We start from the raw sequence: 55129 nt of genomic DNA on the forward strand, positions 1-55129 counted from the left end.
GCCCTCTACATGGCAGCCCTCACTGCCATTCGAACCTGTGAGCGCTTCAAGACCTTCTACACCGCACTTGCTGCCCGGTCGGGCTCCAAGAAGCTCGCTATCATCGCCGTCGCAAGGAAGCTCCTGGTCGTCCTCAACGCTATCATTCGCGACAAAACCGCATTCGCGTGAACACAGTTGCCATTCCGTTACATCGACGCGTTGCAACGGTTCAGAATTCTGCTCCGTTTGCACACTTCGCCGGGGTCTCGGCATGGATCCTCGGGTCAAGCCCGAGGATGACGACCGCGCGGGGCCGAGGCATGAGCGCCCTCTCCTTCTCCCCTTGTGGGAGAAGGTGGATCGGCGCGCAGCGCCGAGACGGATGAGGGGTGTTCCAGCGGAGTGAGAGGCTGGCGATCTTGCTGCGGCGCCCCCAACCGGCAAGGTGTCCATCAAGCTGGAACACCCCTCATCCGGCCGCTTCGCGGCCACCTTCTCCCCCAGGGGGAGAAGGAGAAGAGCGCTCAATCCTTGAACGCGATCCCGTATTTCGCCGCCTGTTCCTTCGGCATATCCGCCAGCGCCTGGCGCACCGTGTAGCCGCCATAGACGTCGCCGCCATTGCGGATCATCCAGTCCTCGACGTCGGCCTCGGCCACCGTCATGCGGTCGCCCATCTTGTACTGGTTGCCATTAACCGGCTTGTCGGCCAGCAGGCCGACGAAGCGGCCGTCGCTGAAAGCCACAAGCTGCATCCAGATATGCTCGGTGGCACCGTTCTGGGTCAGCGGAAATTTCACGGTGTAGGTACCAGGCGTGCGTGCGGCTATCAGTTCATGGAAGCGCGGCAGCGTCGAATGGCCCTTGGCCTTGGCGCCCTGCATCGCCGCGTCGGTGGTGGAATAGGCGACCACATTGTCCTTGGGCTCGCTGCCCCGCATGTGCGAATTGAAAAATCCGTAGCCGACGGCGGCTACCAAAGCGGCAGTAACAATCAGTTTGCGCATCGAAACCTTCTCCGAAATGCGATCACGGACACGTTACCGGAAGCCCGTTGCCGCACCTCTAAGAGACAGGGTGAGCGCATGGTTAGCGAAATGCCGAAATTGCCATCGACCTCACCGGCCGACGCCCGCGCGTGAGGCGCCGATGCTTCCCCTCCTCCCCTTATGGACCTGTTGCGCAGTTAGCAAGGACAGGCTCGCGGAGCGATTTGGTCGCGAGGCCTCGCTCCGTTTTGGCTTTTGGGGTGGAATTGAGGGTGGCGGTGTGGCCTCAGGCCGGATGCTGGACGCACCTATCCTGTGATGGCGGCCCATCGGCGCATGTTGAAGGCGATTGCAGCCATCGTCACTTGAGCTGCGGCCTTGGCCAATCCGACATAGCGGATCGTCGTCAGCTTCATGCGGTTCTTGAGCGTGGCGAAGGTGGTCTCCACCGCTGCCCGCCGTCTCGCGATCAGGCGGTTGTAGCGCTTGAGCCGCGGCGGCAGTTCGGGATGGTGCTTGTTGGGGCGGCGGGCAATGCGCGGCTTGCGGCCCTCAGCCTTGAGCCTGGCCCGGCGGGCATGCGTGTCATAGGCGGCATCCGCCCACACCGCCTTCTCGTCGCCGCGCACCAACTCATCGGCCATCACCGTGTCGTTGACGTTGGCCGGTGTGGTGATCACCGTGCGGATCAGGCCAGAGCCCTCGTCCACCCCGACATGGGCCTTGTAGCCGAAGGTGAAGTCGCCCTTACCCCGTCTTACGCCACGGGCATCGGCGTCCTTCGAGGGCCGCTCGGCTGTCGGCGGCGCCGAGACTGCATCGATCAGCGTGGCGTCTAGCATCGTGCCGCGCTTCAGGATCAGGCCCGCCTTCTCCAACTGCCGGTCCAGTTCGCCAAACAGCTTCTCCATCAGTCCTTCGCCAACAAGCAAGTTGCGAAAGCGCGACAGCACCGTGTGATCGGGAATGCTCTCCTCAAGCCCAAGCCCGGCAAAGCGCCGGAATGACAACCGATCGCCGAGCGCTTCCTCGAGCCGCGATCTGATAGCCCATAGAGCGACTGCAGCAGCAGCGCTTTGAAGAGCAACAACGGCGGCCAGGCTGCGCGTCCCGGCCCGCCGTCGCGCAGCGGGTTGAGCAGCTTCTCGAAGCGATACCACTTCACCAGACCGGACAGTCGGTCGAGCGGCGAGGATCCACCTGCAAGCTTCTGGCCCAGAAATGCTTCCGCCAGGCTCAACTGCCCCGTCTGCTTCACCGCCATTGCGATTCCCTCCGAGCTTCCTTCTCAGAGAATCACAACCAGCCAATTACGCAACAGGCCCCTTATGGGAGAATGCGGATCGGCGCGCAGCGCCGAGACGGATGAGGGGGGTTCCAGCGGAGTGAGATGCTGGCGATCATCAGTCGTTTGCGAAGGTCTGCATCAAGCTGGAGCACCCCTCATCCGGCCGCTTCGCGGCCACCTTCTCCCGCAAGGGGAGAAGGGAAAACTCCGCCTCAATCCGCGTCGGCCACCATCTGCCCGCCGCCCAGCCAGGCGCGCCATTGGCGCTCGTCGCCATGGAAGACGTTGAGGTCGATGCGGCCGCTGACGCCATGCGACAGGCCGGAGCCGGAATACTGCCAGAACAGCCATCTGCGGCCCGGATAAACCTTTGACGGATGCGCGGCCACGGCGCGCAGCCAGAACGGGTAGTCCTGGAAGGCGCCGCGCAGGTTGTCGCGATAGAAGTCGGGGCTGGTGTAGATGATGGGCCGCTGGCCGTAGTGGCGCTCCAGCCTGTCCATGAACACCTGCATCTTCTCCAGCACCTTTTCACGCGAAGGCCGCCGCTTGCAGGAGGACTCGCCGTTCCACTCGACGTCGATAACCGGCGGCAGCGCGCCGTCGACCTTCGGCACGTTGCGGATGAACCAGTCGGCCTGCTCGCCGGCGGTGCGGCACCAGTAGAAGAAATGATAGGCGCCGCGCTTCAGCCCGGCGGCATCCGCGTTGCGCCAATTCTTCATGAACATCGGGTCGAGATGATCGCCGCCGTCGGTCGCCTTGATATAGGCGAAGTTGGCGCCCTGGGCGCGCAGCTTTCCCCAGTTGATGTTGCCCTGCCAGCGCGAGACGTCGACGCCGTGAACGGCAAGGTGGCGCGGTGAGGAGCGGCCGAAATTGATCGGCTTGGCGTCGCGGAACGCATAGCGGGTGACCGGACCGGCGAGCATCGCGGGCGCGGCGCGCGACAGCCGCTTCGGCGGCGAGACGAGTGCTGCCTCCTGCACCGGCAGCTCGACGCTGTCCGGCAGATCGGCCGCCGGGAAGTTCACCGTCTCCTCCTCGGCCAGACCGAAGGGGCGCGAATTCTCGTCGCCGGGGCCTGCGTTATCCTCGTCGAGCAACGGCGCCGGCGGCTTGATGCGCGCGGCACCCGACATCGATGCGGTCTCGACGGTTCTTTCGGTGACGGCTGTCCTCGCGCCCTTCGACACCGGCGCGCTTGGCCGCACGACCGAGCTCGTCGTCTCGTTGGACGGCATCTGCAAGGCATCGACACCGGAGGTGGACGAGCAGCCGGCGAGGCAAAGCGATGCGAGCACGAAACTGACGACACCAAAAATCCGCATCTTGACCTGTACGCAAAACAAAACAGACCGAAGGCAGGAACAGCGCCGCCGGAAACGCCATTCCTAATGAGAAATTACCAACAAAGTTTGAATCAAAATTTACTTTTGGCGCGAGCGGATGATTCGGGATGGCGCCGAAGCGAGCTTCTTGGCTAGCGCCTGAACACGCCGATCATCGGCCCTAGATTCCAGAAATCGTCGTTGCGGCCGATCCCGGGCGCATAGAGACTCGAGATCGAGCCATCGAGGAAGAGCGCGTTCGGGCAGCCGAGCCGGTCGCGGAATAGCCGCGCGAATTCATGGAAGGTCACGACATCGTTCGAGATCGCGAAGACCGCAACCCCGTCGGCGCGCACGCCGACACCATCGCGGATCTTGCGCGACGTGCCGTCGTAACGGAATTTCGGATGCAGCTTGCCGCCGATGACCAGCATCGGCCCGGACTGCGTGGCATAGTCGACGCGCGGCGGGCGCTTGAGATAATCCCTGGTCGCGCGAACCCCGGCCTTGCCGGCGCTGATATAGAAGATGCCGTTGGGCTGCATGGAGAAATTGCCGGTGCCCGATCCGGTCTTCGCCGGCGTGAACTGCTCGCCGCGCTCGACATAGAGGCCGACCGGCGCGAGGTTCGGATGATACATGCCGGCATTGATGCCGAAGAGCATGGTGCGCCCCGTCGCCTGCTGCGCGCTTCGCAGATTGTGCAGCGATCGGTAGAGATCGCCGTCCTTGTTCTTCCAGAACAGCTCGATGGAAAAATGCTTCGGATCGGCTTCGCAGACCAGATAGGTCGCGCTCTCAAAAACCTGGTTGCGGCAGGGCGGCAGCGCCGCCAGCCATTGGCCGAGGCTCATGCCGGCGCCAATTGCCGCCGGCGCCGCCGATTTCACCAGCGTCGCCAGCAACGGCAGGGATTGCAGCAGAGTCCCAAGATCCATCAGCGCACCCGGGCGTCGGCGTCGATATGACGGATTGAGCGAAGACCTCTAGACAAGCCATCCCGTCGCTACGCCGATCAGCAGCACCACGCCGAGCAGACCGCGATAGATGACGAACGGCCAGGCGGAGAAGCGCTCGAGCACGCGCATCAGCCCCCAGATCGCGAAGAAAGCCGAGATCGAGGCAACGACAAGGCCGACGGCCAGGATCGACCAGCCATGCGCATCGAGATGCACCTTGTGCAGTTCATAGAGCTCCTTGAGGCCGGCCAGCGCGATGGCCGGCAGGCCGAGCAGGAAGGACAGGCGCGCCGCCTCCGGCCGGGCGAAGCCCAGCCCCATCGCCGCCGTCAACGTCGAGCCCGAGCGCGAGACGCCGGGAATAAGCGCGCCGACCTGGGCGACGCCCACCAGCAGCGCGTCGAGGATCGATGCCTGGCGCAGCACGAGCTTGTGGCTGGCGAAAATTTCGGCCAGCGCCAGAAGGATCGCCATGGCGATGCAGGCCCAGCCGATGACGGCGAGCCCCCGCAGCGGCGAGCTGCAGGCGTTGAGCACGCCGGAAAGCGCGAGGCCCACAATGACGATCGGGACGGTGGCAAGCACGATGCTGATCGCCAGGCGGAAATAGCGGTCGCCGAAATCGCGCCTCGAGATCGCCGCAACCGAACCGAACAGGACGTCCCTGACATCGTTCCAGAAATAGCTGACCACCGCCGCCAGCGCCGCCAGTTGCATGGCGGCAGAGAAGGCCGAGCCGGGATCCTGCCAGCCGAGCAAGGCCGGCACGATGCGCATATGCGCGGTCGAGGAGATCGGCAGCAATTCGGTGATGCCTTGCACGATGCCGAGAAATGCCACCTTGGCATAACCCAGGCCGACAAAGCCGGTATCCAGTCCTTGCGTGCAGACGTCGGTCATCCCGGTCCTTTCCCCGTGCCCCAATCGTTCTTGGGGGCAAAAAGTGAATCGTCATTCGAAAAGCCTGGAGGACAGGCTTAGCCTCACGATAGCGTGATTCCAACTCACGGATTTGTAAGGTGCCGCTAATCCTGCTTGACAATGGCCGCCTCCACATTATCATCCGCTAATCTTACACTGTAAGGCAATTGGAGGAGCATCACCATGTCGACAGCCGCCCTCTCGGAATTGGAGCCGGTCACGCCGCCGGAAACGCATGCTGCAGAAATCACGATCGAGGAGGTGTCGCGTGATACCAGCCGCGCCATCGAGCGCGCCGAAGTCGCTGCCTGGCTCGACCTCTACGAGGCGGCGCCCGCGGATTTCGCGGCCCGGCAAGGGCTGACGATTGACAAGGACGGCGATCTTGTCTGGACCACCTGCACGACGATCCCGTTCATTCATTTCAACTGCGTGAAGAATATCGGCGTCGACGGGCCGGCGACGGAAGAACAGGTCGACGCGCTGCTCGCGCACTACCGCGCGGCCGGCGTCATGCGGCCTTGGTTCTATACCAACCCGCATACCGAGCCGTCGCGGCTGAGATGCTGGCTGGAAGCGCGCGGGATGCAGCAGCAAGGCGGCTGGGAGCGCATCTATCGCGACGCGGCGCCCCTGCCGGACGAACCGCTTTTCCCGAGCGACCCGCTGATCCCGGTTGACGATCTGGTGATCGAGGAGGTCACGCCCAGGACAGCTTCGGAATGGGCATCTTTCATCGATGCCAAATACAGGCTCCCCACCTCGCCCTGGCTGATGGCGCTTGTCGATCGCAAGGGCTGGCATCATTACATGCTGAAACGCAGGGGCGCGGTCGCCGCCGTGCGCTCGCTCTTCATCTCAGACGGGGCCGCCTGGAGCGGCATCGACGCGCCGGTGCCGGGCATCATGGCGCCGAGCTTCGATCTTGACGCCATGCTTGGCGAAAGGCTGGTCCGCGACGGCATAGCCGCCGGCGCGAAGCTGTTTGTCGCCGATATCGAGGCGCCGCGCCCCGACCGCGACGAGGCGGCCTATCGCAACTACGACCGGCTCGGCTTCAAGCTCGCCTATTTGCGTAGCCATTACAGTTACTTGCCCGCGAATTCGAGCTGACCAATTTCCCTGGAGTTGCCTCAGCGGTACAACCACTGCTTCAGGCAGCTTCTTGCCACCACATGCGCCGGCGGCACCGAAGCCTGATCGATGCGGGAATCATCGCTCGCCCTGTCGCGAGCCTTTTCCAGAAGCAGGCGAAGCTCGGCCGGGCGCACGCGGTCGCGCGCCATCACGAGTTGGACCATCGGGTCGTTCAAAAGCTCGTCCAGGGTGTTGATGCTCTCGCTCATCCGTCGCCTCCTCGATGCCTTCCCGCATGGCGCTAGATAGGCAGCCAAAGATGGCCCGCCAATGACGCTTTGCCGGCTATGTCGTGAATCGAAGATGAATTTTTTGTGCAGGCATTCTTCCTTCTCCCCTTGTGGGAGAAGGTGGATCGGCGCGAAAGCGCCGAGACGGATGAGGGGTGTTCCAGCGGAGTGAGACGCTGGTATTCTCTGGAACACCCCTCATCCGACCGAGCTTCGCTCGGCCACCTTCTCCCACAAGGGGAGAAGGAAGAAGCTACGCTGGCGGCGCGCCTTCATATTGCGGCAGGCCATCGTCGAGCATCACCCAGGGCTGCTTCGACGCGGTCCAGAAATGCATGTCGGGCTTGAACAGCGACGGGTCGTCGAGCGAGCCGGAGGTGATGCCGAGAATGCCCCTGGAATCACGGCGTGAGAACAAAGTCGTGCCGCAAACCGGACAGAAGCCGCGCTTGAGGTCTGGCGTGGAATTGATCGTCGCCACCGGTCCTTCGATGGTCACGTCGTCGATGCGGAACAGAAGCCGAGCATTGAAGGCGGCGCCGATCGCTCTCTGACAGATGCGGCAATGGCAGACGCGTTCGTTGATCGGCTCGGCCTCGGCCCTGTAGCGCACCGCGCCGCATAGGCACCCGCCTTCATATTTTGCCATGGTAAGCTTCCTGTTCCTGGAGTAGCGGCACGCTTTAACTGCAGGCACGACAGCGTCAATCAAAAAGCGTTGATGGAACGCGATCGCTAACGGTGATAGGTCCCGCCCCCTAACGAGAAATCAGTGGCGCTTGGCCTGCACGAGATACGCGTCGATCACGGTCTCGCCGAGCCATTTCGCGGCTTCGAGCCTATGCAGCCCCTCGACCAGAATGTGGCGCTTGCCGTCGTGCCGCACCTGTATCGGCGTCTTCATGCCGTTTTCGAGAATATCCTCGGCGAGATGGCGCACCGTCTCGGGATGCAGCGTCTTGCGCCGCGCCGTCGGCACGTAGATGTCGTCGACCTTGACCTTTTGCACACGCAGCATGTCGGCTCCTCGGCGAGAATGTCGCCTCAGCATGAATAGTTGGTTTGCCGGCGGCGGCCAAGCGCAAGCGCGCTGGCCCGATGGTTTCCATTTGACGCTTGGCCGGCCAACGGTCTCAATGACGGCCTCGTGATCTCAGGTGTTCCTTGACGCAACTGCCCAGTGAATTCCCCGATTTCGGGCTCACGCCCGAGCAGCGCCGCGAGGCGGTGCGCGGCCATTATTACGAATGGCCGGGAATGGATGGCTCGAGCGGCGAGATTTGGGCCTACAGCGACCGGTTTTCCTATCGCCCCGGCGAGACGGTAACGCTCTTCGTCAGCGCGTCGGCGCCGCAATTCAGCCTTGCCGTCATCCGCGACGGCGAGAGCGAAACAAAAGTCTTCGAGGGAGCGGGGCTGTCGGCGCGCTGGCAAGATACGCCCGACCAATGCTCTGTAGACGGCTGCGGCTGGGAGGCCTCGTTCGAATTCCGCGTCGGCGACGACTGGCCGTCCGGCGCCTACCGCGTGACGCTCTCGGCCGAAGGCCGCCACGGGACGCCGATCCACAGCCATCATCTCTTCATCGTCACACCCCTGCCCGGCCGCAAGCCCGGCCGCCTGCTGCAGGTCGCCGCGACTGGCACCTGGCTCGCCTACAACACGTGGGGCGGCTCGAACCACTATCAGGGCATCACCGGTCCGAACCGCGATCAGTACGCGACGACGGTGTCGACGCAGCGCCCTTGGTGCCGCGGCTTCGTGGTGCTGCCCAAGGATGCGCCGCGCGTGCCGCTGGAAGTCGCGGTGCCGCCGAAGACCGTGCCACGCTATCCGCATATGGAATGGGCTTTCGCCACGGGACATTCGAAGAAATACGCCTCTTCGGGCTGGGCGAGCTATGACAGCCATTTCTTCCGCTTCGCCGAGCGCGCCGGCTATCAGGTCGATCTCGCCAGCCAGCACGAGCTCCATTTCTCGCCCGAAATCCTCGACGGCTACGACTGCGTCGTCTTCGTCGGCCACGACGAATACTGGACCTGGGAGATGCGCGACGCCGTCGACAATTATGTCGAGCGCGGCGGGCATGCGGCGCGCTTCGCCGGCAATTTCATGTGGCAGACGCGGCTGGAGAACCAAGGCCGCCGCCAGGTCTGCTACAAATACAAGGCACGCGCGGAAGACCCCGCCTATCGCGGCGGCGACGTCACCCGCGCAACCAATTCCTGGGAAGCGCCTGAGATCGGCCGTCCAGGCAGCGCCACCTTCGGCCTCAATGCGACCCGAGGCGTCTATGCCGGCTGGGGCGGCTGCGCGCCGCGGGGCGTGCGTGGCTTCCCGGTCTACCGGCCCGAGCACTGGGCCTTTGCCGGCACCGGCATCTATTACGGCGACCTGCTCGGCGCCGACAGTCATGTCTACGGCTATGAAGTCGACGGCCTCGATTTCGAGATCCGTGGCGGCCTGCCCTACCCGACCGCGACCAGCGGCGCGCCGGACGGCTTGCAGGTGCTGGCGGTTGGCATGGCGAGCCAGGTCGAGGAAAGCGCCGACATCTCGATCGAGGACCAGTTCCTCGCCGACGAGGACGGCCGCTTCACCGCCGAGACCTTGTTCGGCGAGGCGAGCGACGCCAATCTCGACAAGGTCAAGCGCGGCAACGGCATGATCGTCAATTTCCCGCGCGGCAAAGGCGAGGTCTTCCACGCCGGAAGCTGCGAATGGGTCGCCGGCCTGCTAAGGCAGGACGCGATGGTCGAACGCGTGACCAAAAATATTCTCGACCGCTATCTCGGAAAGTCCTGACATGTCGAAACTGGAAGTCCAGCCCACAGCAGAGGCCGAAGCGCGGCCGCCGTCGCACCTGTTCTATTTGTCCAGCCTGCGCCGGCCGCTCGTCGACCGCGCCGAGGGCATCTATTTCTGGACGAAGGACGGTCGCCGCTTCATCGACGGCTCGAGCGGGCCGATGGTCGCCAATATCGGCCACTCCAACCGTAACGTGCTCGACGCCATGAAGCGGCAGATGGACAAGACCACCTTCGCCTACCGGTTGCATTTCGAAAATGAGCCGGCCGAGGAGCTTGCGCGCGCGCTGGCCGGCAAGCTGCCCGAAGGCATGGACCGCATCTTCTTCGTTTCGGGCGGCTCGGAAGCGACCGAATCCTGCATCAAGCTCGCCCGCCAATGGGCGGTCGCCACCGGCCAGCCGAAGCGCTGGAAGGTGATCACCCGCTTCCCCTCCTATCATGGCGGCACGCTGGGCTCGCTTTCCGTCACCGGCGACGATGCGCTCGCCGAAACCTTCACGCCGATGATGAAGGTGATGCCGACAGTGCCTGCGCCCACGGCCTGGCGCGACCGCGACAACCTTTCGTTGGAGCAGCGCGGCATCCGCTACGCCGACATGCTGGAGGAGAAGATTCTCGCCGAAGGGCCGGAAAGCGTTTTGGCCTTCATCATGGAGCCGGTCGGCGGTGCCGCGACCGCAGCCCTTGTCGCGCCCGACAGCTATTATCCGCGCATCCGCGAGATCTGCGACCGCTACGGCATTCTTCTGATTCATGACGAAGTGATGAGCGGCGCCGGCAGGACGGGCAAGTTCCTCGGCGGCGACCACTGGAACTGCAGGCCCGACATCGTCGCCCTCTCGAAGGGGCTGGGCTCCGGTTACGCGCCGCTCGGCGCCCTCGCCGCGCCGATGCGCCTGGTCGAGCCGCTGCTGGCCTCCGGCGGCTTCCAGCACGGCCACACCTATGCCGGCAATCCGCTTGCCTGCGCCGCCGGCCTCGCCGTGCTCGGCGAGATGGACCGGCTCGACCTCATCGCCAACGCCGCCGCGATGGGCGAGGTGCTGATGGCAGAGTTGAAGGGCTTGCAAAAGCGCTTCCCCTTCATCGCCGACGTGCGCGGCAAGGGCCTGCTCACCGGCGCCGAAATGGTCGCCGATCCGGAGACACTGAAGCCCATCGATCCGGCCAGCAAGGCGACGCAGCGCCTGCTCGACCACGCCTATGCGCGCGGCCTGATCATCTATGGCCGCAAGGTCAAGGGCGGCGTCGACGGCGACAATTTCATGGTGGCGCCGCCGATGATCATCACCAGAGACCAGATCGGCGAGATGATTTCCATCATCGGAGATTCGCTGGAGGCGCTCGCCGTGGAGCTCGACCTGCCGGTGGAAGGATGAGAAGGTGTTTTGATGCCGGCACCAATCACCCTCCGCCCCGGCACCATCGATGATGTCGAAACCATTCACGCCGCCCTGCTGCGCCTCGGCACCCATATCGGCGCGCATCAGGAAATCACTTCGACACCCGAGGATCTGCGCCACTACGGCTTCGGCGCCAACCCCGCCTTCTCGACCCTGATCGCCGAGATCGACGGCGAATTTGCCGGGCTTTGCCTGCATTTCCCGATCTTCTCGACCTGGATGGGCCGTCCCGGCGTCTATGTGCAGGACCTTTATGTCAAGGATCGCTTCCGCGGCCGCCGGGTCGGCGAAAGATTGCTGCGGCGCGTGGCGAAAGAGTGCCGCGCGGCAGGCGGTGGCTATCTGCGACTCTCCGTCGATACCGACAATGAGACCGCCAAGGCCTTCTACGAAAGACTGGGCATCGGCCGGTCGAGCTACGAGCAGGTGCAGAAGATCGTCGGCGATGCCTTTTTCGCCTTTGCCGATACGCCGGAGGAATGACGATGAAAGCCTTCTATGCCGAGGAGCAGAAGCGCCATGACCCGAAAGCTTTCCTCTCCAGCGGCGCGCCGCAGCCCAACCCGGAAAAGCCGGAGCGGATTGAACGATTGTTAGCCGGCGCAATATCGGCCGGCTTGACGATCGAACGCCCCGGCAATCATGGACTTGGCCCGATCGCCGCGGTGCATACGCCTGAATATCTCGATTTTCTCGAGCACATTTTTGCGCGCTGGCAGCGCATCGAAGGCGCCTCGGCGGAAGTCATCCCGAACATCCACCCGATCGCCCGCGCCGGCTCCTACCCGGCCTCGGCAGTCGGCCAGGCCGGCTACCACATGGCCGACACCGCCTGCCCGATTTCGGCCGAGACCTGGAACAGCGCGCTGTGGAGCGCCTGGAGCGCGGTAGAAGCTGCCGAAGCGGTGATGGCCGGCGCGCCTTCGGCCTATGCGCTCTGCCGCCCGCCCGGACATCACGCCTTCGCCGATGTAGCCGGCGGCTTCTGCTTCATCAACAATTCGGCGGTCGCGGCGCAGGTGCTGCGCAAGAACACCGCCCGCGTCGCCATCCTCGATGTCGACCTGCATCACGGCAACGGCACGCAAGGCATCTTCTATGCCCGCCCCGACGTGCTCACCGTCTCGCTGCACGCCGATCCGCTGCGCTTCTACCCGTTCTTCTGGGGATATGCCGACGAGCGCGGCGAAGGTCCCGGCCTCGGTTACAATCTCAACCTGCCGCTTCCGCGCAAGTCCGGCGACGCGGCCTTTCTCGAAGCGCTGGCGACGGCCTTCCGGCGCATCCGCGCCTTCGCGCCGGAAGCGCTGGTCGTGGCGCTCGGCCTCGACGCTTTCGAGGGTGATCCGTTCGGCGGCCTGTCGGTGACGACGCCTGGCTTCTCGCGCATCGGCGAAGCGATCGCCGGGCTCGGCCTGCCGACGGTCATCGTCCAGGAAGGCGGCTATCTCTGTGATGCGCTCGGCGACAACCTCACCGCATTCCTCACCGGCTTCGGCAAGCAGAGTTAGAAGCAATTCCAGGAAAAGTGTGTAGCGGTTCGGAATTGCGTAAAGGTAAAAAACTAGGAGCGCTGCTGCCGCAGCATCGCGATCACGCGGTGCACGCTCTCCAGCGTCTCCTCGATCTCGGCGGCCGTGTTGTAATGCGCAATGCCGATGCGCACGACGCCCTGCTCGGCGGGTATTCCGAGCTGGTGGACGACCTCCCACGCATAATTGTGGCCTGACCAGACGAAGATGTTCTCGGCATTCATCTGCCGCACGATCGTTTCCGGCGCGATGCCTTCGACGGTGAAGGAAACGGTCGGCACCCGCTCGGCGAGGCGTTCCGGATCGATGATGCCGTGGATCACCAGCCCCTCGATGCTGGACAGGTCTTCGATCAGTTGCCGGGCAAGCGTATTCTCGTAAGCAAACGAGACCTCGAACGCCTTGGCGATCCGCTGCCGGCGCGACCCGCTCTCGCCGGCGGCAGCGCCGAGATCGGCGAAATAGTCGATTGCCGCCGTCAACCCGGCCATCAGCTCGATCTGCGGCGTGCCGAGCTCGAACCGCTCGGGCAGGACGTTCGACGAGCAGCGGCATTTGTAAGGCTGGAGCGCGTCGATCACGTCGCGCCGGCCCCACAATATTCCCATATGCGGCCCGAAGAATTTATAGGCCGAGCAGATCAGGAAATCGCAGCCGAGCGCCTGCACGTCGATCAGCCCGTGCGGCGCGAATTGCACGGCATCGACGTAGACCAATGCGCCCGCCTGCTTGGCAATCGCCGTCAGCGCCTTCACACGGTTGATCGAGCCGGTGAGATTGGAGGCATAGTTCAGCGCGACAAGCCGCGTCTTTTCCGAAAGCAGTCCCTTGAGCGCCGCCTCCTCCACCTGCCAGCTCCGCTCGTCGAACGGCAGGAAGCGCACGACCAGGCCGAGATCCTCGGCAAGCTGCAGCCAGGGCGAGACATTGCCCTCATGGTCCATGCGCGTGACGATGATCTCGTCGCCTGGCTTCATCGTGCGGCCGAGGGTGCGCGACATGTGGTAGGTCAGCGTCGTCATATTGGCGCCGATGACGATCTCCTCGACGCTCGATGCGTTCAGGAAATCAGCCATAGCGGCATGCGCAGCGTCGACCACTTTCTGGGCCGCGACCGTCGTTTCAAAGAAACCACCGAGATTGGCATTGGTCGTCAGCAGGCAGCGCGACACCGCGTCCGCTACCGTCAGCGGCACCTGCGTGCCGGCTGGATTGTCGAGATAGATACGCCGGCGACCGTCATCGGCGAGCGAAAGCGCCGGAAATCTGCCGCGCACGGCCTCGATCGGAAAGTCTGCCATCGTCTCCCCCCTGTTTTTTCTCAACGATCCGTCTTTTCTCTACGATTCCCGCTCAAGGGCACGGATTGCCGACACGCTGATGGATCGCGTCGACCGCCTTCTGCATTTCTTCCGTCCAGGTGACGTCGACCGAGGACAGCGCCACATCGAGTTGCGCAACGCTGGTGGCGCCGACGATGTTCGCGGTCACGAAGGGCCGGCTCGCCACATAGGCGTTGGCGAAAAGCGCCGGCTCCATGCCGAAGGAACGCGCCAGCTCATTGTACTGAAGCAGCACCTCCGCCGCGTTCGGCGTCTCGTAGCGCTGGCCTCGGTTGAACAGCTGCGAGCGCGAGCCCTGCGGTCGCGCGCCATGATCGTATTTTCCGGTGAGATAACCCTGCGCCAGCGGCGAATAGGGAAGAAACGCGATCTCCTCGCGCTCGCAGACCTCCGCAAGGTTCACCTCGAAGGTGCGGTTGACGAGGTTGTAGGCGTTCTGCAGCGAGGCGACGCGCGGGCCGGAGCCCTTCTCGGCCTCGAAGACGAAACGCATGACGCCCCAGGAGCTTTCGTTCGAGAGGCCGAGATGGCGGATCTTGCCGGCTTTCACCAGGTCCTGGAAGACGGCGAGCGTCTCGGCAATCGGTGTTTCGTCTCCGGGCGCGGCTGCGGCATCGGCCCGGCGCGCCACCGCTCCGATCCGCGTCGGGTTCGAACCCCACGGAATGTCCCGGTCCGGCCAGTGGATCTGGTAGAGGTCGATATAGTCGGTGCCGAGCTTGGCCAGCGATTTCTCGACCGCGTCGAAAATGTCGGCGCGCACCAGCTTCGACGGACGATCGCCGCGGAACCATGCGTTGGCCGTGCGGCCGACCACCTTCGAGGCAAGGATGACCTTGTCGCGGTTTCGATTGGCCTTCATCCAGCTGCCGATGATCCTCTCGGTTCGCCCTTGCGTCTCTGCCTTGGGCGGGATCGGGTAAAGCTCGGCCGTGTCGATGAAATTCACCCCGCGCGAGAACGCCAGGTCCATCTGCGCGTGGCCCTCGGCCTCGGTGTTCTGCTGACCCCAGGTCATCGAGCCGAGGCAGATTTGCGAAACAAGAAGATCGGTCCGACCGAGGCGGCGCTTATGCATGGAATTCTCCGGCGGGAGGTTTGCGCGGACAGCGCGGGGAGGAAGTTGAACATAGAGCAAAACGCTTGCGTTTTGCAAAGCCGCCCAGTTTCGAGATTGGCCGAAGCGTCAGTCAGTTCATCATTCTAGGGCGGAGCAAGAAGCGAAGCGACGCGCGCAGACCCTGGAATCCATTCCGTTACCCTAAAGCGTTGCAGCGGTTACAGAATTCTGCACCGTTGCACTCTACGTTGAAGGTCACGGAATGGATCCTTGGGTCTGCGCTCCGCTTCGCGTCACTACGCCCAAGGATGACGAATATTGGAGAGGCTCCAGCCAATTTCGATAGCGAAGTCTCTGATGGAGGGAACTACCGCCTCGCCCCGGCCAGCGCCCGCCGCTTGGCCTCGTCGATCAGCATGTTGGCAACCTGCATGCGGATCATGGCACGCTGGCGCAGATGCGGCGCGACCCGGTCCGGATGGTTGGCGAAGGCGAAGTTACGGCGGATGCGACCGAAATCGGCGTTCTTGGCCGGACGGTCGAGGCCGAGCTCGCCGGCGATCGCTTCGGGATCGATCGGCGGCAGCTTCTCCTCCGGCCACTGCTCTTCGCCGGCAAGCGTCAGTTTCGCCTGGTCGAGAAGTGCTGCGAACTCGGCAGCGAGGTCGGCGCCTTGCTCACGATATTCGGCGGCGACGCTCTCGCCGGCGACCTTGATGCGGCCGGAATGCAGTTCATCGGCCACGGACAGATAATCAAACGGGATGGACGGTCGGGCGCCCTCGTCCTCGCCTTTCTCCGAGGCGACGATCAGGTCGTCGAGCAACGAAGCGAAATCGAGCTTGTTCCCGGTGCCGATCTCAACCTCCCTGTCGTGACGGCATGCAGTGATGCCGCCAAACATAGTGGGCTCTCGTTAAGAATGAATTCTGGCGATATTGACAATTGGCGGCTTTTCCGCCCGGCAAGACGGCATCGGACAATAAAAAGCCGGACTGCTCTTCGGGCAGTCCGGCAAGGTCGCCAGGAGTGGCGAGGAAAAAGCCAGCCATGTGCCGGCACGGGTGCCTACGGCCGAGCCTGCCAAAAAGTTTCACGGAAATCGATTGTGGCGGGAAATTGTCGCGGCATGGCAGCCATGCAAATGCTGCACTGCACAATTTTAACAAATCGCCTATATGCTGGCGTCGGGAGGACCAACTGGGGCAACTGAGTCATGGGGTTCTTCACTGAAATGTTCGCTCGGCCGAGGCCGCAGGAACACCAGCGTTACCGCTCGGCGCTTGCGCTTCTGAACGCGATGAGCAATGCGGACCGCGCCGATATCGGCGTCAAGCCGGCGGATTTTCCGCGCATCGCGCGCGAAATGTCGATCCGCTGAGCTGAGCCAAAGAGGTTTCCCGGAATCCCGGGAAACCTCCAAGCCATTCAACATCAACGATTTCCAAGAAAAGTCTGCTTGCTGAGCGGCACGCCATTGTGGCGCAGGATGTCGTAGGCTGTGGTGACGTGGAAATAGAAATTCGGCATCGCCAGGTGCAGCAGATATTGCAGGCCAGGCAGCGTGGTTTCGCGGCCGCCGAGCCGCACTTCGACCGTCCTGTCCTCAGATCCTTCCAGATCGGCCGCCGCAAATGTCGCCAGATAATCGAGCGTCTTGGCGATCCGGGCCTGCAACTCGGCAAAGCTCGCTTCATTGTCCTCATATTTCGGCACCTCGCGCCCGGCGAGCCGCGACGGCGCGCCCTTGGCATGGTCGGTGGCGATCTGGATCTGCCTGGCCAGCGCGAACATGTCTGGCGCCAGCCGCGCCGTGAGGAACACCTGCGGATCGATCTTGCGTTCGCCGGCATCCTGCTCCGCCGCCGTCAAGACGCTGGCCAGCGCCTTCAGCCTGGCGGAAAAAACGCCCACCGATATGTCGTACATGGAAATGGTCACGGGCAATCTCCCCACGCGGCCCAGCGCCGCGGGCCGTGAACTAGCGCCTCCCGCCACGATTCTTCAAGCGGTCCTCCCCATGGCGTCACCGCGCCGCCGCAATCGCCGTGGTAGTATTTTCGTTACCGAGCGGAGGATTCGATGAAAAGAGCCACTTTCGCAGCGACTGTCTTTTTCTCATTGGCCGGCCTCACGCATTCCGCGTCCGCGGCGGATGCGCCCTATGTCGATGACCGATCAAGCGCCGATGCGGTCGTCCGCTCGCTTTACAGCGCCATCAACCGTCACGAATTCGCCCGCGCCTGGGGCTATTTCGGCGATACGAAGCCGGCAAAGGACTTCAATGCCTTCGTCAAGGGTTACGACGGCACCGACAGCGTCGAAGTCAAGACTGGCGCCATCTCGGAGGACGGTGCTGCCGGCAGCATCTATTACAGCGTCCCGGTCGCCATCCAGGCGACCGACAAAAAAGGCGAGGCCAAGGTTTTCGCCGGCTGCTACACGGTCCGCCAGGTCAATGCGCAGATCCAGGAGCCGCCCTTTCAGCCGATCTTCATCGACAAGGGCGCGTTGAAGCCGTCGACCGAGGATTTCGACAGCGCCGTGCCGGCAAGCTGTGGCGACGGCCCGCCGCCGCCGAAGAAGGACGAGGCCCTGGAGCAGGCCAAGAAGGCCTTCCTCGCCACCTATGGCGACCAGTGCGACAAGCAGGATCCTGACGGCAAGCCGATCGGCGAGCCAGAGGCTCATTCCATCCACTATAAGGACAAGGACGCCCAGCCCAGCGACCCGGAGCGCGAGACGCGGCTGTTCCGCTTCTTCTGCTCGATGGCCGCCTACAACGAGACGGCGGTCTACTACATCACCGACGACGTCGATGGCGTCTCACAGTTGCAGTTCACCGAGCCGGACCTCGACATCCGCTACGAGAACAACAACAGCGAAGGCAAGGTCGAATCGATCCACATCATCGGGTTCAAGACCAGCGGCTGGGCGACCAATTCGGACTATGACGACAACACCAAAACCATCACCACATCGAACAAATGGCGTGGCGTGGGGGATGCCTCGTCATCGGGAACCTACCTTTTCCGCAACGGCGATTTCTCGCTCGTCCAGTATGACGTCGATGCGTCCTATGACGGCGAGCAAAATCCGCAGACGGTCATCGACTACAACACGGCGCCTTGAGGCGCTGCAGCGCAATCACGGCGCTTTCGTCAGCATCCAGTTCAGCGTGCCGCGCCAGTCGACCATGCGGATCGGCGTGCCGTGCGTGCCGGTCTCGAAGCGTACGAAGCGGGTCGGATAAGCCTTCCTGGCGAGGATCGAACGGAAGAAGGCTTCCTGCTTCTCCACCGGGAAGACCACGTCATGGCTGCCCTGGCCGAAGAACACCGGCACGCGGCGCTTGAAGGCGGGGCTGGTGAGAAAGCTGTCGTCCCACAGCGATCCGAGCAGCAGCAGCCCGCTGATGCGGCCGCCCGTGTCCTTGCGCGCGGCGAGCTTCCAGCAGATCATCCCGCCCATCGAGCCGCAGGCGACGAAGATTTTCGCGCTCGGCGATGTCTCGGCATAGTGGTCGATGAGCGCCGCGACCTGCGCCGCGCCCTTGTCGCCGAAATTGGGGAAATCGGGCGAAAGATAGAGCCCGTTGTTGGCGGCCATCAGGTTCTTGATGCGATTGAAATTGCCGCCGAAGGTGAAGTCGTCCACGCCTTGCTTGCGGCTGCCGCCTTGCCCGTGCAGGTAGAGAACGATGATGGAGGCGCCCTCGGTCCTGCCGACCGCGACATGCCTGATATCGCCGGCGTCGGTCTTCAGTATCAGGTCCTGCTGCACCTTGCGCACGCCGGGATCGGTGTATTGCGCATGCACACGCCTTTCCGGCACCTCGTCACGTTGATTGATGTCGCGCATCTCGCGATAGTCGAGGACGGTGTAGGCGCCGTTGTCGCCGGTCGATAGTGTCGCCGGATAGGCGAATAGATCGTCCTTGAACGATTTCAGCGAAAGCGTCTGCCCCTCGGCGGCGGAGAGGGACAGCGCCGCCGCGGTGATCAGGGCGAAGAAAAGTCGATAACGCAAAGCCATGCCGAGAGGCATGCGAAATTCGGCTCCGCTTTGTCAATCCTGCAGAACGCCACCCGCCCCTTCCAGCGCCTCGCGCGTGTCGACATCGATCGAGGCGCCCTGCCCGATCTCGACATCGATGACGTCGAGACCCTCGGCCTCGACCAGATGGCGCGCGCCGGTATCGCCCTCGAGCTGCGCGACGGCCGCGAAAAGCGATCGCGGCAAAAGCACCGGATTGCCGCGCTTGCCCTGGTGGGAAGCGCGCACCACGGAGCGGCCGCCGGCGCGGCGGAACGCGTCGATCAGGCTGTCGAGGTCTTTCGACGAAACGCCCGGCATGTCGCCAAGCACGATCATGGCGCCGGCCGCGTCGGGCGCGACCTTCGCGATACCCGCCTTCAACGACGAAGCGAGGCCATCGGCGAAATCCGGGTTGTCCACGAATGTCACGCCAAGACCGCCAAGCGCCGAACGCACGCGCTCGCGCTGATGGCCGGTGACGACGACGGTGGCGGCGGCCTTCGAGGCCAGCGCACGACCGGCGGTGCGGCGCACAAGCGGCTCGCCGTCGAACAGCGCCAAAAGCTTGTTCGGCCCGCCCATCCGGCTCGAGCGGCCGGCGGCCAGGAGCACGATATCGACTTTCAGCGCTGACCTTGCCGGCTGCGGCGCCGGCTCGCGCGGCTGCGGCCTGGTCGGAATTTCCATCAAAAGCCCGCCGACGCCCATTCCGGCAATATCGCCCGCCGTCACCTCGAGCCCGGCAACCAGCCGATCGAGCACCCAGTCGAAGCCATTTTCCTTCGGACTGCGCGCGCAGCCGGGCGCGCCGACGATGCGCTTGCCGTCGAGCGTTCCGAGCACCAGCAGATTGCCGGGGTCGACCGGCATGCCCGCGCGGACGACGGTACCCCCGGCACGCTCGATCGCGGCCGGCACGACATCGGCGAAATCGCTCATCGCCGAGGCGCCGAAGATCACCACCATGTCGTTGTCGCGCGCCAGCTGGGTTGCGGCCGCGGCGACCGGCGCGACCTCATGCGGCGTGCGCCGCTCGGCCGTCAGTCGGCCGCCGAAACGCGCCAGCCGGGCCTCGGTAACGCGCAGTGTCTTGTCGAGCACGCTCGGCTTGACGCCGGGAAGCATCGTCTGGATGACGCCGACAGTTACGGGGCGATAGGCATTGACGGCAAATATCTCGCGGCCGGCGCAGATCCTCACCACGCTGTCCACCAGGCTTTCGGCGACGGCAAAGGGGATGATCTTGACCGTCGCCACCATCTGCCCCTTCTCGACCGGCGCATGCTGCGCCAGCGTCGCGATGGTGATGCCCGGATCGACGGCATTGATGGCGTCGATCATCGCGGCGTCGACGGTAAAGACGCCTGAGGCTTCCGCATGCAAATTCACCCGCCCGGTCGCGGCCGGCTTGACCTCGACGTTGCGGTGACGCATGGCGGAGGCGATCTTCGCGGCTGCGACATCTTCGCCCAAATCGTCCGCGGCAAGAACCGCCGCGACGACTTCGCCGACGCCCGCCGCCTTGAGCGCCTCGATATCCTGGCGGCTCAGCCGGTGCGCCTTGCGGAAGCGTTTTTCGCCGGCGGTGGTCGCATGCGCCAGCACCGCCCCTTCCGCCTCGTCGATCGGAACCGGTCCGAATCTCACGCCACGGCGCCTTTTGCTTCGAAACCGCGCGAGCGGAAGGCGTGGATCGTCTGCGCAAGGACGGCGACGGCGATCTCGGCCGGACTGGCAGCACCGATATCGAGGCCGATCGGCGCGTGGATGCGGGCGATCTGGTCGGCACCGGCGCCGAGCGCCAGCAGGCGTTCGACACGCTTGGCGTGGGTCTTGCGGCTGCCCAGCGCCCCGACATAGAAGCATCGCGCGTCGAGCGCCGCCTTCAGCGCGAAATCGTCGATCTTCGGATCGTGGGTGACGGCGGCAAGGGCGGTATAGCTGTCGAGTGGCGCGCGTTTCAGCACATCCTGTGGCCATTCGGCATGCAGCACGACGTCGGGAAAGCGCTCCGGGGTAGCGAAGGCGGTGCGCGGATCGATGATCTCGACCGGATAGCCGGCGATCTTCGCCATCGGCGCCAGCGCCTGGCTGATATGCACGGCGCCGATCACCACCAGACGCGGACGCGGCAGATGCGCGTTGAGAAAGAACGTCCGCCCTTCCGCCTCCACCGACTGTGAATTGCCGGTGCGGAACGCATTGGCGATCGCCGCGCCGAGATCGCCCGCAACATGGTCGCCCTCGCGCACGATGCGGTCGCGACCGTCGCCGAGGTCAGTGACAAGCACCGCGGCGCGGCGGGCGCGGCGTTCTTCGTTCAGTGTCTTCAGGACGTAGGGATCCATCTGTGATCAGCCCAGCCGCTCGACATAGACCTTGATGCGGCCGCCGCAGGACAGGCCCACCTGCCAGGCAGTGTCGTCGGCGACGCCGAATTCCAGCATCCTGGCCTTGCCCGAGCCGATGACGTCCATCGCCTCGGTCACCACGGCGCCCTCGACGCAGCCGCCGGAGACCGAGCCATGGAAATTGCCCTCGGCGTCAATGACCAGATGGCTGCCGACCGGGCGAGGCGCCGAACCCCAGGTCTCGACCACGGTCGCGATGGCGACATCCTTGCCGTCCTTCATCCAGCCTTCCGCGATGATCAGCGGATCGCGGGCCTCATCGAGATAAATGCTCTCATCCATCGTCACTTCTCGCAAAGTCTGTCTTTCAAGGGAAACCTTGGTCGTCCCTACGGTAAACGTTGGTTTCCCGCCAAGGAAACATATGGCTACGCAGCCGGCCTCCCGCCAGCTTGCCGCCAGCGGCGCGGGTCGACCGAAGCCGCCCGCCGCTGGTCGAGCGAAGCGCAAAGATCGGCCAGCGCGTCGAGATTGTGCACTGCCCGGAACTCGTCGACATAGGGCAGCATCGCCTTCACGCCACGGGCGCGGGCCTCAAAACCGTCGAAGCGCAACAGCGGATTGAGCCAGATCAGCCGCCGGCAGGATTTTTGCAACCGCTCCATCTCCTGCGAAAGGCCGGCGACGTCGTCGCGCTCCAGTCCGTCGGTGATGAGAAGCACCACGGCACCCTGCCCCAGCACGCGCCGCGACCACAGCCGGTTGAACTCGGCAAGCGTGTCGCCGATGCGGGTGCCGCCCGACCAGTCCTTCACCGCCGTCGAGCATTCGGCCAACGCCTCGTCGGGATCGCGATGGCGCATCTGGCGGGTCAGGTTGGTCAACCGCGTGCCGAAAACGAAGGCGTGCACGCGCCGGCGCTTCTCCGTCAGCGCATGCAGGAAATGCAGGAAGATGCGCGTATACTGGCTCATCGAGCCGGAAATGTCGGCCAGAACGACCAGCGGCGGATGCGCTTCGCGCGGAGACCGGAATTTCGGCAGGATAAGCTCGCCGCCGGTGCGCGCGGCCGAGCGCATCATGGCGCGCGGATCCATGCGGCCCCCTTGCGCGTCCGCCCTGAAGCGCCGTGTGCGGACAAGATCGAAGGGCAGGCGCAAGGCCGCGATCGCCTTTTTGGCTTCGGCCATCTCCGCCGCATCCATCTGGGCAAAATCCTTGCCGCGCAGCACCTCGTTGCCGGAAAAGGTGAGGCGCGCATCGACCTCGATCTCCGGCACTTCCCGGACCGGTTGATTCTTCCGATGGCCCTCGAACATCGCCCGGCTGACGCGGTTTTCGGCAGCCCGCGGCTTCTGCTTCTCAGCGTTGTCCGCAGCGACCGGCGAAAACATCGCCAGCAGTTTCTCGATCAGCTCGCGCGATTTCCAGAACAGGCGGAAGGCCTCGTCGAAGACAGGATGATCCTCGCGCCGCGAGACGAGCACCGCATGCAGCGTCCAGTAGAAATCGTCGCGCGAGCCGATGCCGGCAGCAAGCACCGCCTCGATGGCGTCCTTCACGGAAGCCGGACCGACGCGCATGCCTGCCTTGCGCAACGCACGCGCGAAATAGACGATGTTGTCGGCGATGCGCCCATCGGCGAGCGCTTCCTTGGGTTCCGGACGCGGCACAGGCATCGCGCCTACTCCGCCGCCGACAGCTCGGCCTTCACCTCATTGAGGATGCGCCGGCCCTCGCCCTCGCCGATACGGGCGATGTCGTCCTGATATTTCAAAAGCACGCCGATGGTGTCCGACACGGTCTCCGGATCGAGCGCCACCTTGTCGAGTTCGGTCAAGGCGCCGGCCCAGTCGATGGTTTCGGCGACGCCGGGCGCCTTGAACAGCTCGACCTGGCGCAGCTTCTGGATGAAGGACACGACCTCCGCCGACAGCCGGCGGTTCGCCTGCGGCACCTTGCGCCGCACGATCTCCAGCTCGCGCTCGGCGTTCGGATAGTCGACCCAGTGATAGAGACAGCGACGCTTCAGCGCGTCGTGAATCTCGCGTGTCCGGTTGGTGGTGATGATGACGATCGGCGGCTCTTCCGCCTTGATCGTGCCAAGTTCCGGAACTGTTACCTGGAAATCGGAAAGAATCTCGAGCAGGAACGCCTCGAAAGCTTCGTCGGTGCGATCGAGCTCGTCGATCAGGAACACCGGCGCGGCACCCGCCTTGCCGGTCAGCGCGTCGAGCACCGGACGGCGGATCAGGTATTTCTCGGAAAAGACGTTACGCTCCATATCGGAGCGGACGACCTTGCCCGCCGCTTCCTCCATGCGGATCTCGATCATCTGCGCGGCATAGTTCCACTCATAGACGGCCGAGGAGACGTCGAGCCCTTCATAGCATTGCAGCCGGATCAGCCGGCGGCCGAGCGCGCCGGCCAGCACTTTGGCGATCTCGGTCTTGCCGACGCCCGCCTCGCCTTCGAGGAACAAGGGCCGCTTCATGCGCAGTGAAAGAAACAGCACCGTCGCCAACGAGCGGTCCGCAACATAATCCGCGCCTGTCAAAAGATCGAGCGTTTCGTCGATCGTTTTCGGCGCGGGGCGCGGCGCGGTCATCTTGTCTCCGTGGATCCCGCTTGCACGTTCAAAGAAAATGATAGCCGCGGTTGTGGTAGATCAGCGGCCGCAAATTATCGCCGATGCGCAGGCCTGTCACCTTGCCAAAAAGCACACGGTGTGTGGCAAGGTCCTTGCTATCGATGATTTCGCAGTCGAACACCGCCAGCGCACCTTTCAGCGTCGGGGCGCCGGTCGAGATCACATCCCACTCGGCCAGGGCGAAGCGCTCCTCCACCGGCAGGCCGGTGATGCCGGAAAAGGCGACCGATACGGCTTCCTGGTCCGATGCGAGGGTGTTGAGCGCGAACTTGCCGTTCTTGATGAAAGCTTCGTTCTTGGCGTTCTCGCGGTTGAGGCAGACCAGCACCGTCGGCGGGGTGTCCGAGACCGAACAGGCGGCGATCACCGTGGCGCCCCTTTTGCCGCCGGGCCCGTCGGTCGTCACCACATGCACATGGCCGGCAAAATGCGCCATCGCATCGCGATAATGCTGCGGCCCGATATCATTGATCTTCAGCACCCGATGTCCACCTGTCGAAACCAGTTCGTTATATATGGCGGCATATTGCACGCCACAAGTTGCATAGCATGGGCGAAGTGCTTGACCGCAATCCGCAAATTCGCGTGTTGCGCGGCGCTTAGCCAGCCTTTAGGCATTTCCTGGAATAGTGTCGGGACTGTATTCCCGGCATGGAGGATCTCTTAGCCCGAATGCGTCTTCTCACGACGACATCAGCCGTGCTGCTCTGGCTGTCGCTGGCCGCGAGCGCCGACGCCGAGACGCTGGTCGGCGTTGCTGCGCCGCTTTCCGGCTCATCGGCGATCCTCGGCAAGCAGATCGAGGCCGGCGCCGGCCTGGCGGCGGAGGCGAACGGCATCGCGATCAAGGCTGTGGACGATGCCTGCACCGCCGATGGCGGCGCCGCAGCAGCGAAGGAATTCGTCGACGCCAAGGTCAATGTCGTGGTGGGCTTTCTCTGCACCGACGCGATCGAGGCGGCGCTGCCGATCCTGAAGGATGCCAACATCCCGGTCATCACGGTCGGCGTGCGCACCGAAAGCCTGACCGACCGGCGCGCCAAGACCGGCTGGCCGGTCTACCGGCTCGGCCCGCGCGGCGACGATGAGCGCAATGCGGTCGCCACCAAGCTAATCCAGCTCTGGCGCGACGACCTGTTTGCCATCGTCGATGACGGCACCATCTATGGCCGCGAGATGGCCGAGACCTTTCGCGCCGCAGCCGAGCAGGCTGCCTTGAAGCCGGTCTTCACCGACACGTTCCGGCCGCAGCTCGACAACCAGATCGGGCTGATCGGCCGGTTGAAGAAGGCCGGCGCGACCAAGGTGTTCGCCGGCGGCGACGGCGAGGATGTCGCCATCATGGGCCGCGACGCCGCCCAGCTCGATGCCGGCATCACCTTTGCCGGCGGCGAAAACCTGCGCACGCCGCCGGGCGATGTGCCCTATGCCGTCGGCACGCTGATGATCGCTCCGCCGGAATGGTCGGAGATCGCCGATCCCAAGGTGGTGCAGGGTTTCGCAGCGAAGAACATCGTGCCGGACGGCTACACGCTTCCGGCCTATGCCGCGGTCGAGGTCGCCAAGGCCGCGCTGGCCGGTGCGCAAAGCACTGGGCAGCCGCTCGGCGAAGCGTTGACCGGCCGTGATTTTGCGACCGCGATCGGCACCGTCCGCTTCGACGACAAGGGCGATCTCAGCCAGAACCCGTTCCGCCTCTTCCGCTTCGACGGCATGCATTTCGTGCCGCTGGAGGACAAGTGATGTTCCGCACCGGTCCGCGCAATCTGATCACCGACGTTGCCGGTCTTCGCGTCGGCAATGCCGCCGACGCCAGGCTCAAATCCGGCGTCACGGTGGTGCTGTGCGACGAGCCCGCGGTTGCCGGCGTCCAGGTGCTGGGCGGCGCGCCGGGCACGCGCGAGACCGACCTGCTCGAGCCGCAGAATTCGATCGCGATGGTCCACGCCGTCGTTCTGTCCGGCGGTTCCGCCTTCGGCCTCGACGCCGCCTCGGGCGTACAGGCGGCGCTGCGCGAAAAGAATATCGGTGTCGAGGTCGGCGGCTTCCGCGTGCCGATCGTGCCGGCCGCGATCCTGTTCGACCTGCGCAATGGCGGTGACAAGGATTGGGGCCGCTATCCGCCCTATCGCGAGCTCGGCTATGGGGCCGTGCAGGCGGCAATCGTCGACTTCGCCATCGGCACGGCTGGCGCCGGCACCGGCGCCCTGACCTGCGGCCTCAAAGGCGGGCTGGGCTCCGCCTCGACCGCGCTCGATAGCGGCGTCACTGTCGGCGCGCTCGCCGCCGTCAATCCGACCGGCTCGGTGACGGTCGGCCGCAGCCGCCATTTCTGGGCGGCGCCCTTCGAGATCGGCGACGAGTTCGGCGGCCTCGGCTACCCGGCCCCGCTGCCTGAAGATGCCAGAAAGATCCTGCTGAAATACCGCGACAGGCAAATGGGCGGCGAGGCCGAAGGCGGCAGCACCACCATCGCCGTCATCGCCACGGACGCCGTCCTGACCAAGGCCGCGGCCAAGCGACTGGCGATTTCGGCGCATGACGGCTTCGCACGCGCCATCTGGCCGACGCACACGCCGGCCGACGGCGATCTCGTCTTTGCCCTGGCGACCGGCAGGAGCGGCATCGAGCTCGGCGCCGATGCCGCGATCGACCTGTTCGCAGCGGCCGGCGCCACCATGGCGCGCGCGATCAGCCGCGGAGTCCATGCCGCGACGCCCGCCGACGGTGATTTGTTTCCAGTCTGGTCGTCGCGCTGATTGGCCCGGCCCCGATCAGGTCGGATCGGACTTTTCTTCCTCGAAGGTGACGGCGACATCCGAATTGGCCGAAAGCCATACCTTCTGGCCGTCGATCTCCGCGACCAGGGCAAGCGAAATGTAGTGGTGATGGTTCTTGTGCGAGCCCATGCCGCTGTCGGCCTTGGTCAGCTTGATCCGATCACCCTCGACCTTGTCGACGGTGCCGATATGGACGCCGTCGGCGCCGATCACTTCCATGTGTCCGCGTATCTTGCTGATATCGGTGCTCATGCTGGTTCTTCGCTGGATGGCGATTTGCCCTTTCGGATGCGAGACGGCCGACAATAACAAATGAACGCCGGATTGGATGCATCGCACGGCGCGCCTCGTTCATCGTGGCGTGATAAGCATGACGCTGATGAGACAAATGACAAACCCGTCTTGCAGCACTCGTCGCGGTCAGTACCTGGTTTGCGCGGCAGCGGCGTTGAGCATTGGGCCTGGCTCTGTTAGGACGCGGCCGACGCTTCTCCCAGGCAGGACTTAGAAAACGGATGATCCCTCGCTATTCCCGGCCGGAAATGGTCGCCATCTGGTCGCCCGAAACCCGCTTCCGCATCTGGTTCGAGATCGAGGCGCATGCCTGCGATGCGCTGGCGGAGCTGGGTGTCATTCCGAAGGAAGCGGCGAAGACGATCTGGGAAAAAGGCGGCGCGGCCAAATTCGACGTTGCCAAGATCGACGAGATCGAACGCGTGACCAAGCATGACGTCATCGCTTTCCTGACCCATCTCGCCGAATTCGTCGGACCCGATGCCCGCTTCATCCACCAGGGCATGACCTCGTCGGACGTGCTCGACACCTGCCTTGCCGTGCAGCTGAGCCGGGCCAGCGACATCCTGCTTGCCGATATCGACGCCTTGCTTGCGGCGCTGAAGCGCCGCGCCTTCGAGCACAAGGACACCGTCACCATCGGCCGCAGCCACGGTATCCATGCCGAGCCGACCACCTTCGGCGTCAAGCTGGCGCAGGCCTATGCCGAGTTCTCGCGCTGCCGCGAGCGGCTGGTGCACGCGCGCGAAGACATCGCCACCTGCGCCATTTCCGGCGCGGTCGGCACCTTCGCCAACATCGAGCCTTATGTCGAAGAGCATGTGGCGGCAAAGCTTGGCCTGAAGCCGGAGCCGGTGTCCACGCAGGTCATCCCGCGCGACCGCCATGCCATGTTCTTCGCCACGCTTGGCGTCATCGCCTCGTCGGTCGAACGCCTCGCCATAGAGATCCGCCATCTGCAGCGCACCGAGGTGCTGGAAGCGGAAGAGTATTTCTCGCCGGGCCAGAAGGGCTCGTCGGCTATGCCGCACAAGCGCAACCCGGTGCTGACCGAAAATCTCACCGGCCTCGCCCGCATGGTGCGCGCCTACGCCATGCCGGCGATGGAAGACGTGGCGCTCTGGCACGAGCGCGACATTTCGCATTCCTCGGTCGAGCGCATGATCGGGCCGGATGCGACGGTAACGCTGGATTTCGCGCTGTCGCGCCTGACCGGCGTCGTCGACAAGCTGCTCGTCTACCCCGAGAACATGGAGAAGAACCTCAACAAGTTCCGCGGCCTGGTGCATTCACAGCGCGTGCTTCTGGCGCTCACCCAGGCCGGCCTGTCACGCGAGGACGCCTACCGCCTGGTGCAGCGCAACGCCATGAAAGTCTGGGAGCACGGCGCCAACTTCCTCGAGGAACTGCTTGCCGACAAGGACGTGACGGCGGCGCTGCCCGAAGCCGAGATCCGCGAGAAATTCGACCTCGGCTATCATACCAAGCATGTCGACACGATCTTCAAGCGGGTGTTCGGGGAAGCTTGAGGCCGAACGAAGGCGCGCGCTGGCGCCAGGCTGGAACACCCCTCATCCGTCTTGTCGCTTCGCGACAAACCACCTTCTCCCACAACAAGGGGAGAAGGGGGAATTTGGCGCCCGCGCCTCAGCTAATCACCAACGCTGCGATTGGCGCCGGCTCCGGCGCGGTTTTTCCTTCTCCCCTTGTGGGAGAAGGTGGATCGGCGCGCTAGCGCCGAGACGGATGAGGGATGCCAGCTTGACGCAGGCGTCGCTCAAGCCTTCCCAGGCACCGTCCTGATCACAGTGCCCCAGGGATCCTCACGGCTCGTTTCCTCCTTCACATTGTCCGAGCGCATCTCGACCCAGGCGAGGCCCGAGCGCGACGGATCGCGGCGGCCGGCGCCGGCGCTCTGCCAGGCATTGGCGCCGATATGGTGGTGGTAATGGCCGGACGACAGGAACACCGCCTGGCCGCCATATTTGGCGACGGTGTCGAAGCCGAACTGGTCATGCCACCAGGCCTCCGCGTCCTCCGGCCGACCGACGCGCAGATGCACATGGCCGACAATGGTGTTTTCCGGCGCGCCCTGCCAGCCGGCATCGCCCGCCGGCACGCTGCCCACCACCGCCTGCAGGTTCAGCCGCTCGGTCGCCATGGCAATTCTGTCGCCGTTCCATTTCCAGTCCTGCGGGCGACGATCCGCATAGATCTCGATGCCGTTGCCCTCCGGATCAGTGAGATAGAGCGCCTCGCTGACCAGATGGTCGGAGGCGCCCTCGATGCCGATGCGATTAGCGGCGGCGTGGCTGATCCAGCGGCCAAGGTCCGCACGCGACGGCAAAAGGAAAGCGGTGTGAAAAAGGCCGGCGCTACGCGGATCGTCGGGCTTGGCCGACGAATCCTGTTCGAGCACCAGCAATGGCCGATTGGCTGCGCCGAGCGTGATCGCGCCGTCGGCGCGGCTCAGTTCCTGCAGGCCGACGACGGCGCGGTAATAGGCCGCCAGGCTTTCGGCATCGCGCGCCTTTAGCCCGACACGCGACACGCTGACCGGGGTGGTCGCGGCAAAAGGCAGTTCGCTCATCAAACTCTCCGTTCGGGCAGCGCTAATCCCAGCATGGGATTGTCGTGGCCGCCAGCCATTGTTCCTTGTTCCTCTCCAAATCGTCGATTGCGATCGTTCACACAAGAGAGCAAGAATCGAACAAGTTGTTCACAATTGTGATCGCTCCGAATTTTTCGATAGGGTTGCAGCCAAGAAGGCCGCTCGCTACATCCGCGCCATGAAAGTCAAAGACGCAGATATCCTGATCGTGCCGGGCTACACCAATTCCGGCCCCGAGCACTGGCAGACCCGCTGGCAATCGAAACTGTCGACGGCGCGCCGGGTCGAGCAGGCGGAATGGACCAAACCCGTGCGTGAGGACTGGACGGCGAGCGTGGCCAACGCCGTCAACGAGGCCGAGCGGCCCGTGGTACTTGTTGCGCACTCGCTGGGCGTGACGGCGGCGGTGCAGGCCATCCCGCAATTCAAGAAGCCGGTCGCCGGCGCCTTCTTCGTCGCGCCGCCCGACGTCTCCAATCCGGAAATCAGGCCAAGGCATCTGATGACCTTCGGCCCCTATTCGCGCGATCCCCTGCCTTTTCCGTCCATCGTGATCGCCAGCCGCAACGATCCATTCTGCGCCTTCGCAGTCGCCGAGGACATTGCCGCCGCCTGGGGATCGCTCTTCATCGATGCCGGCGAGGCCGGCCATCTCAACCACGACGCCGGCTTCGGCCCGTGGCCGGAGGGTTCGATGACTTTCGCCAAATTCCTGACGGAGTTGAAGGAGCCGTAACGCCGGCTTCAGGAGCCGATCGAATCCCGCATGCTCTTCAGCAGCGTTTTCGCGCCGAGCGAGATCAGCGTGTGGTCCGAGCCCATGGCGAGCAGCCGAAAACCCATCGACACGACACGCCCGGCAATCGCCGGTTCGATGACATAGATCGCGGCATGCTTGCCGGCCTTGCGGGTCCGCTCGGCGATCGACGCGACCGTCTCCATCATGCTTTCCAGCGTCGAATTGATGGTGGTGCCGTTCGACCAGGCGATCGAGAAATCCGACGGACCGACGAAGATGCCGTCGATGCCGGGCGTATCCAAAATACCGTCCAGCGCCTCGAGGGCAGCCCGCGTCTCGACCATGGCAAAAGCCATGGTGCGCTGGTTCGTGTCGCGCAGCCATTCGGCATGGTCGCCCTTGCCATGGCGCGGGAAAGCATAGGTCGGGCCCCAGGAGCGTTCGCCCAGCGGCGGATATTTCATCGCGGCGGCGAATTGCCTTGCATCGGCCACGGAGTTCACCATCGGCGCGATCACCGCCTCGGCGCCGAAATCGAGCGCGCGGCTCGCCATGTCGAAGCGCCCGACCGGAATGCGCACCAGCGCCGGCTTGTTGGCGGCTAGAACCGGCACCAGGCCGCGCAGCACGCTGTCCTCATGGTGGCCGCCATGCTGCATGTCGAGCGTGACGGCATCAAAACCCTGCTTGGCGATGATCTCGACCGTCAGCGCGTCCGGCACGCCCGACCAGGCGGTGAACAGCGTTTCGTCGGCGGCCAGGCGGGACTTGAGCGACATCGGAAGTTTCCTTGTGAACAATCCGCAGTTTTGGCCGGAAACGACGCGAAGGCAAAGAAAAACCGCCCGGTTTGGCCGAGCGGTCGATTGGTCCAGTCAGAGCACTTCCAGGAAAAGTGTGTATCGGTTTTCCGTCCGGAATTGCGTAAAAACAAATCGGTTTTCCGTCCGGAATTGCGTAAAAACAAAGAGATAGAGAATGATGCCGAAAAGCGCGAAGCGGTTCTCGGACGACCATGTCCGCACAGCCTCAGCTGTTCTTGATCTCCTCGATCGCCTGCGCCATCAGCTCGTCCATGGTGCGGCGGATCTGATGGTCGGACTGGGCGACGCCGGCCGCGTCAAAATCCGTGCGTATCTTGCGGAAAACATCGTGGTCGCCCGCTTCCTCGATATCGGAGACCACCACTTCCTTGGCATAGGCTTCGGCATCGGCGCCGGATTTGCCCAGTTTCTCGGCGGCCCACAGGCCAAGCGCCTTGTTGCGGCGCGCCGCGGCCTTGAAGCGAAGCTCCTCGTCGAAGGCGAATTTGCGCTCAAAACCCTCTTCGCGGTCTTTCATGCTGCTCATAACGTCCCTCCGATCAATCCGATTCGCTTGGCGGTGAATATGTGTGGTGGGCAAGCACAAACCAAAAGGCCACGGGCCGGTCAATATGCTTCGTCGCATGCTGCGCTGCGGCATTTCAGTCCCGAAAGCGGTTGATTCGCGGGATTTGCCGATTGAGCAAACAAGACGATTGCGATAACACCGGCATTGAACGCCGCCTTCGCCATACTAATTTAGGCAGACGGGCAGGAACCGGTCACTCGCCGCTTGCCCGCAGATCCAGAGAAAAAATCAAATGAAAAATCGCCGCCGCATTTACGAAGGCAAGGCCAAGATCCTCTATGAGGGCCCTGAGCCGGGGACGCTGATCCAGTTTTTCAAGGACGATGCCACCGCTTTCAACAAGAAGAAGCATGAAGTGGTCGATGGCAAGGGCGTGCTCAACAACCGCATTTCCGAACACATCTTCAACCACTTGAACCGGATGGGCATCCCCACCCACTTCATCCGCCGGCTCAACATGCGCGAGCAGTTGATCAAGGAAGTCGAGATCATCCCGCTCGAGGTCGTGGTTCGCAATGTCGCCGCCGGCTCGCTATCCAAGCGCCTCGGCATCGAGGAAGGCACGGTGCTGCCGCGCTCGATCATCGAATTCTACTACAAGGCCGACGCGCTCGACGACCCGATGGTGTCGGAAGAGCACATCACCGCCTTCGGCTGGGCAAGCCCCCAGGAAATCGACGACATCATGGCTTTGGCCATCCGCGTCAACGACTTCCTGTCCGGCCTGTTCCTCGGCGTCGGCATCCAGCTGGTCGACTTCAAGATCGAATGCGGCCGCCTGTTCGAGGGCGACATGATGCGCATCGTCGTCGCCGACGAGATCTCGCCCGATTCCTGCCGGCTGTGGGACGTCGCCACCCAGGACAAGCTCGACAAGGACCGCTTCCGCCGCGACATGGGCGGCCTTGTCGAAGCCTATCAGGAAGTTGCCCGCCGTCTCGGCATCATCAACGAGAACGAGCCGCCGCGCCCGACCGGTCCGGTACTCGTTGCCTCTTCCGAGGCGCCCAAGGGCCTGAAGCACTGAACATTGACGGGCCTGCCGGACAATGGCAGGCCTTTCCCAAACGACGATCTGCCCAGGAGCATCGATGAAAGCCCGTATCACCGTGACCCTCAAGAACGGCGTCCTCGACCCGCAGGGCAAGGCGATCGAGCACGCGCTCTCCGGGCTGGGCTTCGACGGCGTCGGCCAAGTGCGGCAGGGCAAGGTGTTCGACATCGAACTCGCCGGAACCGACAAGGCCAAGGCCGAAGCCGACCTAAAGGCCATGTGCGACAAGCTTCTGGCGAACACGGTTATCGAAAACTACGCGGTGGAGATCGCCTGACAATGAAATCAGCCGTCGTCCTTCTGCCTGGCCTCAACCGCGACCGCGACATGATCGCGGCGCTGACCAAGATTTCCGGCCAGGCGCCGGCGACCGTCTGGCAGACCGACACAGAAATCCCCGATGTCGACCTGATCGCTATCCCGGGCGGCTTCTCCTTCGGCGACTATCTGCGCTGCGGCGCCATCGCGGCGCGCATGCCGGTGATGCGAGCGGTCGCCGAAAAGGCGGCCAAGGGCGTGACCGTTATCGGCGTCTGCAACGGCTTCCAGATTCTGGTCGAGGCGGGACTGCTGCCCGGCGCCCTGATGCGCAACGCGTCGCTGAAATTCGTCTGCCGGCAGGTGAAGCTCGAGATCGCCAACGCCAACACCATGTTCACCCGCGGCTACCAGCCTGGACAGGTGATCCGCTCGCCGGTGGCGCATCATGACGGCAACTATTTCGCCGATGCCGAGACGCTTGCCCGGCTCGAAGGCGAAGGCCAGGTGGTGTTCCGCTATGCGGAAAACACCAACCCCAACGGCTCGATCAACGACATTGCCGGCATCGTCAACGACAAGGGCAATGTGCTCGGCCTGATGCCGCATCCGGAAAACCTGATCGAAGCGGCGCATGGCGGCAATGACGGACGGGCGCTGTTCGAAAGCGCGCTCGGCATCGCTGCCTGATCCTTAACATCCTATCGGAACGCGGGGGCGGACTGACCATGAGACTGACGATCGCTCGCCTTGCTCTCCTGGCCGCCGCCGGGCTCGCCTTGGCTTCCTGCCAGTCCAGCCCCAAGACCACGCCGATTCCCTCAGGCAAGAGCGCCTCGCTGCTCGCGATGGAACAGGTTGCCATCGCAGCGCACAAATGCTGGATCGCCAGCAAGGACCCGGCCTTCAAGGCCTACCAGATGGCCAACGAGCTCAATTCCTACAGCGGCACGCCGCGCTTCCTGCTGGTGCCAGCCAAGCATTATGGCGGCAAGCCGCTGCTGGTCGTGCAGGCGCAGGGCAGTTCCAACCGCGTCGATGCCTTTGGCCCGCTGATGAACGAGCCGCTCGGCGCGCGCATCAGTTCCGATATCGCCCGCTGGCGGGCCGGCAATCCGTCCTGCGCGGCTGCCGCCTGAAATTGTCATGGCCCGGTTCCTGCAGACCGCGGGACTGGCTGTAGGGCTGATTGCGCTTGTTTTGCAATTCGCCATCACCGTACCGGCATCGATGGCGGCGGGACGCAGCCTGCTCGGCTCGATCGTCTTCTATTTCAGCTTCTTCACCATCCTGACCAACATCGCCGCTGTGATGGTGCACGCTTCACTGCTGTCACCCGCCGGCTATGCGTGGTTCCCGGCCTTTGCCGGACAACGCCTGCGGGCTGGCGTCGCGGTCGCCATCACGCTGGTCTTCATCGTCTATGCGACCGTGCTGGCAGGGCTCTGGCAACCGCAGGGCCTGTTCCTACTTTGCGACATCCTGCTCCATTACGTCACGCCATTCATTTTCGTCATGTGGTGGCTCATCGCTGGCGCGGACGGCAGCACGCGCTGGCGCGACATCTCCTGGTGGATGATCTATCCGCTCGCCTATCTTGCCTATGCCCTGATACGTGCGCCCTTCGCCAGCGAGGTGCCTTACCCGTTCCTCGACGTCGCCAAGAACGGCGCGGCCAGCGTCGCTGTTTCGGCGCTGGGCGTCACGGCGTTGTTCATCGGATTGAGCGTGCTTGCCGTGCTGATCGATCACGGCATCGGCCGGTTGCGGGGAAAGCCCGCAACCCGCCTCCAACCGAGCCGTTGATAGGCATCACTCCCAGAATGCCCTGATGCCTTCGCGATGGGCATCGCAGCGCGACACGCCGATATCCTTGAGCTGCTCGTCCGTCATCTCCAGGAGCGCGAGGCGACCGCGCCGGCGCTCAAGCATGCGATCGATTTGTTTGGCGGCGGAACGGAGCGCGAATACCAGGCGACCGACGAAGCCGCGACGGCTCTGTTGATCGGTCTGCGCGCCAAAAGCCGGGCGAGCATAGCGAATTGTCTCCATTGTATCCATTGTCATTCTGCCCTGTTCCGATTGTACCTTCCCAATCGCGAGATCGATATGAATTGACTCATCGCGCGGTGCAATATAGAAAATTGTCACCATGACAAATTGGCTCCCTGACCTCTCCTCTGGCTCCGGTCCGCTGTATCAGCGTCTTGCTGACAGCATTGAGTCAGATATCGACAAGGGCGTCATCGACGCCGGTGCAAAACTGCCGCCGCAGCGCGACCTCGCCTATGACATCGGCACGACCGTCGGCACGATCGGCAGGGCCTATCAGCTGCTGCGCGAGCGCGGCCTAGTGAGCGGCGAGGTCGGCCGCGGCACCTATGTGCTAGGCCAGCGCGCCGCAGACCCGAAGCCGGATTTGGAACCTGCCATCCAGGGCACGCGCCCCATCGATGCGCCAAGCGGCAAGCTGCGCTTCGACAGCACCGCCGCGCCCGACGTCGGCCAGGGCGCGGTGATTGCCGACATGCTGGCACGCACGGCGCAGGAGCATCCGCACGACATTTCGAGCTATACGCGGGATTTTCCCGAGCGCTGGTATGAGGCAGGCAGCCGCTGGCTGGCGCGCAACGCCTTCCGCCCCTCGCTCGATTCGATCGTGCCGACGCTGGGCACCCATGCCGCGGTCATGGCGGCAATCGCGGCGCTGACCATGCCCGGCGACTACGTGGTCTTCGAGCATCTCACCTATTCGCAGATCGCGCGCAGCGCCGGGCTGATCGGCCGCCGCACGGCGCTGGTTTTGACTGATGAGGGCAGTATCGACCCGGATGATTTCGAGCGCGTCTGCGCTCAGAAACATCCAAAGCTGATGTTCCTGATGCCAACCGCTAAGAACCCGACGCTGGTGACATTGTCGGCGGAGCGACGGCAGGCGATCGCCAAGATCGCGCGTGAGTACAATGTCGCGCTGATCGAGGACGATCTCTACGGCGAGCTCACCGACGACCCGACACCACTGCTGGCCGAATACGCGCCCGAGCGCACGATCGTCGCCGGCGGCCTGTCAAAGTCGGTCGCGGCAGGCGTGCGCAGCGGCTGGCTTTCCTGCCCACCGGCCTATCGCCACCGCATCCGTGTCGCGCACAAGATGATGACCGGCGGCCTGCCCTTTCTGCTGGCCGAGGTCGGCACGCGGCTGGTGATGTCGGGCCAGGCGGGCGAGATCCGCAAGCGCTGCATTGGCGAAATCCAGGTGCGCCTCGCTATCGTGCGCGAAGTGCTGGCGGGTTTTGATTTCAAGGCGCGCGACAACGTGCCCTTCGTCTGGCTGACCTTGCCGGACCCGTGGCTGTCCGGCACTTTCAAGAACGCCTGCCTGGCGCAAGGCGTGCTCATCGACGACGAGGACGAGTTCAAGGCCGGCCGCTCCGAGCAGGTCTTTCACGGCGTGCGCTTTGGCGTGTCGCAGCCGCGGCAAAGCTCGGATGTCGCCGGCGGCGTCGCCGTCATCCGCCGCCTGCTTGACGAAGGCCGCGCCGGCTACGACAGTTTTTCCTGATCAAGCTGGCGAGCTCTAGGCCCTGGCCTCCGCCGGCAGGGGCCGTTTTCCGGCTTTTTTCGTCATCCGGTGGGGTGTATCGCGCGAAAGCTTGCGATAAGAGGAGACTCAAAGAAACTCCCCTCTTCCACGGACAAAAATCGCCGCTCATGACCATTTCCAATTCCGTGCCGATCACTCCCGAGCTCGTCGCCGCGCATGGGCTGAAGCCGGACGAATACCAGCGCATCCTCGATCTGGTCGGCCGCGAGCCAAGCTTCACCGAGCTCGGCATCTTCTCGGCGATGTGGAACGAGCACTGCTCCTACAAGTCCTCCAAGAAATGGCTGCGCACGCTGCCGACCAGCGGTCCGCAGGTCATCCAGGGTCCAGGCGAGAATGCCGGCGTGGTCGACATCGGCGACGGTGACTGCGTCGTCTTCAAGATGGAGAGCCACAACCACCCCTCTTACATCGAACCTTATCAGGGTGCCGCGACCGGCGTCGGCGGCATCCTGCGCGACGTCTTCACAATGGGCGCCAGGCCAGTGGCGGCAATGAACGCGCTTCGCTTCGGCGCGCCGGATCATCCCAAGACCCGGCACCTTGTCGCGGGCGTGGTTTCGGGCGTCGGCGGCTACGGCAATTCCTTCGGCGTGCCGACCGTCGGCGGCGAAGTCAATTTCGATGCTCGCTACAACGGCAACATTCTGGTCAATGCCTTCGCGGCGGGTCTTGCCAAGACCAACGCCATCTTCCTGTCGCAGGCCAAGGGCGTCGGCCTGCCGGTCGTCTATCTCGGCGCCAAGACCGGGCGCGACGGCGTCGGCGGCGCCACCATGGCCTCGGCCGAATTCGACGACAAGATCGAGGAGAAGCGTCCGACCGTGCAGGTCGGAGATCCCTTCACCGAAAAATGCCTGCTGGAGGCCTGTCTCGAGCTGATGGCGTCGGGCGCCGTCATCGCCATCCAGGACATGGGTGCGGCCGGCCTCACCTGCTCGGCGGTCGAGATGGGCGCCAAGGGCGACCTCGGCATCGAGCTCGACCTTGACAAGGTGCCGGTGCGCGAGGAGCGCATGAGCGCCTATGAGATGATGCTGTCGGAAAGCCAGGAGCGCATGCTGATGGTGCTGCGCCCCGAGAAGGAAGAGGAAGCCGAGGCGATCTTCCGCAAATGGGGCCTCGACTTCGCCATCGTCGGCAAGACCACCGATGACCTGCGCTTCCGCGTCATCCACCAGGGTGACGAGGTCGCCAATCTGCCGATCAAGGAACTGGGCGACGAGGCGCCGGAATATGACCGCCCCTGGATCGAGGCGAAGAAACCAACGCCGCTTGCCGCGAACGACGCACCGAAGGCCGACGTCGCCGACGCGCTGCTCAAGATGCTGGGGGGGCCGGATCTCTCCTCGCGCCGCTGGGTGTGGGAGCAGTATGACACGCTGATCCAGGGCAATTCGCTACAGCTTCCAGGCGGCGATGCCGGCGTCGTGCGCGTCGAAGGTCACCCGACCAAGGCGCTGGCCTTTTCCTCCGACGTCACGCCGCGCTACTGCGAGGCCGATCCTTACGAAGGCGGCAAGCAGGCTGTGGCCGAATGCTGGCGCAACCTGACGGCAACGGGCGCCCTGCCGCTTGCTGCCACCGACAATCTCAATTTCGGCAATCCGGAGCGGCCGGAGATCATGGGTCAGCTCGTCGGCGCCATCAAAGGCATCGGCGATGCCTGCCGCGCGCTCGGCTTCCCGATCGTGTCGGGCAATGTCTCGCTCTACAACGAAACCAATGGCCGCGGCATCCTGCCGACCCCGACGATCGGCGGCGTCGGCCTCATCGCCGACTGGTCGAAGATGGCGCGCATCGGCTTTGCTGCCGAGGGCCAGATGATCGTGCTTGTCGGCGCGCCACCGACATGGGGCAGCCATCTCGGCCAGTCCGCCTATATGCGTGACATCCATGGCCGCGCCGACGGTCCGCCGCCGCCCGTCGACCTCGCGCATGAGAAGCGCGTCGGCGACCATGTGCGCTCGCTGATCGCTTCCGGCATCGTGACATCGGCCCACGATGTCTCCGACGGCGGCCTAGCGGTAGCGCTGGCCGAAATGGCTATGGCCTCCGGCATCGGCGCCACCATCCCCGGCCTCACCGGCACCGACCCGATTCCGATCTGGTTCGGCGAGGACCAAGGCCGCTATCTATTGACGTTATCGATCGACCCGCAAAGCGGCGAATGGGACAGGATCCGCGAGGAGCAGAGCAAGCTCGGCATCTTCGCGCCATGGATCGGCACCACCGGCGGACGTGAATTGAAGCTGGGTGACGCACGGCCGATCCCGGTCAGTGAATTGACCGCCGCCCATGAGGGCTGGTTCCCGCGCTTCATGGATCAGGCCAGTTGACCAGAAGCATGTCTCCCGAAAGTGTGCAGCGGTTTCGGGAAAAAGACATGCCTACGACAAAAGACCTAAATCATGTCGCATAAATCCTTTTTTATGCGACATGAATTAACCGCCAGGGCGCTGGTCGCAGTCGTCTTCTGGCCGTCTCTGTTCTTCTTCTGGTTTCTCGGACCGTTCGTCCTGTTCCTGCTGTCGACGACCTCGAGCGAGGTCTGCCAGCGGCTGGAAACCCGCGCCGAGTTCCTGGCGGCGGCAAACGGCACGCTGCCGATGCTCATCGTGCAGAGCCTGATCTATGCGGTTCCAATCGCCTGCCTCGTGCTGTGGAACAGGCTCTCTCCGGAGCCGGCGCGGGCAAAGCACATCGCGACCTGCATCAAGCTCTTTGCCGTCGCCGCCGTGGTCGGGGCGGTTTGGGACTATGGCTCGTCCTTGATCTGCGACGGCTACGGTCAGGCCTTCTTCTCAACTGCATGGCGGATGACGAGCTATCTTCCCATCGTCGGCCTGCTGATCAACGTCCCGCTCTACGTGCTGGTCTTCAGCCTCGGCCGCGCCTATTCGACGCGCGATGACATCAGCGAGGACGGTGTGGTTCATCCGAGCCCGGATAATTCCTAGCTTCCTTCTGCGACGGAACGGCTTCAATCCGGGCTGGAAAGGTTCTAGGCTCTACCCCGAGTCACACCACACAGCCTGCCCGCTTGAAACAGGATTTTGCCATGGCAATGGATGCCCACGACATCGAAAAACTGATCAAGGAAGGCATTCCCGACGCCAAAGTGACCATCCGCGACCTGGCCGGCGACGGCGATCATTATGCGGCCGAAGTGGTGGCCGAGAGTTTCCGGGGCAAAAGCCGCGTCCAGCAGCACCAGATGGTCTATGACGCGCTGAAGGGCAAGATGGGCGGTGTCCTGCATGCTCTGGCGCTGCAGACCAGCGTTCCGGATTAGTGCTTGAAATCTGACGGCTCGTATTGGAGTTGTAGGTCCCTTAGCGCGGAAATTTGCCGGGGATGACCAATTTTTTGAGTCCTTCGCGAATCCCCGTGTAGGCCTTTTCGTTGCGTTGAACCATGAGCGCGATGGCCGCCTCGGATGCCTTGTCAGGGTGACCTGAATCAAAGGGAGGAGACGGGTCGTACTCGATCCCGAGTTGGATGGCTTGCGCGACCTCCGGTCCAGCAAGTTCGGCGACGATGCGGAATGCGAAGTCAATCCCCGAAGTGACGCCGCCCGAGGTGAAGACATTGCCGTCGCGCACTACCCGGCCCCTTTCGTGACTGGCGCCGACCAAGGGGAGCAGATCGACGTAGGCCCAATGTGTCGCAGCCCTACGTCCCTTCAACAACCCGGCTGCACCAAGAAGAAAGGCGCCCATGCAAACAGAGGTTACATATTCTGCCTGCTCGCCCTGGCGGCGAATGAAATCGATCGTCTCGAAATCGGCGAGAGCTTCTACGACGCCTGCGCCACCGGGCAGGCAAATCAGGTCTAGCTGGGGACAGCTCTGAAACGTGCAGGTGGGCATGATGCCGAGACCGCGGTCGCTCGAAACCGGTAGCATGGTCTTCGCGACAACGTGGGTTCTCGATTGAGGGAACTTGCTGGCCGCAGAGATCGAGGCAGGCGTTCCAAGCCGGCTCAAGACTTCAAACGGGCCAGTAAAGTCGAGTTGCGTGATTCCAGGGAAGATCACGAAGCCTATATCGAAACCGGACATGCCGCATTCGCCTCCAAATGCCCGCACGCCGGCTTGGCGCAGTGGAGATCATCGCGCTTGGTGAAGATATGCGCAACGGGTCACAGCTCCGAGGGGGCAGATCTGGGCCGGGAGACGTCTTCCGCGTCGGGCACCAAGCTCAGATTCATCACTACGAATCCACCGTCACTCGGTTTGGCCCAAACCGCGCCGACTTTTGCGGCATTGGGCCAGCGTCACGGCTAACGTCTTGTTTCAGCCAACCTATGGGTTTATTTGAAGGACATGCTTCGAGCCTGACTCCCACAGGCATGAAAGGATTGTTCATGACCGGCATCAACGACTACATCGATAATGAAGTGAAGAGCAACGACGTCGTGCTCTTCATGAAGGGCACCCCCGGCTTCCCGCAATGCGGGTTCTCCGGCCAGGTGGTGCAGATCCTCGACTATATCGGGGCCGACTACAAAGGCGTCAACGTGCTCGACTCGGCCGAATTGCGCCAGGGCATCAAGGATTATTCCAACTGGCCGACCATCCCGCAGCTCTATGTGAAGGGCGAATTCGTCGGCGGTTGCGACATCGTGCGCGAGATGTTCCAAGCCGGTGAATTGCAAGACTTCCTGGTCGAAAAGGGCGTCAGCGTCAAAGGCGCCGCCTGATCGGATTGCGTCGGCGACCGGCCGGCGGACACTAGCTTCCGGGGCTGCCCCCACCTCGGCATTGTAGTTCTCGGATTCGAGAACGAGACGAATGGATGCGCCGGTAATCCGGCGCATGTTCGTTTGAAGAATCGGATTTCGCGGTGGACAAGCAGGCAGCAGCGCAGCAATCGGCAACAAGCTTGCCCATTCCGCGCTGGGAATTCATCGCGCTCTGCGCGGCGCTCATGGCGCTCAACTCCCTGGCCATCGACATCATGCTGCCGGCGCTTCAGCAGATCGGCGCCTCGCTCGGCGTCGAGAGCGAGAACCATCGCCAATATGTCATCACCGCCTATATGCTTGGCTTCGGCGGCGGACAGCTTTTCTTCGGACCCATTTCGGATCGCTTCGGGCGCCGTGCGCCATTGGTCTTCGGCCTGGTCGTCTACGTCGCCGCCGCGGCTGCCGCCGCCGTCGCGCCGAGTTTCGCCCTGTTGCTGACCTGCCGCCTGATACAAGGCTTCGGCGCGGCGGCGACCCGCGTCATCGCCGTCTCGATCGTGCGCGACACGTTCGAAGGGCGGCGCATGGCCGAGGTGATGTCCCTGATCTTCATGGTGTTCATGGCAATTCCGGTGGTCGCGCCCGGCATCGGCCAGTTTGTCATGCTGTTTGCCAGTTGGCATTGGATTTTCGTCACCATGGCCATCGGTGCGCTGGTCGTGTCGGCGTGGGCGCTGTTGCGCCTGCCCGAGACGCTGCATCCGGAATATCGCCGGCCGCTGACGGTAAGCTCCGTCGCCGGCGGCTTCCGCATCGTGCTCACCAACCGCCTCACGCTTTGCTACGCCTTTGCCAGCACCTTCATCTTCGCGGCCATGTTCGGCTTCATCAGCTCGGCCCAGCAGATCTATATCGACATCTTCCATGTCGGCGAATTGTTCCCGCTGATCTTTGCCGGCGTCGCCGGCGTGCTGGCTTTCTCGAACTATCTGAATTCGCGGCTGGTCGGACAGATCGGCATGCGCCGCCTGTCGCAGGGCGCGCTGCTTGTCTTCCTGTGCATCAGCCTTGCCTGGCTCGTCGTCTCGCTCGAAATGAAAATGCCGCTCTGGCTCTTCATCGCGTTTTTTGCCGGCGCGATGCTGCCGTTCGGCGGACTTGGCGCGAATTTCAACGCTTTGGCCATGGAGCCGCTCGGCGAGCTCGCCGGCACCGCCGCGTCCATCCTGGGCTTCATGCAGACCTTCCTCGGCGCCATCATCGGCGCGCTGATCGGCCAGGCCTATAACGGCACGGTGACGCCTCTGGCCGCCGGCTTCTGCACCGTCTCGGTCGCGGCTCTGCTGATGATCCTGATCGCCGAGCGGGGCAGGATGTTCCAGCCTCACAATCCCCCTGTTTCGGGGCACATCACCGATCTGCATTAAATGCTGTATGGCCGGCAGCTTTGCCGGCCAGAGCCGGCACGGCCCCTATTCCGCCCAGAGCTCGCGTCGCAACTCGTCCCAGCTTTGCTTGTCCGGTGCCACCAGCAGGCCGCCATCGACATGCGAGGGCAGGTAGGCGCTGCCGTCAACGCGCGCGACGTAGCCGCCGGCCTCCTGGTGGATCAGCGCGCCCGCGAGATGATCCCAGGGCATCAGCTTGTTGTAGAGCACGAAATGGGCGTGGCCGCTGGCCAAAATCCGGTATTCATGCGCCGCGCAGCGATAGGCGAATTGCGACAGCGTCTTGGTCTGGTTGCGGGCGAGCCGCGAGCGTTCAGGCTCTTGGAGAAACTGCCAGGAAACGGCGCCGGTCATCTGCGACATCGGCACCGGTGCCGCGACGCGAACCTTCTCCAGCGCGCCATGCGCATGGCGGATATGGCTGCCGGCGCCCTTGGTCCCGATCAGCCAGTCCTTGCCGACCGGGTCATGGATGATGCCGGCGACGGTCTCGCCATTGACGACGACGCCGGCCATGACACCGAACAGCGGCACGCCGGAAGCGAAATTGAAAGTGCCGTCGACCGGATCGATGACGAAGGCAAGCGCGGCATCGCCAAGGCCGGACAGCAGCGCCGGGTTATCGGAGCAGGCTTCCTCGCCGACCACCATGGCTTGCGGATAGCGCTCGAGCAGCCTGGCGGTGATCAGCCTCTCGGCGTTGACGTCCGCCTCGGTGACGAGGTCGGCGGCGGACGTCTTCTGGCGCACGTCGCCCTCGCCCAGCCGGCGGAAGCGCGGCATGATTTCGGCGTTTGCGGCACCGGCGAGAAGCTCGGCCAGCCAGTCGATCGCGTTATCGTCAAATCGCATCGGAAATGTCTTGTCCCGGGTTTGCGTCGAGCCCCGCGAAGTCGAACAGCTTCCTGTCCAGGAGATGCGAGGGCCTTACATTGGCCATGGCGCGGATCATCGTGTCCTTGCGGCCCGGCATGCGCTTCTCGATGTCGTCGAGCATCGCCTTCATGGCATTGCGCTGCAGCCCTTCCTGGCTGCCGCAGAGGTCGCACGGGATGATCGGGAATTTCATCGCGTTGGCGAATTTTTCGAGGTCGGCCTCAGCGCAATAGGCGAGCGGCCGCAGCACCATGACGTCGCCTTCGTCATTGAGGAGCTTGGGCGGCATGGCGGCGAGACGCCCGCCATGGAACAGGTTCATGAAGAAGGTCTCGAGAATGTCCTCGCGGTGATGGCCAAGCACCAGCGCCGAACACCCCTCCTCGCGTGCGATCCGGTAGAGATGGCCACGCCGCAGCCGCGAGCAGAGCGAGCAATAGGTGCTGCCCTCGGGCAACTTGTCGGTCACCACTGAATAGGTGTCCTGGTATTCGATGCGGTGGGCGATGCCGTTGGCGTTGAGATAGTCGGGCAGAACGTGCTTCGGGAAATTCGGCTGACCCTGGTCGAGATTGCAGGCAAGCAGCTCGACCGGCAGCAGGCCGCGCCATTTGAGGTCGAGCAAAAGCGCCAGCAGGCCGTAGGAATCCTTGCCGCCCGACAGCGCCACCAGCCAGCGTTCGCCCGGCATCACCATTGCGAAATCCTCGATCGCCTGGCGGGTGAGCCTCAACAGCCGCTTGCGCAGCTTGTTGAACTCGACCGAGGACGGCACGTCGCGAAACAGCGGGTGGAAACCGCCGTCGGTCTCATCGTCGATCGGCTCGAGGGATTTGAGGTCTGGCAGCATGTTCATGGCGCCGGCTCCGCGTTGTCAGCGCTCGGCTTTAGAGCATTTTGCAGCCGAGTGGAATCACACGGCGTCGCATAAATGCGGCCAAAGTGAATAGCCTGACCGCCAAAGAAAAGGCCGCCTCGAGAGGCGGCCTTGGATGCTGCGGCTGATTGATGTCGATCAGCGCGAATAGAATTCGACGACCAGGTTCGGTTCCATCTGCACGGCGAACGGAACGTCCGAAAGGCCGGGAACGCGAGCGAAGGTCGCGGTCATCTTGTTGTGGTCGGCTTCGATGTAGTCCGGCACGTCGCGCTCGGCAAGAGCGACCGATTCCAGCACGATCACGAGCTGCTTCGACTTCTCGCGCACCTCGATAACGTCGCCCGGCTTGCAGCGATACGAGCCGATGTTCGTGCGCTTGCCGTTGACGTTGACATGGCCGTGGTTGACGAACTGACGGGCGGCGAAGATGGTCGGCACGAACTTGGCGCGGTAGACCACCGCGTCGAGACGCGACTCGAGCAGGCCGATCAGGTTCTCGGAGGTATCGCCCTTGCGGCGGTTGGCCTCTTCATAGACCTTGCGGAACTGCTTTTCCGAAACATCGCCATAGTGACCCTTCAGCTTCTGCTTGGCGCGCAGCTGCAGGCCGAAGTCGGAAAGCTTGCCCTTGCGGCGCTGGCCGTGCTGGCCGGGGCCGTATTCACGCTTGTTGACCGGGGACTTCGGGCGGCCCCAGATATTTTCGCCGAGACGGCGGTCGATCTTGTATTTCGCGGATTCGCGCTTGCTCATCGCATTCCCTTTCAAAACAATATACCCGCAACCCCATGGCTCCGGGCGAAGGAAACGCGCCCTCCTCTGGCCTTCGTTTTCGAGACCTGACAGGGTTTTCTACGCAAAGCGACGGAAAACCCACGGGACACGTCAAAAGAAACCACCGGGCGTCGCCACCCGGTGTTGGTGGGCCTGTTAAACAGAGATTTAACCGGTGTCAAGCTTACGGCTGGCAGCGCGGGTCGCAACCCGATAATTTCCCGCGTGGCGTGCAGTGCCGGTTGTGGCGAAGGCCGTCGGCAGCAGAGCGGCTTGTGCTTCCAAGGAGCTGCCCTGCTCTGCCATCTTAATTAAGGGACTGGAGCAGAGGAGTCCGAATTCCCATGAAGAAGTTCTTCCTTACCCTGACCGGGGCCGCTGTATTGGCGGGATCTATGGCGGTCATGACGCCGGAACCTGCCATGGCCAGGCATTGGAGCGGCCACAGGCAGATATGCCGCGTCGTGGTGACGAAAAGAGTGGTCTGGCGCCACGGCCATCGCCACGTCATCCGCTACAAGACCAAACGCTGCTGGTGGCGCCGCTAGCTCATCTTGCGCCAAAAAAGGGTTGACGGAGGCCCGCGGCCGACGCCGCGGGCCTTTCATTCGACCTATGACTTCTTGCTGGGCAGACTTTTGCGCTTGGTCTCGGCGAACTCCTCGAGCTGCTTTTCGCTCATCGATTCATACATTTCGCGCGAAGCGCCCTTGAGCTCGCTCTTCTTCGTCTCGCCGCGCTTGGCGGACAGCGCTGCGCCGGCGGCCTTTTGCTGGGCTTGCGATTTGGCGGGCATGGCGGTTTCTCCCTTTGCTGTGAGAAGAAACGCCGGGCTGAAGCGGCAGTTCCAGCGGCAGCGGCTCGGCCCGCCGGCTGCGTGAGTTGGCCATTAGGCGGCCGACCTTGGCGGTATCCTGGCAAGCCTTCCCGCGCCCGGAATGCCAGTGTAGGACGGTTGCATGAAATCCCTGAACGATCCCTCACAGGCGCTTTCCACCGGACTTGCGGAAATCCGCGCAGAATTCCACGTGCCGGATGGATTTCCGCCTGCGGTAATCGCCGCGGCGGAGGCGGCGGCAAAGCGTGTGCCCGACCAGCATGCCGACCGGACGGCAATGCCCTTCGTCACGCTCGATCCGGCGAGTTCCACCGATCTCGACCAGGCCTTCTCGATCGAGGCCAGCGGCGGCGATCTTCTCTTGCACTATGCCATTGCCGACGTGGCCTGGTTCGCCGAGGACGGCGACGCGATTGATCTCGAAGCCTGGGGCCGGGGCGAGACACTTTACTTGCCGGACGGCAGGGCCGGGCTGTACCCGCCGGTGCTCGCCGAGGCCGCGGCAAGCCTGTTGCCCGATGGGCCGCGTCCGGCAGTCGTCTTCACCGTTCGGGTCGCCGAGGACGGTGCGGTGAAATTGGATGGCGCGGAGCGCGCCATCATCCAAAGCCGCGCCAAGCTCGCCTATGACAGCGTGCGGGCCGCCGACGTTCCGGCCGGCTTCGCGGAACTGGCGCGGCGTATGGCGGCAAACGAACAACGCCGCGGCGCTTCGCGCGTCGATCCGCCCGAGCAGGAGGTGGAAAGGCTCGCCGACGGCACGTTCCGGCTTTCGTTCAGGCCGCTGCTGCAATCCGAGCAGGACAATGCAGCACTTTCGCTGGCCGCCAATATGGCGATTGCCGACGCCATGCTGGCCCACAAGACCGGCTTGTTCCGGGTGATGTCGGGGCCGGACGCCTCCAAGGTGCAACGGCTGCGCAACGCGGCACAGGCGCTCGGCCTGTCCTGGCCGGCCTCCACCAGCTTGCGCGACTATCAACGCACGCTCGATCCGGCCGACCCGAAACAGGCGGCGCTAATGCTGGAAATCCGCCGCGCAGGCAACGGCGCGTCCTACCAACCCTATCAGGAGGGCATCGTCCCCTGGCATGAGGCGATGGCCGCGACCTATGCCCACGCCACCGCGCCGCTCAGGCGGCTGGCCGATCGCTACGTCCTGCGCTGCACGCTGGCGATCGCCAATGGCCAGCCCGTGCCGCAGGCCGTCACCGACGCCTTCGCCAGATTGCCGAAGGTGATGGGCCGCGCGGATGCCCGCGCCTCGCAGATCAGCCACGCGGCAATCGACCTTGCCGAGGCGGTGATGCTCAAGGGACATGAGGGCGAGACGTTCGAGGCCGTCGTCACCGACTTCGTCGACCGTGGCGTGCGCGTGCAGCTTGCCGACATGCCGGTGGTTGCCAGCGTGAAAGCCTCCGGGCTCAGGCAAGGCGACGGCCTGACGCTAAGGCTGGTTTCGGCCGATCCGGATCAACGCAGCATCGTCTTCGAGCCCGCCACCCCGCCTTGAGCACTAAGGTGCGGTCAGTCCAAAGCCCTGGATGAGCCGCCTCGTGGCGAAATCCACCTTGCCCGAGGTGAAGACGGCAAGATCGGGCTCACTTACGCCGGATGTGTCCCCAACGGGTTCAAGCAGCGACATGGCGCGCCGCGCGATCGCTTCGGCCGGATCGATCCAGTCGACCGGCCAAGGCGCGGTCTTGCGCATGCGGTTGGCGAGAAACGGGTAGTGCGTGCAGGCAAGCACGACGATGTCGGTGCGGTTGCCGTCGCGCTCGATGAAGCAGGGCGCAATTTCGGCGCGCACGGCTTCTTCGTCGACGAAACACTGGCGCATATAGATCTCGGCGAGCCCCGCCAGCCGATCGCTGCCGACCAGGCGCACATGGCATTTCTGCGCCCACTTGCTGATCAGGTCGCGCGTGTATTGGCGCTTCACCGTGCCCGGCGTCGCCAGCACCGATACCAGGCCGGAGCGGGTGCGTTCGGCCGCCGGCTTGATCGCCGGAACGGTGCCGACAAAGGGATGGCCGGGGAATTTGTCGCGCAGCGCATCGATCACCAGCGTCGAGGCTGTATTGCAGGCAATGACCGAAATCGCCGGCTGGAGCCGGTCGAGCAATTTGCCGAACAGCGCAAGGATGTGTTCCTTGAGCGCCGGCTCTTCCCAGGCGCCATAGGGAAACGCCGCGTCGTCGGCGACATAGACGAAGCGGCGGTCGGGCATCAGCACGCGCGCCTCGCGCAGCACGGTCAGCCCGCCGACCCCGGAATCGAACATCAGGATCGGGCGCTGGCTTGATCGATCGCTCATTGTCATCCGGTTATGAGAAACGACAGGCCCGGAATTGGACCGACGCGCTTCTATCGCGAATGATCGTGGTCTTGAAGAGGCGAATGCGAGCAGCTTTTGCGCAGTCGCTAGAACATGATGCCGAAAAGTGCGAAGCGGTTTTCGGACGACATCATGCTCTATCTCACTCATATCCCGCGCTTGCCAAAGCCGGCCGGCCGCGGTCTGCCGAAAGGCTGCGGCGCGGGCGGAATGTGAGCGGCTGAAGCGCCAACCGCGGCGCGTGGAGCGGCCGGCACAGCGGTGCGTGCAGCGCGCGTCGACGCCGGCAGCGGGCCATCGAAGTCGAAAACATCGGTCAATTCATCGATGTTGCTGCCCGCGACGGGCTTCGCCCACCAAATCGTGCACCAGAGGCCGAATACCGAAAACCCAAGCAGGTTCAGCCCGCCCGGAATGCTCTCGGGGTCGCCGAATTTGACGACCAGCAGCACGCCTGCCTGCAGAAGGGCATAGACAGCCGAAAGGGCGATGTAGGCCCACAGGATCCAGCGGCGTCCGTTGGCGTCGCGGGTGCGGCGCGAGGCGATGTTGCCGCGAAGCGCGACGAAGATGAGAGAGGCGATGAGAACCGCGCCTGCCATGTCCTGGCGCGACGGACCGGGCCCTGAATTGAGCAGCCCTTCGAAACCGATCGTGCTGACAATGCAGATGACGATCACCACGGTTTCGGCTACGGCGAGACCGAGAGAGTAAAGGAAAAAGCGCAGTCGACCAATATTGGACGTAAACATGTGCCACCCCCACTATTGCAGCAAGGATGGCATATAATCGAATAAAATTCGGTTACTTCAAATGCTCGCAGCTTACCGATCTTAACTTTCTTCGTCTTTGGCGCGACTGCGCGCGCCGGCCGGCAACCGTCTCGGATCGTCGCCGGGCGAGCCATCGCCGCGCGGCATGGCCGGCGAGAACCTGTCGAGCGACGAGATGATGCCGCGCAGCACCTTGAGCTCGGGCTCGGCGAAGCCCGCGCGCGTCAGCACCGCGCGCAGATTGTCGACCATCTTCGGCTTCTTTTCTTCCGGGCGAAAATAGCCGCGCGCTTCCAGCGCGTTTTCCAGGTAGGCGAACAGGCTGTGCAGCTGCTCCTTGGGCGCCGGTACCAGCTCCGGCCCGGAGAAGTTGGTCTGCGTCTCGTCGGCGAGGCCGGACTTCATCCATTCATAGGACATGAGCAGCACCGCCTGGGCGATGTTGAGCGAGGAAAAGCCGGGATCGACCGGAAAGGTGACGATCTCGTCGGCAAGCCCGACCTCGTCATTGTAAAGGCCGAAGCGCTCGCGGCCGAACAGGATACCGGTGCGCAGCCCGGCCTCGCTGCGCGCCCTGAGCGCCCTGCCCGCTTCCACCGGACCGCGCACCGGCTTGAAGCCGTCGCGCTCGCGCGCTGTCGTGGCGAAGACGAAGTTCAGGTCGGCGACCGCCGAGGACAGATCGTCGAAGACCTTGGTGGCGTCGATGACGTGGTCGGCGCGGCTGGCGGCCGCGCGCGCCTTCTCGCTCGGCCAGCCGTCGCGCGGATTGACAAGGCGTAATTCCGACAAGCCGAAATTCGCCATGGCCCGCGCCACCATGCCGATGTTCTCGCCGAGCTGCGGCTCGACCAGGATGATCACCGGTCCGGCGGAAGCGGTCTTGGTTGTGTCTTCTGTGGCTGGCATGGCTATTGGTAACCGGGGTTTGCGGCGTTTCGGCGTCCCCTGCCACATCCGGACCGGAAAATGAAGCATTCACAACAGCGGTGCCCATCCGCCCCGGCGCGGATCGCGGTTTGCGCGCTGAAAAAGCCTTTGATATACGCTCCGCATCCCCGGCCGAAACCATGCGGGCAAGGCCGTCCAGATCCCCCAGCAACGAGGCATTCTTTCCATGGCGAAGATCAAGGTGGCGAACCCGGTCGTCGAGCTCGACGGCGACGAGATGACCCGCATCATCTGGCAGTTCATCAAGGACAAGCTGATCCACCCCTATCTCGACCTGAAGCTGGAATATTACGATCTCGGCATCGAGCACCGCGACGCCACCAATGATCAGGTGACGATTGATTCCGCCAATGCCATCAAGAAATGGGGCGTCGGCGTGAAATGCGCGACGATCACCCCCGACGAGGCGCGCGTCGAGGAATTCAAGCTGAAGAAGATGTGGAAGTCGCCCAACGGCACCATCCGCAACATTCTCGGCGGCACCATCTTCCGCGAGCCGATCATCATGAAGAACGTGCCGCGCCTGGTGCCGGGCTGGACCAAGCCGATCGTCGTGGGCCGTCATGCCTTCGGCGACCAGTACCGCGCCACCGACTTCCGCTTCCCCGGCAAAGGCAAGCTGACGATCAAGTTCGTCGGCGAGGACGGCCAGGTCATCGAGCATGACGTCTATGACGCGCCGGGCGGCGGCGTGGCCATGGCCATGTACAATCTCGACGAGTCGATCCGCGAGTTCGCCCGCGCCTCGCTGAACTACGGCTTGCTGCGCAATTTCCCGGTCTACCTGTCCACCAAGAACACCATCCTTAAGGCCTATGACGGCCGCTTCAAGGATATCTTCCAGGAGGTCTACGAGAAGGAGTTCGAGGCCGAGTTCAAGGCAAGGAAACTCTGGTACGAGCACCGCCTGATCGACGACATGGTCGCTTCCAGCCTGAAATGGTCGGGCGGCTATGTCTGGGCCTGCAAGAACTATGACGGCGACGTGCAGTCCGACACCGTGGCGCAAGGCTTCGGCTCGCTCGGCCTGATGACCTCGGTGCTGATGACGCCGGACGGCAAGACGGTGGAGGCGGAAGCCGCGCACGGCACCGTGACGCGCCACTACCGGCAGCATCAGAAGGGCGAGGAAACCTCGACCAATTCGATCGCCTCGATCTTCGCCTGGACGCGCGGCCTCGCCCACCGCGCCAAGCTCGACGACAATGCCGAGCTCAAGCGCTTCGCCGAGACGCTGGAAAAGGTCTGTATCCAGACCGTCGAGAGCGGTTTCATGACAAAGGACCTGTCGCTGCTGATCGGTCCCGACCAGCCCTGGCTCTCGACCACCGGCTTCCTCGACAAGATCGACGAGAATTTGCAGAAAGCGATGGGGTAAACCCACATTCGGCATACCGAAGGCTCCGGAAGGAGCCTTCTTTTTTGGTACTCCGACGAGCGGAGGGGAGCGCTGATCGATGGCCAAGTCAACTCTCTACGGCGCGGACTACAGCGTCTATGTGCGCATCGCACGGATGACGCTGGAGGAGAAAGGCGTCGGCTACGAGCTCGTTCCCCTCGACATCTTTGCCGCCGAAGGCATCCCGGCCTGGTATCTGGAACATCACCCTTTCGGCCGCATCCCGGCCTTCGAGCACGACGGTTTTCGACTGTTCGAGACCGGTGCGATCACGCGCTATGTCGACGAAGCCTTCGACGGCCCGGCCTTGCAGCCGGCCGACGCGCGCGGCCGCGCCAGGATGGTCCAGATCAGCGGCATGCTCGACGCCTATGGTTATCGTGCCATGGTCTGGGACGTCGCCGTCGAGCGGCTGGAGAAAACGCAACCGGATGAGCAGCTGATCGCCAGCGGACTGAGCCAGGCTGAGACGGTGCTCAAGGTTCTGACATCGCTGAAGGCGAAAGGACCTTGGCTGCTAGGAGAGCAACTGACACTGGCCGACCTGCACGCGGCGCCGATCATTGCCTATTTCGTCAAAGTCGCGGAAGGACGCGATTTGTTGGCGCGCTTCGCGGATATCCGGGATTGGTATGCGCGAATAGCTGGACGGCCGAGCTTTGCGCAGACAGAAAAGGCTGGCTGATAAGAATCAGGACGGTCGAGGGACAGCGCCCCCCTCTGTCCTGCCGGACATCTCCCCCACTTGGGGGGAGATCGGACGGCGCACCGGCTTTCGCCAATCTCCCACGTTGAAATACAACCACGCAGAAAAAGGCGAATGGCTGACGCAGCTAATCTCCCCCCTTGTGGGGGGAGATGTCCGGCAGGACAGAGGGGGGCGCTGTCCCGCCAAGCGTGCGGTAAATTCAAACCCACTCGTTCAAGCCGCTTCCAGCGCCGCCTTCACCGCTGCGATCGCGTCGTTGGCCCTGGAGGCGTCGGGGCCGCCGGCCTGCGCCATGTCGGGCCGACCGCCGCCGCCTTGACCGCCAAGCGCGGCGGACGCGACGCGCACGAGATCGACGGCGCTGAAGCGGCCGGTCAAATCGTCGGTGACGCCGACGACCACGCTCGCCTTGTTGTCCTCGCCGGCGCCGACAAAGACGACCACGCCGGAGCCGAGCGTCTTCTTGCCGGCATCCGCTAGCGGCTTCAGGTCCTTCGGCGCGACGCCGCTGACCGCCTTACCGAGGAAGCCGACGCCTGCGACCGTCTCATTCGCGGCCGGGGCATCGGCAACGGCCGAACCGCTGCCCAGCGCCAGCTTCTTGCGCGCCTCGGTAAGCTCCTTTTCGAGCTTCTTGCGCTCTTCGAGCAGCGCCTCGACGCGCGACGGCACATCGGCCGGCGAGATCTTCAAGGTCGCCGCCGCGGCTTTCAGCCGCCTGTCCTGCTCGTCGAGATGCTTGCGCGCCGCCTCGCCGGTCAGCGCCTCGATGCGGCGCACGCCGGCCGCCACTGCGCTGTCCGACAGGATGCGCACAAGGCCGATATCGCCAGTCGATTTCACATGCGTGCCGCCGCAGAGTTCGACCGAATAGGGACGATTGGCCTTAGCGCCATGCAGGCCGGTGCCCATCGACACGACACGCACCTCGTCGCCATATTTCTCGCCGAACAGCGCCATGGCGCCCTCGGCGATGGCGTCGTCGACCGACATCAGCCGCGTCGTCACCGGGCTGTTCTGGACGACGATCTCGTTGGCCATGCGCTCGACCTCTTCGAGCTCGTCGGCCGAGATCGGCTTGTTGTGCGAGATGTCGAAGCGCAGCCGGTCCGGCGCCACCAGCGAGCCCTTCTGCGCGACATGGGTGCCCAGCACCTCGCGCAACGCCTCGTGGATGAGATGCGTCGCGGAATGGTTGGCGCGCAGCTTCGAGCGGCGGGCATGATCGACCTTCAGCTCGACGGCATCACCCGTCTTGATCGTGCCTTTAGCCACCTTGCCGAGATGCACGAACAAACCATCGGCCTTCTTCTGCGTGTCCGACACCTCGATTGAAAAACCATCGCCGGAAATCACGCCGGCATCGCCCATCTGGCCGCCGGATTCGCCATAGAACGGCGTCTGATTGACGATCACGGCGACCGCGTCGCCCTGGGACGCGCTATCGATCGCTTTGCCGTCCTTGACCAGCGCCTGGACGATGCCTTCGGCCTGCTCGGTCTCATAGCCGAGGAACTCGGTCGCGCCGGTCTTTTCCCGCACGGAAAACCAGACCGTCTCGGTCGCGGCTTCACCCGAGCCAGCCCAATGCGCGCGCGCCTCGGCCTTCTGCCGCTCCATCGCGTCGGTGAAGCCGGCGATATCGACCGAGATGCTGCGCTGGCGCAGCGCATCCTGCGTCAGATCGAGCGGGAAGCCGTAGGTGTCGTAGAGCTTGAAAGCGGTCTCGCCGTCCAGCATATCGCCGGCTTTGAGCGTCTCGGTCGCGTCCGAAAGCAGGCCGAGGCCGCGCACCAGCGTCTTGCGGAAGCGTGTTTCCTCGAGCTTCAGCGTCTCGGTGATCAGCGCCTCGCCGCGCACCAGCTCGGGATAGGCCTGGCCCATCTCGCGCACCAGCGCCGGCACCAGCTGCCACATCAGCGGATCCTTGGCGCCGAGCAGCTGCGCGTGGCGCATGGCGCGGCGCATGATGCGGCGCAGCACATAGCCGCGCCCCTCGTTGGAAGGCAGCACGCCGTCGGCCACCAGGAAAGAGGACGAGCGCAGGTGGTCCGCGATGACGCGGAAGGATGCTGCATTCTCCTGGTTGTGGCCGTGCCCGAGCGCCGAGCACGTCGCGTCGATCAGATGCTTGAAAAGGTCGGTCTCGAAGACGCTTTCGACCCCCTGCAGGATGGAGGCCATGCGTTCCAGGCCCATGCCGGTGTCGATCGAGGGACGCGGCAGGTCGATGCGCTCTTCCTTCGTCACCTGCTCATACTGCATGAACACCAGGTTCCAGAATTCCAGGAAACGGTCGCCGTCCTCTTCCGGGCTGCCGGGCGGGCCGCCCCAAATATGCTCTCCGCGGTCGATGAAGATTTCCGAACACGGCCCGCATGGGCCGGTGTCGCCCATCGCCCAGAAATTGTCGGAGGTCGGGATGCGGATGATGCGGTCGTCGGAGAAGCCGGCGATCTTCTTCCAATAACCCGCCGCCTCGTCGTCGGTGTGATAGACGGTGACCAAGAGCTTGTCTTTCGGCAGACCGAATTCCTTGGTGATCAGGTTCCAGGCAAGCTCGATCGCGCGCTCCTTGAAATAGTCGCCGAACGAGAAATTGCCGAGCATCTCGAAGAAGGTGAGATGGCGCGCCGTGTAGCCGACATTGTCGAGGTCGTTGTGCTTGCCGCCGGCGCGGACGCTCTTCTGCGCGGT

At 63.8% G+C, this 55129-nt stretch carries 57 protein-coding genes and 3 pseudogenes (1 of these 60 cut by a window edge); 26 read left to right on the forward strand and 34 right to left on the reverse strand.

Annotated elements, in window-relative coordinates:
• Positions 1–506: 506 nt before the first annotated feature.
• The 6 genes and pseudogenes from LB526_RS13535 to LB526_RS13555 all read right to left on the reverse strand — a co-directional run bounded on the left by LB526_RS13535 (position 507) and on the right by LB526_RS13555 (position 5449).
• Positions 507–989, reverse strand: a complete 483-nt coding sequence (locus LB526_RS13535; protein ID WP_095765235.1) for a DUF2314 domain-containing protein — start codon at positions 987–989, stop codon at positions 507–509.
• A gap of 290 nt (positions 990–1279) precedes the next feature.
• Positions 1280–2235 (reverse strand): annotated as a pseudogene (locus tag LB526_RS13540) (IS5 family transposase).
• A gap of 236 nt (positions 2236–2471) precedes the next feature.
• A pseudogene (locus tag LB526_RS13545) lies at positions 2472–3332 on the reverse strand (GH25 family lysozyme); the annotation flags it as partial.
• 119 nt (positions 3333–3451) lie between these two features.
• Positions 3452–3590, reverse strand: a pseudogene (locus LB526_RS29785) (muramidase); the annotation flags it as partial.
• Between the two features lie 152 nt (positions 3591–3742).
• The gene (locus tag LB526_RS13550; protein WP_224628007.1) at positions 3743–4528 is read right to left on the reverse strand and encodes a phosphodiester glycosidase family protein; all 786 of its coding nucleotides are present in this window, start codon (positions 4526–4528) and stop codon (positions 3743–3745) included.
• Between the two features lie 48 nt (positions 4529–4576).
• On the reverse strand, positions 4577–5449 hold the full coding sequence (locus LB526_RS13555) for an undecaprenyl-diphosphate phosphatase (RefSeq protein WP_224628008.1): 873 nt from the start codon (positions 5447–5449) through the stop codon (positions 4577–4579).
• A gap of 204 nt (positions 5450–5653) precedes the next feature.
• On the opposite strand from LB526_RS13555, the gene LB526_RS13560 reads away from it, so the two are divergent.
• Positions 5654–6583 carry a hypothetical protein gene (locus LB526_RS13560; RefSeq protein WP_224628009.1) on the forward strand — a complete coding sequence of 310 codons (930 nt, stop codon included), beginning with the start codon at positions 5654–5656 and terminating at the stop codon, positions 6581–6583.
• Between the two features lie 20 nt (positions 6584–6603).
• On the opposite strand, the gene LB526_RS13565 is transcribed toward LB526_RS13560, so the two are convergent.
• The 3 genes from LB526_RS13565 to LB526_RS13575 form a co-directional block, all read right to left on the reverse strand.
• Positions 6604–6816: a hypothetical protein gene (locus LB526_RS13565; protein WP_095765230.1), complete on the reverse strand. Its 213-nt coding sequence runs from the start codon at positions 6814–6816 to the stop codon at positions 6604–6606.
• Positions 6817–7090: 274 nt separating this feature from the next.
• On the reverse strand, positions 7091–7486 hold the full coding sequence (locus tag LB526_RS13570) for a GFA family protein (protein WP_224628010.1): 396 nt from the start codon (positions 7484–7486) through the stop codon (positions 7091–7093).
• A gap of 120 nt (positions 7487–7606) precedes the next feature.
• Entirely contained in the window at positions 7607–7855 is a 249-nt protein-coding gene (locus tag LB526_RS13575) for a ParB N-terminal domain-containing protein (protein ID WP_140856941.1), read from the reverse strand.
• 146 nt (positions 7856–8001) lie between these two features.
• Here LB526_RS13575 and LB526_RS13580 point away from each other — a divergent pair, with 146 nt between their 5' ends.
• Genes LB526_RS13580 through LB526_RS13595 form a run of 4 tightly spaced genes read left to right on the forward strand, consistent with a single transcriptional unit; the run spans position 8002 to position 12561 of the window.
• Positions 8002–9642 carry a N,N-dimethylformamidase beta subunit family domain-containing protein gene (locus LB526_RS13580; RefSeq protein ID WP_224628012.1) on the forward strand — a complete coding sequence of 547 codons (1641 nt, stop codon included), beginning with the start codon at positions 8002–8004 and terminating at the stop codon, positions 9640–9642.
• 1 nt (position 9643) lies between these two features.
• A complete protein-coding gene (locus LB526_RS13585; RefSeq protein WP_224628014.1) occupies positions 9644–11026 on the forward strand; it encodes an aspartate aminotransferase family protein in 1383 nt (460 codons plus the stop codon).
• 12 nt (positions 11027–11038) lie between these two features.
• Positions 11039–11533: a GNAT family N-acetyltransferase gene (locus tag LB526_RS13590; RefSeq protein WP_224628016.1), complete on the forward strand. Its 495-nt coding sequence runs from the start codon at positions 11039–11041 to the stop codon at positions 11531–11533.
• Positions 11534–11535: 2 nt separating this feature from the next.
• On the forward strand, positions 11536–12561 hold the full coding sequence (locus tag LB526_RS13595; protein ID WP_224628018.1) for a histone deacetylase family protein: 1026 nt from the start codon (positions 11536–11538) through the stop codon (positions 12559–12561).
• A 53-nt stretch (positions 12562–12614) separates the two neighbouring features.
• Here the strand turns inward: LB526_RS13595 and LB526_RS13600 are convergent, their stop codons facing one another.
• The 3 genes from LB526_RS13600 to LB526_RS13610 form a co-directional block, all read right to left on the reverse strand.
• Positions 12615–13883: a cysteine desulfurase-like protein gene (locus LB526_RS13600; RefSeq protein ID WP_224628020.1), complete on the reverse strand. Its 1269-nt coding sequence runs from the start codon at positions 13881–13883 to the stop codon at positions 12615–12617.
• 52 nt (positions 13884–13935) lie between these two features.
• Complete coding sequence (locus LB526_RS13605) at positions 13936–15003, reverse strand: aldo/keto reductase (protein WP_224628022.1); 1068 nt, start codon at positions 15001–15003, stop codon at positions 13936–13938.
• A 349-nt stretch (positions 15004–15352) separates the two neighbouring features.
• Positions 15353–15889, reverse strand: a complete 537-nt coding sequence (locus LB526_RS13610) for a hypothetical protein (RefSeq protein WP_411967547.1) — start codon at positions 15887–15889, stop codon at positions 15353–15355.
• Positions 15890–16201: 312 nt separating this feature from the next.
• On the opposite strand from LB526_RS13610, the gene LB526_RS13615 reads away from it, so the two are divergent.
• Positions 16202–16366, forward strand: a complete 165-nt coding sequence (locus LB526_RS13615) for a DUF1127 domain-containing protein (RefSeq protein ID WP_140546832.1) — start codon at positions 16202–16204, stop codon at positions 16364–16366.
• Between the two features lie 53 nt (positions 16367–16419).
• Here the strand turns inward: LB526_RS13615 and LB526_RS13620 are convergent, their stop codons facing one another.
• On the reverse strand, positions 16420–16926 hold the full coding sequence (locus LB526_RS13620) for a DUF1993 family protein (protein WP_224628024.1): 507 nt from the start codon (positions 16924–16926) through the stop codon (positions 16420–16422).
• A 141-nt stretch (positions 16927–17067) separates the two neighbouring features.
• Here LB526_RS13620 and LB526_RS13625 point away from each other — a divergent pair, with 141 nt between their 5' ends.
• The gene (locus LB526_RS13625) at positions 17068–18117 is read left to right on the forward strand and encodes a DUF1176 domain-containing protein (RefSeq protein ID WP_224628026.1); all 1050 of its coding nucleotides are present in this window, start codon (positions 17068–17070) and stop codon (positions 18115–18117) included.
• 15 nt (positions 18118–18132) lie between these two features.
• Here the strand turns inward: LB526_RS13625 and LB526_RS13630 are convergent, their stop codons facing one another.
• The 7 genes from LB526_RS13630 to LB526_RS13660 form a co-directional block, all read right to left on the reverse strand.
• Entirely contained in the window at positions 18133–19020 is an 888-nt protein-coding gene (locus LB526_RS13630) for an alpha/beta hydrolase family protein (RefSeq protein WP_224628028.1), read from the reverse strand.
• A gap of 33 nt (positions 19021–19053) precedes the next feature.
• A complete protein-coding gene (locus LB526_RS13635; protein ID WP_224628030.1) occupies positions 19054–20670 on the reverse strand; it encodes an NTP transferase domain-containing protein in 1617 nt (538 codons plus the stop codon).
• A complete protein-coding gene (locus LB526_RS13640; protein ID WP_224628032.1) occupies positions 20667–21371 on the reverse strand; it encodes an XdhC family protein in 705 nt (234 codons plus the stop codon). The genes LB526_RS13635 and LB526_RS13640 overlap by 4 nt, the downstream gene beginning before the upstream one ends.
• Positions 21372–21377: 6 nt before the next feature.
• On the reverse strand, positions 21378–21716 hold the full coding sequence (locus LB526_RS13645; RefSeq protein ID WP_224628034.1) for an XdhC family protein: 339 nt from the start codon (positions 21714–21716) through the stop codon (positions 21378–21380).
• Between the two features lie 86 nt (positions 21717–21802).
• Positions 21803–23053, reverse strand: a complete 1251-nt coding sequence (locus tag LB526_RS13650; RefSeq protein ID WP_224628037.1) for a vWA domain-containing protein — start codon at positions 23051–23053, stop codon at positions 21803–21805.
• A gap of 5 nt (positions 23054–23058) precedes the next feature.
• Positions 23059–23982 (reverse strand): AAA family ATPase, encoded by a 924-nt coding sequence (locus LB526_RS13655; protein ID WP_140840139.1) that lies wholly within the window; start codon positions 23980–23982, stop codon positions 23059–23061.
• Positions 23983–24010: 28 nt separating this feature from the next.
• The gene (locus LB526_RS13660) at positions 24011–24505 is read right to left on the reverse strand and encodes a flavin reductase (RefSeq protein WP_095765215.1); all 495 of its coding nucleotides are present in this window, start codon (positions 24503–24505) and stop codon (positions 24011–24013) included.
• 191 nt (positions 24506–24696) lie between these two features.
• Here LB526_RS13660 and LB526_RS13665 point away from each other — a divergent pair, with 191 nt between their 5' ends.
• Together LB526_RS13665 and LB526_RS13670 are read left to right on the forward strand one after the other, a co-directional pair.
• A complete protein-coding gene (locus tag LB526_RS13665) occupies positions 24697–25767 on the forward strand; it encodes a branched-chain amino acid ABC transporter substrate-binding protein (RefSeq protein WP_224628038.1) in 1071 nt (356 codons plus the stop codon).
• Positions 25767–26783: a P1 family peptidase gene (locus tag LB526_RS13670; RefSeq protein WP_224628039.1), complete on the forward strand. Its 1017-nt coding sequence runs from the start codon at positions 25767–25769 to the stop codon at positions 26781–26783. The genes LB526_RS13665 and LB526_RS13670 overlap by 1 nt, the downstream gene beginning before the upstream one ends.
• A 15-nt stretch (positions 26784–26798) precedes the next feature.
• Here the strand turns inward: LB526_RS13670 and LB526_RS13675 are convergent, their stop codons facing one another.
• Positions 26799–27056, reverse strand: coding sequence for a DUF2171 domain-containing protein (locus tag LB526_RS13675; RefSeq protein ID WP_140546895.1), 258 nt, complete (start codon positions 27054–27056; stop codon positions 26799–26801).
• Positions 27057–27319: 263 nt separating this feature from the next.
• Here LB526_RS13675 and purB point away from each other — a divergent pair, with 263 nt between their 5' ends.
• Complete coding sequence (purB, locus tag LB526_RS13680; protein ID WP_224628040.1) at positions 27320–28627, forward strand: adenylosuccinate lyase; 1308 nt, start codon at positions 27320–27322, stop codon at positions 28625–28627.
• 248 nt (positions 28628–28875) lie between these two features.
• On the opposite strand, the gene LB526_RS13685 is transcribed toward purB, so the two are convergent.
• Positions 28876–29688, reverse strand: coding sequence for a VOC family protein (locus LB526_RS13685; RefSeq protein WP_224628043.1), 813 nt, complete (start codon positions 29686–29688; stop codon positions 28876–28878).
• 199 nt (positions 29689–29887) lie between these two features.
• Here LB526_RS13685 and LB526_RS13690 point away from each other — a divergent pair, with 199 nt between their 5' ends.
• Entirely contained in the window at positions 29888–30445 is a 558-nt protein-coding gene (locus tag LB526_RS13690; RefSeq protein ID WP_224601396.1) for an RBBP9/YdeN family alpha/beta hydrolase, read from the forward strand.
• Positions 30446–30453: 8 nt separating this feature from the next.
• On the opposite strand, the gene LB526_RS13695 is transcribed toward LB526_RS13690, so the two are convergent.
• The gene (locus tag LB526_RS13695) at positions 30454–31227 is read right to left on the reverse strand and encodes an HpcH/HpaI aldolase family protein (protein ID WP_095765209.1); all 774 of its coding nucleotides are present in this window, start codon (positions 31225–31227) and stop codon (positions 30454–30456) included.
• Positions 31228–31477: 250 nt separating this feature from the next.
• Positions 31478–31798, reverse strand: a complete 321-nt coding sequence (locus LB526_RS13700; RefSeq protein WP_095765208.1) for a DUF1476 domain-containing protein — start codon at positions 31796–31798, stop codon at positions 31478–31480.
• A gap of 274 nt (positions 31799–32072) precedes the next feature.
• Here LB526_RS13700 and purC point away from each other — a divergent pair, with 274 nt between their 5' ends.
• The 5 genes from purC to LB526_RS13725 all read left to right on the forward strand — a co-directional run bounded on the left by purC (position 32073) and on the right by LB526_RS13725 (position 34958).
• On the forward strand, positions 32073–32867 hold the full coding sequence (gene purC, locus LB526_RS13705; protein ID WP_040995384.1) for a phosphoribosylaminoimidazolesuccinocarboxamide synthase: 795 nt from the start codon (positions 32073–32075) through the stop codon (positions 32865–32867).
• A 64-nt stretch (positions 32868–32931) separates the two neighbouring features.
• The gene (gene purS / locus LB526_RS13710) at positions 32932–33171 is read left to right on the forward strand and encodes a phosphoribosylformylglycinamidine synthase subunit PurS (protein ID WP_095765207.1); all 240 of its coding nucleotides are present in this window, start codon (positions 32932–32934) and stop codon (positions 33169–33171) included.
• Positions 33172–33173: 2 nt separating this feature from the next.
• Positions 33174–33842, forward strand: coding sequence for a phosphoribosylformylglycinamidine synthase subunit PurQ (gene purQ, locus LB526_RS13715; RefSeq protein WP_224525663.1), 669 nt, complete (start codon positions 33174–33176; stop codon positions 33840–33842).
• Between the two features lie 38 nt (positions 33843–33880).
• Positions 33881–34291, forward strand: a complete 411-nt coding sequence (locus tag LB526_RS13720) for a hypothetical protein (protein ID WP_224628044.1) — start codon at positions 33881–33883, stop codon at positions 34289–34291.
• 7 nt (positions 34292–34298) lie between these two features.
• Positions 34299–34958, forward strand: a complete 660-nt coding sequence (locus LB526_RS13725) for a Pr6Pr family membrane protein (protein ID WP_224628045.1) — start codon at positions 34299–34301, stop codon at positions 34956–34958.
• Between the two features lie 6 nt (positions 34959–34964).
• Here LB526_RS13725 and LB526_RS13730 read toward each other — a convergent pair whose 3' ends face one another.
• Positions 34965–35213 (reverse strand): DUF1127 domain-containing protein, encoded by a 249-nt coding sequence (locus tag LB526_RS13730; protein WP_224628199.1) that lies wholly within the window; start codon positions 35211–35213, stop codon positions 34965–34967.
• 91 nt (positions 35214–35304) lie between these two features.
• Here LB526_RS13730 and LB526_RS13735 point away from each other — a divergent pair, with 91 nt between their 5' ends.
• The 4 genes from LB526_RS13735 to LB526_RS13750 all read left to right on the forward strand — a co-directional run bounded on the left by LB526_RS13735 (position 35305) and on the right by LB526_RS13750 (position 40051).
• Entirely contained in the window at positions 35305–36714 is a 1410-nt protein-coding gene (locus LB526_RS13735) for a PLP-dependent aminotransferase family protein (RefSeq protein WP_224628046.1), read from the forward strand.
• 149 nt (positions 36715–36863) lie between these two features.
• Positions 36864–39095: a phosphoribosylformylglycinamidine synthase subunit PurL gene (gene purL / locus LB526_RS13740; RefSeq protein WP_224628047.1), complete on the forward strand. Its 2232-nt coding sequence runs from the start codon at positions 36864–36866 to the stop codon at positions 39093–39095.
• A gap of 93 nt (positions 39096–39188) precedes the next feature.
• Positions 39189–39716: a hypothetical protein gene (locus tag LB526_RS13745; RefSeq protein WP_224628048.1), complete on the forward strand. Its 528-nt coding sequence runs from the start codon at positions 39189–39191 to the stop codon at positions 39714–39716.
• 101 nt (positions 39717–39817) lie between these two features.
• The gene (locus tag LB526_RS13750; RefSeq protein WP_040995401.1) at positions 39818–40051 is read left to right on the forward strand and encodes a BolA/IbaG family iron-sulfur metabolism protein; all 234 of its coding nucleotides are present in this window, start codon (positions 39818–39820) and stop codon (positions 40049–40051) included.
• Between the two features lie 40 nt (positions 40052–40091).
• Here LB526_RS13750 and LB526_RS13755 read toward each other — a convergent pair whose 3' ends face one another.
• Complete coding sequence (locus LB526_RS13755) at positions 40092–40820, reverse strand: DJ-1/PfpI family protein (protein ID WP_224628049.1); 729 nt, start codon at positions 40818–40820, stop codon at positions 40092–40094.
• A gap of 305 nt (positions 40821–41125) precedes the next feature.
• Between LB526_RS13755 and grxD the strand changes: the two genes are divergently transcribed.
• Positions 41126–41461, forward strand: a complete 336-nt coding sequence (gene grxD / locus LB526_RS13760) for a Grx4 family monothiol glutaredoxin (protein WP_059185116.1) — start codon at positions 41126–41128, stop codon at positions 41459–41461.
• A 188-nt stretch (positions 41462–41649) separates the two neighbouring features.
• Complete coding sequence (locus LB526_RS13765; RefSeq protein WP_411962504.1) at positions 41650–42873, forward strand: multidrug effflux MFS transporter; 1224 nt, start codon at positions 41650–41652, stop codon at positions 42871–42873.
• A gap of 45 nt (positions 42874–42918) precedes the next feature.
• On the opposite strand, the gene LB526_RS13770 is transcribed toward LB526_RS13765, so the two are convergent.
• The 3 genes from LB526_RS13770 to rpsD all read right to left on the reverse strand — a co-directional run bounded on the left by LB526_RS13770 (position 42919) and on the right by rpsD (position 45403).
• On the reverse strand, positions 42919–43746 hold the full coding sequence (locus LB526_RS13770) for an inositol monophosphatase family protein (RefSeq protein WP_224628050.1): 828 nt from the start codon (positions 43744–43746) through the stop codon (positions 42919–42921).
• Positions 43736–44626, reverse strand: a complete 891-nt coding sequence (ttcA, locus tag LB526_RS13775) for a tRNA 2-thiocytidine(32) synthetase TtcA (protein WP_224628051.1) — start codon at positions 44624–44626, stop codon at positions 43736–43738. The genes LB526_RS13770 and ttcA overlap by 11 nt, the downstream gene beginning before the upstream one ends.
• Positions 44627–44785: 159 nt before the next feature.
• Entirely contained in the window at positions 44786–45403 is a 618-nt protein-coding gene (rpsD, locus tag LB526_RS13780) for a 30S ribosomal protein S4 (protein ID WP_140840172.1), read from the reverse strand.
• 365 nt (positions 45404–45768) lie between these two features.
• On the opposite strand from rpsD, the gene LB526_RS13785 reads away from it, so the two are divergent.
• Positions 45769–45972, forward strand: a complete 204-nt coding sequence (locus LB526_RS13785; protein ID WP_140542642.1) for a hypothetical protein — start codon at positions 45769–45771, stop codon at positions 45970–45972.
• A 65-nt stretch (positions 45973–46037) separates the two neighbouring features.
• Here the strand turns inward: LB526_RS13785 and LB526_RS13790 are convergent, their stop codons facing one another.
• The gene (locus LB526_RS13790; protein ID WP_095765193.1) at positions 46038–46220 is read right to left on the reverse strand and encodes a DUF3008 family protein; all 183 of its coding nucleotides are present in this window, start codon (positions 46218–46220) and stop codon (positions 46038–46040) included.
• A 163-nt stretch (positions 46221–46383) separates the two neighbouring features.
• Here LB526_RS13790 and LB526_RS13795 point away from each other — a divergent pair, with 163 nt between their 5' ends.
• Entirely contained in the window at positions 46384–47775 is a 1392-nt protein-coding gene (locus tag LB526_RS13795) for an RNB domain-containing ribonuclease (RefSeq protein WP_224628052.1), read from the forward strand.
• 3 nt (positions 47776–47778) lie between these two features.
• Here the strand turns inward: LB526_RS13795 and murI are convergent, their stop codons facing one another.
• The 3 genes from murI to LB526_RS13810 all read right to left on the reverse strand — a co-directional run bounded on the left by murI (position 47779) and on the right by LB526_RS13810 (position 50282).
• Positions 47779–48579 (reverse strand): glutamate racemase, encoded by an 801-nt coding sequence (gene murI / locus LB526_RS13800; protein WP_224628054.1) that lies wholly within the window; start codon positions 48577–48579, stop codon positions 47779–47781.
• A 167-nt stretch (positions 48580–48746) separates the two neighbouring features.
• Complete coding sequence (locus tag LB526_RS13805; RefSeq protein WP_224628055.1) at positions 48747–49352, reverse strand: hypothetical protein; 606 nt, start codon at positions 49350–49352, stop codon at positions 48747–48749.
• An 81-nt stretch (positions 49353–49433) separates the two neighbouring features.
• A complete protein-coding gene (locus LB526_RS13810; protein WP_224628057.1) occupies positions 49434–50282 on the reverse strand; it encodes an RNA methyltransferase in 849 nt (282 codons plus the stop codon).
• A 208-nt stretch (positions 50283–50490) separates the two neighbouring features.
• Between LB526_RS13810 and LB526_RS13815 the strand changes: the two genes are divergently transcribed.
• Both LB526_RS13815 and LB526_RS13820 read left to right on the forward strand, forming a co-directional pair.
• Positions 50491–51702 (forward strand): NADP-dependent isocitrate dehydrogenase, encoded by a 1212-nt coding sequence (locus tag LB526_RS13815; protein WP_095765188.1) that lies wholly within the window; start codon positions 50491–50493, stop codon positions 51700–51702.
• A 79-nt stretch (positions 51703–51781) separates the two neighbouring features.
• Entirely contained in the window at positions 51782–52408 is a 627-nt protein-coding gene (locus tag LB526_RS13820) for a glutathione S-transferase family protein (RefSeq protein WP_224628059.1), read from the forward strand.
• A 237-nt stretch (positions 52409–52645) separates the two neighbouring features.
• Here the strand turns inward: LB526_RS13820 and alaS are convergent, their stop codons facing one another.
• A protein-coding gene (gene alaS / locus LB526_RS13825; protein WP_224628062.1) for an alanine--tRNA ligase crosses the window boundary here: on the reverse strand, positions 52646–55129 show its 3' portion. The gene runs 186 nt beyond the window's last position; 2484 of the gene's 2670 nt are visible here — the last part of the coding sequence; its start codon lies beyond the right edge, outside the window; its stop codon occupies positions 52646–52648.

It is taken from the genome of Mesorhizobium sp. CA6 (assembly GCF_020165035.1).
Lineage (GTDB): Bacteria > Pseudomonadota > Alphaproteobacteria > Rhizobiales > Rhizobiaceae > Mesorhizobium.

Excerpts from the sequence above, each read along its gene's own strand:
- LB526_RS13535 (WP_095765235.1), bottom strand. The coding sequence starts at position 989 with ATGCGCAAACTGATTGTTACTGCCGCTTTGGTAGCCGCCGTCGGCTAC.
- LB526_RS13550 (WP_224628007.1), bottom strand. The coding sequence starts at position 4,528 with ATGGATCTTGGGACTCTGCTGCAATCCCTGCCGTTGCTGGCGACGCTG.
- LB526_RS13555 (WP_224628008.1), bottom strand. The coding sequence starts at position 5,449 with ATGACCGACGTCTGCACGCAAGGACTGGATACCGGCTTTGTCGGCCTG.
- LB526_RS13560 (WP_224628009.1), top strand. The coding sequence starts at position 5,654 with ATGTCGACAGCCGCCCTCTCGGAATTGGAGCCGGTCACGCCGCCGGAA.
- LB526_RS13565 (WP_095765230.1), bottom strand. The coding sequence starts at position 6,816 with ATGAGCGAGAGCATCAACACCCTGGACGAGCTTTTGAACGACCCGATG.
- LB526_RS13570 (WP_224628010.1), bottom strand. The coding sequence starts at position 7,486 with ATGGCAAAATATGAAGGCGGGTGCCTATGCGGCGCGGTGCGCTACAGG.
- LB526_RS13575 (WP_140856941.1), bottom strand. The coding sequence starts at position 7,855 with ATGCTGCGTGTGCAAAAGGTCAAGGTCGACGACATCTACGTGCCGACG.
- LB526_RS13585 (WP_224628014.1), top strand. The coding sequence starts at position 9,644 with ATGTCGAAACTGGAAGTCCAGCCCACAGCAGAGGCCGAAGCGCGGCCG.
- LB526_RS13590 (WP_224628016.1), top strand. The coding sequence starts at position 11,039 with ATGCCGGCACCAATCACCCTCCGCCCCGGCACCATCGATGATGTCGAA.
- LB526_RS13595 (WP_224628018.1), top strand. The coding sequence starts at position 11,536 with ATGAAAGCCTTCTATGCCGAGGAGCAGAAGCGCCATGACCCGAAAGCT.
- LB526_RS13600 (WP_224628020.1), bottom strand. The coding sequence starts at position 13,883 with ATGGCAGACTTTCCGATCGAGGCCGTGCGCGGCAGATTTCCGGCGCTT.
- LB526_RS13605 (WP_224628022.1), bottom strand. The coding sequence starts at position 15,003 with ATGCATAAGCGCCGCCTCGGTCGGACCGATCTTCTTGTTTCGCAAATC.
- LB526_RS13610 (WP_411967547.1), bottom strand. The coding sequence starts at position 15,889 with ATGTTTGGCGGCATCACTGCATGCCGTCACGACAGGGAGGTTGAGATC.
- LB526_RS13615 (WP_140546832.1), top strand. The coding sequence starts at position 16,202 with ATGGGGTTCTTCACTGAAATGTTCGCTCGGCCGAGGCCGCAGGAACAC.
- LB526_RS13625 (WP_224628026.1), top strand. The coding sequence starts at position 17,068 with ATGAAAAGAGCCACTTTCGCAGCGACTGTCTTTTTCTCATTGGCCGGC.
- LB526_RS13630 (WP_224628028.1), bottom strand. The coding sequence starts at position 19,020 with ATGGCTTTGCGTTATCGACTTTTCTTCGCCCTGATCACCGCGGCGGCG.
- LB526_RS13640 (WP_224628032.1), bottom strand. The coding sequence starts at position 21,371 with ATGGATCCCTACGTCCTGAAGACACTGAACGAAGAACGCCGCGCCCGC.
- LB526_RS13645 (WP_224628034.1), bottom strand. The coding sequence starts at position 21,716 with ATGGATGAGAGCATTTATCTCGATGAGGCCCGCGATCCGCTGATCATC.
- LB526_RS13650 (WP_224628037.1), bottom strand. The coding sequence starts at position 23,053 with ATGCCTGTGCCGCGTCCGGAACCCAAGGAAGCGCTCGCCGATGGGCGC.
- LB526_RS13655 (WP_140840139.1), bottom strand. The coding sequence starts at position 23,982 with ATGACCGCGCCGCGCCCCGCGCCGAAAACGATCGACGAAACGCTCGAT.
- LB526_RS13665 (WP_224628038.1), top strand. The coding sequence starts at position 24,697 with ATGCGTCTTCTCACGACGACATCAGCCGTGCTGCTCTGGCTGTCGCTG.
- LB526_RS13670 (WP_224628039.1), top strand. The coding sequence starts at position 25,767 with ATGTTCCGCACCGGTCCGCGCAATCTGATCACCGACGTTGCCGGTCTT.
- LB526_RS13675 (WP_140546895.1), bottom strand. The coding sequence starts at position 27,056 with ATGAGCACCGATATCAGCAAGATACGCGGACACATGGAAGTGATCGGC.
- purB (WP_224628040.1), top strand. The coding sequence starts at position 27,320 with ATGATCCCTCGCTATTCCCGGCCGGAAATGGTCGCCATCTGGTCGCCC.
- LB526_RS13685 (WP_224628043.1), bottom strand. The coding sequence starts at position 29,688 with ATGAGCGAACTGCCTTTTGCCGCGACCACCCCGGTCAGCGTGTCGCGT.
- LB526_RS13690 (WP_224601396.1), top strand. The coding sequence starts at position 29,888 with ATGAAAGTCAAAGACGCAGATATCCTGATCGTGCCGGGCTACACCAAT.
- LB526_RS13695 (WP_095765209.1), bottom strand. The coding sequence starts at position 31,227 with ATGTCGCTCAAGTCCCGCCTGGCCGCCGACGAAACGCTGTTCACCGCC.
- LB526_RS13700 (WP_095765208.1), bottom strand. The coding sequence starts at position 31,798 with ATGAGCAGCATGAAAGACCGCGAAGAGGGTTTTGAGCGCAAATTCGCC.
- purC (WP_040995384.1), top strand. The coding sequence starts at position 32,073 with ATGAAAAATCGCCGCCGCATTTACGAAGGCAAGGCCAAGATCCTCTAT.
- purS (WP_095765207.1), top strand. The coding sequence starts at position 32,932 with ATGAAAGCCCGTATCACCGTGACCCTCAAGAACGGCGTCCTCGACCCG.
- purQ (WP_224525663.1), top strand. The coding sequence starts at position 33,174 with ATGAAATCAGCCGTCGTCCTTCTGCCTGGCCTCAACCGCGACCGCGAC.
- LB526_RS13720 (WP_224628044.1), top strand. The coding sequence starts at position 33,881 with ATGAGACTGACGATCGCTCGCCTTGCTCTCCTGGCCGCCGCCGGGCTC.
- LB526_RS13725 (WP_224628045.1), top strand. The coding sequence starts at position 34,299 with ATGGCCCGGTTCCTGCAGACCGCGGGACTGGCTGTAGGGCTGATTGCG.
- LB526_RS13730 (WP_224628199.1), bottom strand. The coding sequence starts at position 35,213 with ATGGATACAATGGAGACAATTCGCTATGCTCGCCCGGCTTTTGGCGCG.
- LB526_RS13735 (WP_224628046.1), top strand. The coding sequence starts at position 35,305 with ATGACAAATTGGCTCCCTGACCTCTCCTCTGGCTCCGGTCCGCTGTAT.
- purL (WP_224628047.1), top strand. The coding sequence starts at position 36,864 with ATGACCATTTCCAATTCCGTGCCGATCACTCCCGAGCTCGTCGCCGCG.
- LB526_RS13745 (WP_224628048.1), top strand. The coding sequence starts at position 39,189 with ATGCGACATGAATTAACCGCCAGGGCGCTGGTCGCAGTCGTCTTCTGG.
- LB526_RS13750 (WP_040995401.1), top strand. The coding sequence starts at position 39,818 with ATGGCAATGGATGCCCACGACATCGAAAAACTGATCAAGGAAGGCATT.
- LB526_RS13755 (WP_224628049.1), bottom strand. The coding sequence starts at position 40,820 with ATGTCCGGTTTCGATATAGGCTTCGTGATCTTCCCTGGAATCACGCAA.
- grxD (WP_059185116.1), top strand. The coding sequence starts at position 41,126 with ATGACCGGCATCAACGACTACATCGATAATGAAGTGAAGAGCAACGAC.
- LB526_RS13770 (WP_224628050.1), bottom strand. The coding sequence starts at position 43,746 with ATGCGATTTGACGATAACGCGATCGACTGGCTGGCCGAGCTTCTCGCC.
- ttcA (WP_224628051.1), bottom strand. The coding sequence starts at position 44,626 with ATGAACATGCTGCCAGACCTCAAATCCCTCGAGCCGATCGACGATGAG.
- rpsD (WP_140840172.1), bottom strand. The coding sequence starts at position 45,403 with ATGAGCAAGCGCGAATCCGCGAAATACAAGATCGACCGCCGTCTCGGC.
- LB526_RS13785 (WP_140542642.1), top strand. The coding sequence starts at position 45,769 with ATGAAGAAGTTCTTCCTTACCCTGACCGGGGCCGCTGTATTGGCGGGA.
- LB526_RS13790 (WP_095765193.1), bottom strand. The coding sequence starts at position 46,220 with ATGCCCGCCAAATCGCAAGCCCAGCAAAAGGCCGCCGGCGCAGCGCTG.
- LB526_RS13795 (WP_224628052.1), top strand. The coding sequence starts at position 46,384 with ATGAAATCCCTGAACGATCCCTCACAGGCGCTTTCCACCGGACTTGCG.
- murI (WP_224628054.1), bottom strand. The coding sequence starts at position 48,579 with ATGAGCGATCGATCAAGCCAGCGCCCGATCCTGATGTTCGATTCCGGG.
- LB526_RS13805 (WP_224628055.1), bottom strand. The coding sequence starts at position 49,352 with ATGTTTACGTCCAATATTGGTCGACTGCGCTTTTTCCTTTACTCTCTC.
- LB526_RS13810 (WP_224628057.1), bottom strand. The coding sequence starts at position 50,282 with ATGCCAGCCACAGAAGACACAACCAAGACCGCTTCCGCCGGACCGGTG.
- LB526_RS13815 (WP_095765188.1), top strand. The coding sequence starts at position 50,491 with ATGGCGAAGATCAAGGTGGCGAACCCGGTCGTCGAGCTCGACGGCGAC.
- LB526_RS13820 (WP_224628059.1), top strand. The coding sequence starts at position 51,782 with ATGGCCAAGTCAACTCTCTACGGCGCGGACTACAGCGTCTATGTGCGC.